The 57,333-nt window shown below is 67.4% G+C and carries 52 protein-coding genes, 1 tRNA gene and 1 pseudogene (2 of these 54 only partly in view); 16 read left to right on the top strand and 38 right to left on the bottom strand.

Annotation, left to right across the window (positions count from 1 at the left end; genetic code table 11):
• Positions 1-262, top strand: partial view of a DUF3293 domain-containing protein gene (locus QT386_RS12315; RefSeq protein ID WP_289274068.1) — the 3' portion only. It extends 173 nt beyond the left edge of the window; the window shows 262 of its 435 coding nt (coding positions 174-435); its start codon lies off the left edge, out of view; its stop codon occupies positions 260-262.
• On the opposite strand, the gene QT386_RS12310 is transcribed toward QT386_RS12315, so the two are convergent.
• Positions 238-693, bottom strand: coding sequence for a thioesterase family protein (locus QT386_RS12310; RefSeq protein WP_289274067.1), 456 nt, complete (start codon positions 691-693; stop codon positions 238-240). The two genes, QT386_RS12315 and QT386_RS12310, sit on opposite strands and share 25 nt — an antisense overlap.
• Positions 694-733: 40 nt before the next feature.
• Here QT386_RS12310 and QT386_RS12305 point away from each other — a divergent pair, with 40 nt between their 5' ends.
• The 7 genes from QT386_RS12305 (at position 734) to QT386_RS12275 (ending at position 10,173) form a co-directional block, all read left to right on the top strand.
• Positions 734-1,639 (top strand): glycerophosphodiester phosphodiesterase, encoded by a 906-nt coding sequence (locus QT386_RS12305; protein WP_289274066.1) that lies wholly within the window; start codon positions 734-736, stop codon positions 1,637-1,639.
• Positions 1,640-1,833: 194 nt separating this feature from the next.
• Positions 1,834-2,292, top strand: a complete 459-nt coding sequence (locus QT386_RS12300; protein WP_289274065.1) for an SUF system Fe-S cluster assembly regulator — start codon at positions 1,834-1,836, stop codon at positions 2,290-2,292.
• A 3-nt stretch (positions 2,293-2,295) separates the two neighbouring features.
• On the top strand, positions 2,296-3,759 hold the full coding sequence (gene sufB, locus QT386_RS12295) for a Fe-S cluster assembly protein SufB (protein ID WP_289274064.1): 1,464 nt from the start codon (positions 2,296-2,298) through the stop codon (positions 3,757-3,759).
• A gap of 127 nt (positions 3,760-3,886) precedes the next feature.
• Positions 3,887-4,633, top strand: a complete 747-nt coding sequence (gene sufC, locus QT386_RS12290; protein WP_289274063.1) for a Fe-S cluster assembly ATPase SufC — start codon at positions 3,887-3,889, stop codon at positions 4,631-4,633.
• Between the two features lies 1 nt (position 4,634).
• Positions 4,635-5,726: a Fe-S cluster assembly protein SufD gene (gene sufD / locus QT386_RS12285; RefSeq protein ID WP_289274062.1), complete on the top strand. Its 1,092-nt coding sequence runs from the start codon at positions 4,635-4,637 to the stop codon at positions 5,724-5,726.
• Positions 5,723-6,931 (top strand): SufS family cysteine desulfurase, encoded by a 1,209-nt coding sequence (locus tag QT386_RS12280; protein ID WP_289274061.1) that lies wholly within the window; start codon positions 5,723-5,725, stop codon positions 6,929-6,931. The genes sufD and QT386_RS12280 overlap by 4 nt, the downstream gene beginning before the upstream one ends.
• Positions 6,932-7,029: 98 nt before the next feature.
• Complete coding sequence (locus QT386_RS12275) at positions 7,030-10,173, top strand: EAL domain-containing protein (protein ID WP_289274060.1); 3,144 nt, start codon at positions 7,030-7,032, stop codon at positions 10,171-10,173.
• A gap of 344 nt (positions 10,174-10,517) precedes the next feature.
• On the opposite strand, the pseudogene QT386_RS23430 reads toward QT386_RS12275, so the two are convergent.
• From QT386_RS23430 to surE, 10 genes and pseudogenes are all read right to left on the bottom strand, one after another.
• Positions 10,518-10,622 (bottom strand): annotated as a pseudogene (locus QT386_RS23430) (enoyl-CoA hydratase/isomerase family protein); the annotation flags it as partial.
• 112 nt (positions 10,623-10,734) lie between these two features.
• Positions 10,735-12,432, bottom strand: coding sequence for a single-stranded-DNA-specific exonuclease RecJ (gene recJ, locus QT386_RS12265; RefSeq protein ID WP_367401432.1), 1,698 nt, complete (start codon positions 12,430-12,432; stop codon positions 10,735-10,737).
• Positions 12,433-12,541: 109 nt separating this feature from the next.
• Positions 12,542-13,663: a threonine synthase gene (thrC, locus tag QT386_RS12260; protein WP_289274057.1), complete on the bottom strand. Its 1,122-nt coding sequence runs from the start codon at positions 13,661-13,663 to the stop codon at positions 12,542-12,544.
• Positions 13,664-13,696: 33 nt separating this feature from the next.
• On the bottom strand, positions 13,697-14,317 hold the full coding sequence (locus tag QT386_RS12255; RefSeq protein WP_289274056.1) for a GNAT family N-acetyltransferase: 621 nt from the start codon (positions 14,315-14,317) through the stop codon (positions 13,697-13,699).
• Between the two features lie 23 nt (positions 14,318-14,340).
• Positions 14,341-15,648, bottom strand: coding sequence for a homoserine dehydrogenase (locus tag QT386_RS12250; RefSeq protein WP_289274055.1), 1,308 nt, complete (start codon positions 15,646-15,648; stop codon positions 14,341-14,343).
• Positions 15,645-16,835 carry an alanine transaminase gene (gene alaC, locus QT386_RS12245; RefSeq protein ID WP_289274054.1) on the bottom strand — a complete coding sequence of 397 codons (1,191 nt, stop codon included), beginning with the start codon at positions 16,833-16,835 and terminating at the stop codon, positions 15,645-15,647. The genes QT386_RS12250 and alaC overlap by 4 nt, the downstream gene beginning before the upstream one ends.
• Positions 16,836-16,980: 145 nt before the next feature.
• Positions 16,981-17,826: a peptidoglycan DD-metalloendopeptidase family protein gene (locus QT386_RS12240; protein ID WP_289274053.1), complete on the bottom strand. Its 846-nt coding sequence runs from the start codon at positions 17,824-17,826 to the stop codon at positions 16,981-16,983.
• Positions 17,823-18,428, bottom strand: a complete 606-nt coding sequence (locus QT386_RS12235; protein WP_289274052.1) for a DedA family protein — start codon at positions 18,426-18,428, stop codon at positions 17,823-17,825. Before QT386_RS12235 ends, QT386_RS12240 begins: the two co-directional genes overlap by 4 nt.
• Positions 18,429-19,070: a protein-L-isoaspartate(D-aspartate) O-methyltransferase gene (locus tag QT386_RS12230; protein WP_367401431.1), complete on the bottom strand. Its 642-nt coding sequence runs from the start codon at positions 19,068-19,070 to the stop codon at positions 18,429-18,431.
• A 56-nt stretch (positions 19,071-19,126) separates the two neighbouring features.
• Positions 19,127-19,873 carry a 5'/3'-nucleotidase SurE gene (surE, locus tag QT386_RS12225; RefSeq protein WP_289274050.1) on the bottom strand — a complete coding sequence of 249 codons (747 nt, stop codon included), beginning with the start codon at positions 19,871-19,873 and terminating at the stop codon, positions 19,127-19,129.
• A 70-nt stretch (positions 19,874-19,943) separates the two neighbouring features.
• Between surE and QT386_RS12220 the strand changes: the two genes are divergently transcribed.
• Both QT386_RS12220 and QT386_RS12215 read left to right on the top strand, forming a co-directional pair.
• The gene (locus tag QT386_RS12220) at positions 19,944-20,492 is read left to right on the top strand and encodes a Smr/MutS family protein (RefSeq protein ID WP_289274049.1); all 549 of its coding nucleotides are present in this window, start codon (positions 19,944-19,946) and stop codon (positions 20,490-20,492) included.
• Positions 20,489-20,896, top strand: coding sequence for a hypothetical protein (locus QT386_RS12215; RefSeq protein ID WP_289274048.1), 408 nt, complete (start codon positions 20,489-20,491; stop codon positions 20,894-20,896). Before QT386_RS12220 ends, QT386_RS12215 begins: the two co-directional genes overlap by 4 nt.
• On the opposite strand, the gene ispF is transcribed toward QT386_RS12215, so the two are convergent.
• The 25 genes from ispF to rpsB form a co-directional block, all read right to left on the bottom strand.
• Complete coding sequence (gene ispF, locus QT386_RS12210; protein ID WP_289274047.1) at positions 20,893-21,372, bottom strand: 2-C-methyl-D-erythritol 2,4-cyclodiphosphate synthase; 480 nt, start codon at positions 21,370-21,372, stop codon at positions 20,893-20,895. The genes QT386_RS12215 and ispF overlap by 4 nt on opposite strands.
• On the bottom strand, positions 21,369-22,052 hold the full coding sequence (gene ispD, locus QT386_RS12205; protein ID WP_289274046.1) for a 2-C-methyl-D-erythritol 4-phosphate cytidylyltransferase: 684 nt from the start codon (positions 22,050-22,052) through the stop codon (positions 21,369-21,371). Before ispD ends, ispF begins: the two co-directional genes overlap by 4 nt.
• Before the next feature lie 43 nt (positions 22,053-22,095).
• Entirely contained in the window at positions 22,096-22,374 is a 279-nt protein-coding gene (locus tag QT386_RS12200; RefSeq protein WP_289274045.1) for a septum formation initiator family protein, read from the bottom strand.
• Between the two features lie 9 nt (positions 22,375-22,383).
• A complete protein-coding gene (eno, locus tag QT386_RS12195; protein ID WP_289274044.1) occupies positions 22,384-23,679 on the bottom strand; it encodes a phosphopyruvate hydratase in 1,296 nt (431 codons plus the stop codon).
• Between the two features lie 87 nt (positions 23,680-23,766).
• On the bottom strand, positions 23,767-24,276 hold the full coding sequence (locus QT386_RS12190; protein WP_289274043.1) for a hypothetical protein: 510 nt from the start codon (positions 24,274-24,276) through the stop codon (positions 23,767-23,769).
• Between the two features lie 43 nt (positions 24,277-24,319).
• A complete protein-coding gene (kdsA, locus tag QT386_RS12185) occupies positions 24,320-25,156 on the bottom strand; it encodes a 3-deoxy-8-phosphooctulonate synthase (protein ID WP_289274042.1) in 837 nt (278 codons plus the stop codon).
• 12 nt (positions 25,157-25,168) lie between these two features.
• Positions 25,169-26,857: a CTP synthase gene (locus QT386_RS12180; protein WP_289274041.1), complete on the bottom strand. Its 1,689-nt coding sequence runs from the start codon at positions 26,855-26,857 to the stop codon at positions 25,169-25,171.
• 52 nt (positions 26,858-26,909) lie between these two features.
• Positions 26,910-28,199, bottom strand: a complete 1,290-nt coding sequence (tilS, locus tag QT386_RS12175) for a tRNA lysidine(34) synthetase TilS (protein WP_289274040.1) — start codon at positions 28,197-28,199, stop codon at positions 26,910-26,912.
• Between the two features lie 8 nt (positions 28,200-28,207).
• Positions 28,208-29,170, bottom strand: a complete 963-nt coding sequence (locus QT386_RS12170; protein ID WP_289274039.1) for an acetyl-CoA carboxylase carboxyltransferase subunit alpha — start codon at positions 29,168-29,170, stop codon at positions 28,208-28,210.
• A gap of 97 nt (positions 29,171-29,267) precedes the next feature.
• Entirely contained in the window at positions 29,268-32,873 is a 3,606-nt protein-coding gene (dnaE, locus tag QT386_RS12165) for a DNA polymerase III subunit alpha (protein WP_289274038.1), read from the bottom strand.
• Positions 32,870-33,562: a ribonuclease HII gene (locus QT386_RS12160; RefSeq protein ID WP_289274037.1), complete on the bottom strand. Its 693-nt coding sequence runs from the start codon at positions 33,560-33,562 to the stop codon at positions 32,870-32,872. The genes dnaE and QT386_RS12160 overlap by 4 nt, the downstream gene beginning before the upstream one ends.
• Positions 33,563-33,571: 9 nt before the next feature.
• Positions 33,572-34,708: a lipid-A-disaccharide synthase gene (lpxB, locus tag QT386_RS12155; protein WP_289274036.1), complete on the bottom strand. Its 1,137-nt coding sequence runs from the start codon at positions 34,706-34,708 to the stop codon at positions 33,572-33,574.
• Between the two features lie 13 nt (positions 34,709-34,721).
• Positions 34,722-35,504 carry an acyl-ACP--UDP-N-acetylglucosamine O-acyltransferase gene (gene lpxA, locus QT386_RS12150; protein WP_289274035.1) on the bottom strand — a complete coding sequence of 261 codons (783 nt, stop codon included), beginning with the start codon at positions 35,502-35,504 and terminating at the stop codon, positions 34,722-34,724.
• Positions 35,501-35,968, bottom strand: coding sequence for a 3-hydroxyacyl-ACP dehydratase FabZ (fabZ, locus tag QT386_RS12145; RefSeq protein WP_289274034.1), 468 nt, complete (start codon positions 35,966-35,968; stop codon positions 35,501-35,503). The genes lpxA and fabZ overlap by 4 nt, the downstream gene beginning before the upstream one ends.
• Positions 35,958-37,013: a UDP-3-O-(3-hydroxymyristoyl)glucosamine N-acyltransferase gene (lpxD, locus tag QT386_RS12140; RefSeq protein WP_289274033.1), complete on the bottom strand. Its 1,056-nt coding sequence runs from the start codon at positions 37,011-37,013 to the stop codon at positions 35,958-35,960. Before lpxD ends, fabZ begins: the two co-directional genes overlap by 11 nt.
• A 118-nt stretch (positions 37,014-37,131) precedes the next feature.
• Positions 37,132-37,650 carry an OmpH family outer membrane protein gene (locus QT386_RS12135; protein ID WP_289274032.1) on the bottom strand — a complete coding sequence of 173 codons (519 nt, stop codon included), beginning with the start codon at positions 37,648-37,650 and terminating at the stop codon, positions 37,132-37,134.
• A gap of 59 nt (positions 37,651-37,709) precedes the next feature.
• Positions 37,710-40,013: an outer membrane protein assembly factor BamA gene (bamA, locus tag QT386_RS12130; RefSeq protein ID WP_289274031.1), complete on the bottom strand. Its 2,304-nt coding sequence runs from the start codon at positions 40,011-40,013 to the stop codon at positions 37,710-37,712.
• Between the two features lie 33 nt (positions 40,014-40,046).
• A complete protein-coding gene (gene rseP / locus QT386_RS12125; protein ID WP_289274030.1) occupies positions 40,047-41,402 on the bottom strand; it encodes an RIP metalloprotease RseP in 1,356 nt (451 codons plus the stop codon).
• Entirely contained in the window at positions 41,395-42,594 is a 1,200-nt protein-coding gene (dxr, locus tag QT386_RS12120) for a 1-deoxy-D-xylulose-5-phosphate reductoisomerase (RefSeq protein ID WP_289274029.1), read from the bottom strand. The genes rseP and dxr overlap by 8 nt, the downstream gene beginning before the upstream one ends.
• A gap of 267 nt (positions 42,595-42,861) precedes the next feature.
• Positions 42,862-43,683 carry a phosphatidate cytidylyltransferase gene (locus QT386_RS12115; RefSeq protein ID WP_289274028.1) on the bottom strand — a complete coding sequence of 274 codons (822 nt, stop codon included), beginning with the start codon at positions 43,681-43,683 and terminating at the stop codon, positions 42,862-42,864.
• An 88-nt stretch (positions 43,684-43,771) separates the two neighbouring features.
• The gene (uppS, locus tag QT386_RS12110; protein ID WP_301334278.1) at positions 43,772-44,491 is read right to left on the bottom strand and encodes a polyprenyl diphosphate synthase; all 720 of its coding nucleotides are present in this window, start codon (positions 44,489-44,491) and stop codon (positions 43,772-43,774) included.
• A 35-nt stretch (positions 44,492-44,526) separates the two neighbouring features.
• Positions 44,527-45,084, bottom strand: coding sequence for a ribosome recycling factor (frr, locus tag QT386_RS12105; protein ID WP_289274026.1), 558 nt, complete (start codon positions 45,082-45,084; stop codon positions 44,527-44,529).
• A gap of 29 nt (positions 45,085-45,113) precedes the next feature.
• The gene (gene pyrH / locus QT386_RS12100) at positions 45,114-45,839 is read right to left on the bottom strand and encodes a UMP kinase (protein ID WP_301334277.1); all 726 of its coding nucleotides are present in this window, start codon (positions 45,837-45,839) and stop codon (positions 45,114-45,116) included.
• 95 nt (positions 45,840-45,934) lie between these two features.
• A complete protein-coding gene (gene tsf / locus QT386_RS12095; RefSeq protein WP_289274024.1) occupies positions 45,935-46,984 on the bottom strand; it encodes a translation elongation factor Ts in 1,050 nt (349 codons plus the stop codon).
• 27 nt (positions 46,985-47,011) lie between these two features.
• On the bottom strand, positions 47,012-47,851 hold the full coding sequence (rpsB, locus tag QT386_RS12090; RefSeq protein WP_289274023.1) for a 30S ribosomal protein S2: 840 nt from the start codon (positions 47,849-47,851) through the stop codon (positions 47,012-47,014).
• A 161-nt stretch (positions 47,852-48,012) separates the two neighbouring features.
• On the opposite strand from rpsB, the gene map reads away from it, so the two are divergent.
• The 5 genes from map (at position 48,013) to QT386_RS12065 (ending at position 54,689) form a co-directional block, all read left to right on the top strand.
• Complete coding sequence (map, locus tag QT386_RS12085; protein ID WP_289274022.1) at positions 48,013-48,792, top strand: type I methionyl aminopeptidase; 780 nt, start codon at positions 48,013-48,015, stop codon at positions 48,790-48,792.
• Positions 48,793-49,027: 235 nt separating this feature from the next.
• On the top strand, positions 49,028-51,706 hold the full coding sequence (glnD, locus tag QT386_RS12080) for a [protein-PII] uridylyltransferase (protein ID WP_289274021.1): 2,679 nt from the start codon (positions 49,028-49,030) through the stop codon (positions 51,704-51,706).
• Positions 51,707-51,740: 34 nt separating this feature from the next.
• The gene (gene dapD / locus QT386_RS12075) at positions 51,741-52,562 is read left to right on the top strand and encodes a 2,3,4,5-tetrahydropyridine-2,6-dicarboxylate N-succinyltransferase (protein ID WP_289274020.1); all 822 of its coding nucleotides are present in this window, start codon (positions 51,741-51,743) and stop codon (positions 52,560-52,562) included.
• A gap of 7 nt (positions 52,563-52,569) precedes the next feature.
• Positions 52,570-53,703, top strand: a complete 1,134-nt coding sequence (gene dapE / locus QT386_RS12070) for a succinyl-diaminopimelate desuccinylase (protein WP_289274019.1) — start codon at positions 52,570-52,572, stop codon at positions 53,701-53,703.
• Entirely contained in the window at positions 53,700-54,689 is a 990-nt protein-coding gene (locus QT386_RS12065) for an alpha/beta fold hydrolase (protein WP_289274018.1), read from the top strand. Before dapE ends, QT386_RS12065 begins: the two co-directional genes overlap by 4 nt.
• A gap of 95 nt (positions 54,690-54,784) precedes the next feature.
• Here QT386_RS12065 and QT386_RS12060 read toward each other — a convergent pair whose 3' ends face one another.
• Together QT386_RS12060 and QT386_RS12055 are read right to left on the bottom strand one after the other, a co-directional pair.
• Positions 54,785-55,798 (bottom strand): class I fructose-bisphosphate aldolase, encoded by a 1,014-nt coding sequence (locus tag QT386_RS12060; protein ID WP_289274017.1) that lies wholly within the window; start codon positions 55,796-55,798, stop codon positions 54,785-54,787.
• A 551-nt stretch (positions 55,799-56,349) separates the two neighbouring features.
• Positions 56,350-56,437, bottom strand: a tRNA-Ser gene (locus QT386_RS12055).
• Positions 56,438-56,538: 101 nt separating this feature from the next.
• Between QT386_RS12055 and QT386_RS12050 the strand changes: the two genes are divergently transcribed.
• Positions 56,539-57,333: the start of an ATP-binding protein gene (locus QT386_RS12050; RefSeq protein ID WP_289274016.1), read on the top strand. Its footprint extends 1,431 nt past the window's final position; the window shows 795 of its 2,226 coding nt (coding positions 1-795); its start codon is at positions 56,539-56,541; its stop codon lies beyond the right edge, outside the window.

Raw genomic sequence — 57,333 nt, 5'->3', positions numbered from 1 at the left:
CTCGCGACGGCTGATGAATTGGCAGAACCGGCTGCGCCACGCCGGCATGGAAGCAGGGCTGCGCGCCAGCGGGCTGGTCCACCACCCCAGCCTGCATTGCGACCCCTCGGGACAGTGGCCCGACGAGGCCGGCTTCCTGCTGGTGGACCCGCCGCATGGCTTGGCACGCGCGCTGGGCCGGCAATACGGCCAGAACGCCATCGTCAGCGGCCGCCTGGGCGAGGCGCCGCGCCTGATCTACCTGGGCACGGCCGGCACATAGGCCTTGAGGAATTCCTCCGGCTGGCGCCGCGGCCGGCCGGTCTTCATGTCGATGCAAACCCAGTGGGTCTGCCCGCGCAGCACGGTCTTGCCGTCGCCGGCGCGGATGATCTGGTAACGGCGCCACATGCTGAGCTTGCCGTCGTTCTCGTGGATCCAGGTGGCCGCCAGCAGCTCGTCACCGGCGAAGGTGGCGGCCAGGTAGTCCAGCTCGTGGCGGCGCGCCACGCAGCCCACGCCGGTGCGCTCATAGTCCTCGAAGCCGAAACCCAGGCTCACCGAGTGCGCCCAGGCCACCTTCTCCAGCCACTGCAGGTAGACCACGTTGTTGGTGTGGCCGAAGGCGTCGATATGCTCCGCGCCCACCGTGATCGGCTGGACGAAGGGGTTCTGCACGTCCCAGGCGGGCGCCGGCCTTGCTTGTTCTGTCATGCGAGCAGGTTAACCTGTGCGGATATCTTCGGAGTATCGCATGCGTCCTGTCCTGATCCTCGCCGTCGGCCTGCTGGCCGGCTGCGGCTCCTCGGTGGCCCCCAACGGCGCCGCCACCCCGGTGCTGAAGACCGACCAGGTGATCGTCGCCCATCGTGGCGCCTCCGGCCATGCGCCGGAGCACACCCTGGCCGCCTACGACCTGGCCCTGCAGATGGGCGCTGAGTACATCGAGCAGGACGTCTACTCCACCTCCGACGGCGTGCTGGTGTGCCTGCACGACACCACGCTGGACCGCACCGCCCGTGGCCCGGCGGAGAACTGCACCGGCAACGTCAACAGCAAGACGCTGGCACAGCTGAAGACCTGCGACATGGGCAGCTGGTTCAACGAGACCTATCCGGACCGCGCCAAGCCCGAGTACGTCGGCCAGAAGATTCCGACGCTGGAAGAGGTGTTCCAGCGCTACGGCCGTGACGTGAACTACTACATCGAGATCAAGCCGGGCCTGGACCTGACGCCGCCCTCGGTGGCGCAGCGCCTGCTGGACCTGATGCAGCAGTACGGCCTGCGCGAAGGCTCGGTGCAGCGCCGCCAGGTGCTGGTGCAGTCCTTCATCCCCACCGTGCTGCTGGAGATGCAGCGCCTGGATCCGGAAATCCCGCTGATCCAGCTGATGCAGCCCCTCACCACCAACGCCGCCACCATGGCGCTGATCGCCCGCTACAGCTTCGGCATCGGCCCGCCGATGAGCGACGTCAGCGCCAGCCTGGTACAGCAGGCCCACGGCCTGGGCCTGGCCATGCATCCCTACACGGTCAACAGCACCGAGGACCTGGAACGCATCGCCGGCTATTGCGTGGACGGCATGTTCACGAATTTTCCGGATCGCTATCGCGAGGTCCTGGCGGCGAACAAGTACGACTGTCCGGCGCCGATCCGCTAGGTCCTGCCCGTAGCCCGGTTTGCCGCAGGCAAGCCGGGAGGTATGCCCGGTCGACGCTCCCGGCTCGCTGTGCAAACCGGGCTACGCCGTCTTCTTCATCCTCGGGAATGAGCAAAACGCATCCCAGGGTTGTCCCGGCTGACGCGCAGCAGTAACATGCGCGCCCCAATCAGGACTTCTTTGGTCTTAATTGCATGCTCAAGCTCAGCAAGCTGGCCGATTACGCCACCGTGGTGATGACGCTCATCGCCGCCGAGCCGGCGCGCGTGCACACCGGGGTGGAGCTGGCGGAACGCAGCCACATCCCCGCCCCCACCGTCGCCAAGCTGCTGAAAACATTGACCAAAGGTGGCTTGCTGGAATCCAGCCGCGGCGCCCATGGCGGCTATCGGCTGGTGCGGGCACCGGGCCTGATCTCGGTGGCCGAGGTGATCCGGGCGCTGGAAGGCCCCATCGGGATCACCGAGTGCTCGATCCACGAAGGCAGCTGCGGCCTGGAGTCGCAGTGTGGCACCCGCCATGGCTGGCGCCTGATCAACACCGCGATCCGCCAGGCCCTGGAAGCCGTCACCCTGGACCAGCTGGCGGCCCCACAGCGCCGGTCCGAGACGCCGGTCCAATTCATCAGCGCCACTCGCATGGAGAGGCTCTAACTTATGTCCACGAACCAGGAAGACATCCAGGCCCTGGTGCGCAACCGCACCTATTCCGCCGGCTTCGTCACCGATGTCGACTCCGAAACCCTGCCGCCCGGCCTGAACGAGGATGTCGTCCGCGCCATCTCGGCGCGCAAGCAGGAGCCGGAGTGGCTGCTGGAATTCCGCCTCAAGGCCTACCGCCGCTGGCTGAAGATGACGGAGCCCAAGTGGGCCCACGTGCACTACCCGCCCATCGACTACCAGGCGGTGTCCTACTACTCGGCACCCAAGTCGATGAAGGACGCGCCCAAGTCGCTGGACGAGGTCGACCCGAAGCTGCTGGAAACCTACAAGAAGCTGGGCATCCCGCTGCGCGAGCAGGAGATGCTGGCCGGCGTGCAGCCGCAGGTGGCGGTGGACGTGGTGTTCGACTCGGTCTCGGTGGGCACCACCTTCCGCAAGAAGCTGGCCGAGGCCGGCGTGATCTTCTGCTCCATCTCCGAGGCGGTGCGCGAGCACCCGGAGCTGGTGCGCAAGTACCTGGGCACCGTGGTGCCCTTTGGCGACAACTTCTATGCGGCGCTGAACTCGGCAGTCTTCACCGACGGCTCCTTCGTGTTCATCCCCAAGGGCGTGCGCTGCCCGATGGAACTGTCCACCTACTTCCGCATCAACGAGCGCAACACCGGCCAGTTCGAGCGCACGCTGATCATCGCGGAGGAGAGCAGCCACGTCTCGTACCTGGAAGGCTGCACCGCGCCGCAGCGCGACGAGAACCAGTTGCACGCCGCGGTGGTGGAACTGGTGGCGCTGGATGATGCCGAGATCAAGTACTCCACGGTGCAGAACTGGTACCCGGGCGACGAAAATGGTGTTGGCGGCATCTTCAACTTCGTGACCAAGCGCGGCGACTGCCGTGGCCCGCGCAGCAAGATCAGCTGGACGCAGGTGGAGACCGGCTCGGCCGTCACCTGGAAGTATCCGAGCTGCATCCTGCGCGGCGACGATTCGGTGGGCGAGTTCTACTCGGTGGCGCTGACGCATCACCGCCAGCAGGCCGACACCGGCACCAAGATGATCCACATCGGCAAGCGCACCAAGAGCACGATCGTGTCCAAGGGCATTGCCGCCGGCCACGGCCAGCAGGCCTATCGTGGCCTGGTGCGCGTGTTGCCCGGTGCCGAGGGCGCGCGCAACTACACGCAGTGCGACTCGCTGCTGATCGGCGACAAGTGCGGCGCGCACACCTTCCCTTATACCGAGATCCGTAACCCCAGCGCGATCCTGGAGCACGAGGCCACCACCTCGAAGATCGGCGAAGACCAGTTGTTCTACGCCCGCTCGCGCGGCATCGCCGAGGAGGACGCCGTGTCGATGATCGTCAACGGCTTCTGCAAGGACGTGTTCAAGGAGCTGCCGATGGAGTTCGCCGTTGAGGCCCAGAAGCTGCTTTCCGTTTCACTTGAAGGATCGGTGGGGTGAGCCGGAGGCTGTCGACGATTGCCTTGAATGGCAATCGGCGCCGGCGAACGCCCGGCCATGGAGCGCCGGGCCGGACCCAGGCGCCATGGACGGCACAACCAGACAAAGCTAGCCAGAAAAATTAGCCATGCTTGATATCCAAAACCTGCACGCCCGCATCGAGGGCAAAGACATCCTCCAGGGCATCGACCTGCGCATCGGCGCGGGCGAGGTCCACGCCATCATGGGCCCCAACGGCTCGGGCAAGTCGACCCTGTCGAAACTGCTCGCCGGCCACGAGGACTACACGATCACCGATGGTACGGTAAGCTTCGACGGTGCCGACCTGCTGGAGCTGAACCCGGAGGAGCGCGCCGCCAAGGGCATCTTCCTGGGCTTCCAGTACCCGGTGGAAATCCCCGGCGTGTCGAACATGGTGTTCCTCAAGGCCGCGCTCAATGCGCAGCGCAAGATCCGCGGCGAGAAGGAACTGGACGCCGCCGACTTCCTGGCCTGGGTCAAGCATCGCGTCAAGCAGATGCAGATGAACCCGGCGATGCTCTCGCGCGGCGTCAACGAGGGTTTCTCGGGTGGCGAGAAGAAGCGCAACGAGATCCTGCAGATGCTGGTGCTGGAGCCCAAGCTGATGGTGCTGGACGAAACCGACTCGGGCCTGGACATCGACGCGCTCAAGATCGTGGCCGACGGCATCAACCTGATGCGCTCCAAGGAGCGCTCGGTGCTGCTGGTGACGCATTACCAGCGCCTGCTGGACTACGTGAAGCCGGATTACGTGCACGTGCTGGCCGGTGGCCGCATCGTCAAGTCCGGCGGCCCGGAGCTGGCGCTGGAGCTGGAAGAAAAGGGCTACGGCTGGATCCAGCAGGCGGCCTGAGATGCTCGACCTCTCTCCTTTCCGCCGCGCCTTCGAGGCGCTGCCGGCGGCCGCGCAGACCGGCGAGCGCCGCAAGGCGCTGGACGCCTTCCTGACGGCCGGCTTCCCCTCCACCGACCTGGAAGAGTGGAAGTACACCAATCTCGCCGCCCTGGCTTCGCTGCCTGAGGCGGCACTGCAGCCGGAAGCCGAGCTGGCATCCGCCACCGGCCACGGCGACGCACTGGACGCGCTCAATGCCGCCTTTGCCGGCGGCGTCACCGAGCTGCGCATCCCCTCCAAGACGCGTCGGGAGGAACCGATCCGCCCGAGCGATCGCGCGCACCAGCGCCACCGCCTGTACCTGGAACGCGGCAGCGAAGCCACGATGATCCTCAACTCTTCCGGCGACGGAGTGTTCGAGACCATCTTCGCGGATATCGAGCTGGAAGCCGGCGCGCAGCTGCACCTGATCCGCCTCAACGACGCCGGTGCCGATTCCCACCGCATCACGCGCATCAACCTGCGCCTGTCGCGCGACGCCTGCTGCGACGTGGTCACGGTGGACCTGGGCGGGCGCCTTTCGCGCCACGACCTCAACGTGGACCTCGCCGAGCCCGGCGCAGCGATCCACCTGCACGGCCTCTATGCGCCGACCGGCGACGGTCACGTGGACAACCACACGCGCATCGAGCACCGCGCGCCACATTGCATCAGCCGCGAGCAGTACCGCGGCATCGCCCGCGACAAGGCGCGCGGCGTGTTCAACGGCATGATCCGCGTCCACAAGGACGCGCAAAAGACCGACTCCGAGCAGCGCATCGCCAACCTGATCCTGTCGCCCGGCGCCGAGATCAACGCCAAGCCCGAACTCGAGATCTACGCCGACGACGTCAAGTGCGCGCATGGCGCCACCTTCGGCCAGCTCGACGACGAGGCGCTGTTCTACCTGCGCTCGCGCGGCCTGCCGGAATCCACCGCGCGCGCGCTGCTGACCTGGACCTTCGCCCACGAGGTGCTGCAGCACATCCGCCTGGAAGACGTGCGCGGCCGCGTGACCAAGCGCCTGCTGCGCCAGCTGCCGAACACCGAGCAGCTGGAGGCCCTGCAGTGAGCGGCTACGACCTGGCGCGGGTGCGCGCGGACTTCCCGATCCTGCGCGAGCAGGTCCGCGGCAAGCGCCTGGCCTACCTCGACAACGCCGCTACCACGCAGAAGCCCGAAAGCGTGCTGCGCGCGATGGACGGCTATTACCGGACCTCGAACGCCAACGTGCACCGCGCGGTGCACGAGCTGGCCGAGCGCGCCACCGGCCTCTACGAGGGCGCGCGCGACCGCATCGCCCGCTGGTTCAATTCCACCCGCGAAGAGATCGTCTTTACCCGCGGTACCACCGAGGCCATCAACCTGGTGGCGCGCAGCTTCCTGGCGCCGCGCATCCAGCCCGGCGACGAGGTGCTGCTGACCGGCATGGAGCACCACTCCAACATCGTGCCCTGGCAGCTGGCCGGCGCGAAGACCGTGGCCGCCCCGGTGAACGACGCCGGCGAGCTGGTGTTCGAGGAGTGGCTGAAGCTGATCGGCCCGCGCACCCGGCTGATCTCGGTAGTGCATGTGTCCAACTCACTGGGCACGGTCAACCCGGTGGAAGCCATCATCCGCGAGGCCAAGACCCGCGGCATCCCGGTGCTGGTGGACGGCGCCCAGGCGATCGCCCACTTGCCGGTGGACTTCCCCGCCCTGGGCGCGGATTTCTACGTCTGCTCGGCGCACAAGGCCTATGGTCCCACCGGCTTCGGCTGCCTGGTGGCCCGGCGCGAGCACCTGGAAGCCATGCCGCCCTGGCATGGCGGCGGCGACATGATCCGCACCGTGGCCTTCGAGGGCAGCACCTGGAACGAGGTGCCCTACAAGTTCGAGGCCGGCACGCCCGACATGGCCGGCGCCATCGGCTTTGCCGCAGCGCTGGACTGGATCGGGTCGGTGGGCCTGGAGGCGATCGCCGCCCATGAGCACGCCCTGCTGGAGTACGCCACGCCGCGCGTGGCCGCGATCCCGGGCCTGCGGCTGATCGGCACCGCCGCCAACAAGGGCGGCATCCTGTCCTTCGTCATGCAAGGCGCCCACCCGCACGATATCGGCAGCATCCTGGACCAGGAGGGCGTGGCGATCCGCACCGGCCACCACTGCACCATGCCGCTGATGGAGCGCTTCGCCGTGCCGGCCACCGCCCGCGCCTCGCTGGCGGCCTACAACGGCGAGGATGACATCGACCAGCTGGTTGCTGCACTGCACAAGGTGGTCCGGCTGTTCGGCTGAGCTGGCGGGGCCGGTACTTGCCGGCCTGCAGGCACGATGCCTGCTCTACAACGGGGGGCTGTGGCGGCGCTGTTCCCTGTGCAATCATGGCTTTCCCAATGAATGCTCAGGCCCCCTCTCCGAAAGCCGCCGTCCTGCCGGTCCTGCGCTGGCACGAGACGCTGCAGTTCAAGCTCGCCACGATGCTCACGGTGCTGCTGCTGCTGGGGGTGGCCGCCGCGGCCATCGCCGGCAAGTTCTTCGTGCGCGACGAACTGGCAGGCGAGACCTTCCGCTACGAGCAGGAAAGTGGACGCCGCCTGGCGCTGGAGATCGGCCAGTACGCCGGCCAGGCCGAGGAACTCGCCCGGAGCATTGCCGCCCTGGTGCCGCACTCCCACCCGGACAGCCTGAAGACCCTGGTCCCTGCCCTGGCCGGCGGCAGCCCGCTCGCCGCCGCGGTCGGCATCTGGCCGGAACCCTATACCCTGCGCCCGGACGCCGAGCGCGCCAGCCTGCTGTGGCTGCGCGGCGCCGACGGCCGCCTGCAGCAGCGCGACGACTACAACGACCCTCGCGTGGTGCCCTACTGGCGTGAGCGCTGGTACACGCCGTCTCGCCTGGTCGATGACGACCGTTGCAGCTGGAGCCTCAGCGTGCGCGAGCCGCTGTCCAAGACCGCGACCCTGACCTGCAGCCTGCCGCTGCGGCGTGAAGGCCGCTTCGTCGGCGCGGTGACGGTGGCCCTGCCGGTCCCCACGGTGCTGGAAGCCTTCGCTGCCCACAGCCGCGACCTGCGCGGCTACTCGCTGCTGCTGGACGCCGACAGCAACATCCTGGCCGCCTCGCCGGCCATGGCGGAGAAGCTGCCGAAGGACAAACTGCTCAACCTGGCCGGGCTGGCGCAGGAGTTCGGCGCCTACAACCCGCTGGCCCTGGCGCTGCACGACCGCAACGAGGAACTACTGGAGGAGTTCGCGCAGTCGCCTCTCGCCGCCGCGGCCAAGAAGCTGAAGGCCGACACGCGCGAGCTGTCGCCGGAAGAGGTGCAGACCGTCCTGCTGTCGCTATGGATGAGCGGCAAGGACCGCCGGCTGTGGGAGGCCAAGCCGGGCTTCGTAATACTGTCCGGCGACCCGGTGCTCGGCGGCCGCAGCTATGTCTCCGCCTTCGAGCTCGGCTACCCCGGCTGGCGCGTGCTGCGCGTGACCTCGGCCAGCCAGGGCTTCGCCGGGGCCGATGCCCTGTTCCTGCGCATGCTGGGCCTGACTGCCGCCGCCCTGCTGGTACTGGTGCTGGTGCTGTATCTCGGCTTCCGCGTTCTGGTACTGGGGCCGCTGTCGAAGATGGTGGAGCGCATGTCGGAAACCTCCGGCACCAACGACACGCTCGGCCTGCTGGCCAACGACGGCGCCGCCAACGAGCTGGGGCTGTTCGCCCACTGGCACAACGAGCGCGTGCGCCAGTTGCGCGACGTCACCGACCGCAACATCAGCATCAATTCGCAGCTGGCCACCGAGACCGGTGAACGCCGCCGGCTGCAGGAGTCCTCGGCCCGCCAGCTCGAGCGCCACTCGCTAGCCCTGCAAGCGCTGGACGAAGCGGTGATCAGCACCGACGAGAATGGCCGCGTGGAGGACATGAACCCGGCGGCGGAGCGCCTGACCGGCACGCCGCTGAAGACGGCACGCGGCCAGCCGTTCGCGGAGATCTGCATCACCCGCCACACCGGCAGCGACGGCGCCTCCGAGGGCGGCTCCGACCTGGCCCGCTCCGCCATGGAACGCGGTGCACGCATCGAGCATGGCGACAGCATGGTCATCGTCCCACGCGGCGGTGCGGAACGTCCGGTGATGGCCACCGCGAGCCCCATCCGCACGCGCAGCAACCGCATCGCCGGTGCGGTGGTGGTCCTGCGCGAGCGCAGCGCGGTGCAGGCCGCTGCCACGGCGGGCCTGCCAGCCACCGAGTCCGCGCGTGTCGCAAGCATCAAGGACCCCCTCACCGGGCTGCCGTTGCGCAATGCCTGCGAGCAGCGCCTGCGCGAGCTGATCGACGCCGCCAAGCTGGCGCCGCGCAGCCACGCCATGCTGTGGCTGGACCTGGATCATTTCTCGCGCGTGGCCGACAGCGGCGGCCCCGCGGCGGGCGACGCGGTGCTGGTGCGCCTGGCGGAGCTGCTGGCCAACCTCACCGGCAGCGCCGGGGAGCTTTACCGGATGGGCGCCGACCGCTTTGCGATCCTGCTGGGCAACTCCAGCGCCGATCGCGCCCGTACCTTCGCCGAGGCGCTGCGGCGCACGGTGGCCTCCACCCGCTTCACCTGGGAGGCACGTCAGTACAACCTGACGCCGAGCGTCGGCATCGCCGAATTCAACGGCCAGTCGGAGGGCGCACAGGAAGTGGTGCGCCGTGCCGAGGAGGCCTGCGGTGCCGCCAAGCGCGCCGGCCGCAACAGCATCAAGGTGTACGACGAGAGCATGAGCCGCCACCGCGCGCCGGCCGATGACGCGATCTGGGCCCGCCGCATCCGCAATGGCCTGGAGCAGGGCCTGCTGCACCTCACCACGCAGACCCTGCAGCAGTCGCAGCCACGTCGCGGACAGATGCTGGAGCTGCAACTGGCACTGGAAGACGAGGAAGGCTTCTGGACACCGGCGCCGGGCTTCATGCCGGCGGCAGAACGCCAGCGCCTGGCCGGCGAACTGGATCGCTGGACCATCCAGCGCATGCTCGGCCAGTTGGCACGCCAGCCGGACACCCTAGGGGACTTGGCGCTGCTGTTCATTCCCCTCTCCGGCGTCTCACTGATCGACCCGCGCTTCATCGAGAGCGTGGTGGAGCAGCTGGGCCAGAGCAATGCCGTGACGCCGGATCGCATCTGCTTCCTGGCCGAGCAGAAGGCATTGCTGGCGCACCCGCAGTCGGCGGTGAATTTCGCCGGCGTGCTGCGCTCGATGGGCTGCCGCCTGGCGATCGACGGCTTCAGCGCCCGTGGCTCCGGCGAACTCGCCCTGCTGCGCGCCCTGCCCGCGGAGTTCCTGCGCGTGGATGCCACGCTGTATCCCGCCGCCGCCAGCGATCCGGGCGAGCAGGCCCTGGCCGAATCGGCGCTGCGCCTGGCACGGGCGCTGGAACGCCGCCTGATCGTGCACAACCTCGACGATCCGCGCCTGGCCGAACTGTGGCGCCGCATCGGTGCCGATTATCTCCAGGGCAACGCGCTGGCGCGTGCGGTGCCGCTGGTGTTCCCGGCAGGCTGAGCTTGGGAGCCACAGCAACAGCCATGGCTACGAAAGGCTGCTGCGAAATGACGGCAAACACCCTCTGGAACTCACGAGAGCAAGCACGAAAAAGCGCGCCATAAGGCGCGCTTTCAAGTCCAGATGCCAGATACCCGCAACAGCCTGCTCAGTCCGGCTTGTTCAACGCAGACTGGGCAGACTCAGGATACGGCCTGAACGGTGCCGATTTCATTTGGTAGACGGACGACTTTACCCTCGGTCTCATGAGACTCCAGCAGCCCTTTGATGACGGGAGCGACGCAGGGGCGTTTGCTCTTCACGCCCGGGGGCGATGAATCATTTGCAAGTGAAGCAACCGACTCCTGAACCGTGTCACGCGGCTTGCGCTTCTCCGCAAAGGGCCGCGGGCCTTCCTGGGCGTCTTCGCTGCAGTAGCTGTATTCATGGGCGGCACTTGCGGCCTGCAGTCGACGTAGCCCGGCCTCGCGCAGCGAAGCCGGGATTGCAAGGCTTGCGACGGCGCGCTGGCTCCGCTGCACGAAACCAGGCGCCACGAAAAGCCCGGTGCCGCCAGCAGTATCAAAGCGCCTGCAGGTGCTCGATGCGCAGGTCCAGCGACTCCGCGCCCTGCCAGCGGTTCACCGACAGCGTGAACACCGCCTGCAGTCGGTTGTGCGGCGGCTGCAGGCGCTCGCCGCCGTTGAAGTCCACGGCGGTCAGCGGCGCGCCGCCGGCCGCGCTGCGCAGGCGGTACTTGGCGTGCTGGCCGTCGCTGCCGATCAGGCGCGCGTCGAGTACCTCGAAATGCCCCTCGAACATCGGCTCGGGGAAACCCTGCCCCCAGGGACCGGCATGTTCCAGTTGCAGGGCGGTGGCCAACTGCAGCTCCTCGGCCCGCAGCTCTCCATCCGTCTCCAGCACGCGCTGCAGCTGCGCTTCGCTGAGCCATTCGCGGCAGATCGCGTCGAAGGCCTGGGCGAAGGCCGGCAGGTTGGCCTCCGGCAGGCTCAGACCCGCCGCCATGGCGTGGCCGCCGAAGCGCCCGATCAGGCCCGGCTGGCGCGCGTCGACCGCGGCCAGCGCATCCCGCACGTGCAGTCCATCGATCGACCGAGCCGAGCCCTTCAGCAGGCCCGGCTCCTGCGCGCGCGCAAAGGCGATGGAGGGACGGTGCAGGCGTTCCTTCAGCTTGGATGCCACCAGCCCGACGATGCCCTCGTGCCAGTCCTCTTCGAATAGCACCACGCCGACGGACTCGTTGTCCTCGCTGAGCAGCAGCGCCTCCCCGCTCATCTGCGCCTGCAGTTCGCGGCGCTCGCGGTTGAAGCGGTCGAGCTGCGCCGCCAGGGCCTGTGCTTCCTCCTCGGAGTCCGCCAGCAGGCAGTCGATGCCGGTGCGGATGTCATCCAGGCGCCCGGCGGCATTGATGCGCGGCCCCAGGGCGAAACCGAGGTCCGTCGAGCCGACGCGGGCGGGGTCACGGCCTGCCAGCTTCAGCAGGGCCAGCAGGCCCGGACGGGCGCGGCCGGCACGGATGCGGCGCAGGCCCTGCTCCACCAGGATGCGGTTGTTGTAGTCCAGGCGCGCCAGGTCGGCGACCGTGCCCAGGGCCACCAGGTCCAGCCACTCCGACAGGTTCGGCTCGGCCTGCCCCTCGAAAGCGCCGCGGCTGCGCAGTTCGGCGCGCAGGGCCAGCAGCAGGTAGAACATCACGCCGACACCCGCCATGGCCTTGGAGGTGAAGCCGCAACCCGGCTGGTTGGGATTGACGATGGCGTCGGCCGTGGGCAGTTCCGGGCCCGGCAGATGGTGGTCGGTCACCACCACGCTCAGGCCCAGCTCCTGGGCGTGTTGCACGCCGGCGATGCTGGCGATGCCGTTATCCACCGTCACCAGCACGCCGGCACCAGTCGCCGCCGCCAGTTCCGCCAGCTCCGGCGACAGGCCGTAACCCATGCGAAAGCGGTCCGGCACCACGTATTGCACCTCGGCCGCGCCCAGGGCGCGTAGACCCAGCACGGCCAGCGCGGTGCCGGTGGCACCGTCGGCGTCGTAATCGCCGGCGATGACGATGCCCTCGCCCGCTTCGATGGCGTCCGCCAGCAGCGCCGCCGCCGGCTCGATGCCGAGCAGCCCGGAGGGCGGCAGCAGGTGCTTCAGTTCCAGGGAGAGTTGCGCGGCGGCCACGCCGCGCGCCGCGTAGAGGCGGCGCAGCACCGGATGCAGGGTCTCCGGGAAGCCGCTGGCATCAGCGCCGGGACGGGGGCGGATCAGCAGGGTCAATCAAGCTCTCCCGGATGTGAAAGTGGGAGCGGCTTTAGCCGCGATCTTTTGATGATGCCGAAAAGATCGCGGCTAAAAGCCGCTCCCACAAAACCAGTGCAACTTAGGACAGACGATCCAGCAGCGCCTTCTCCACCGCGCTGCGCGCCGCCGGTACCTGGATCAGGCCCTGCAGGCCGCCTTTGACGATGATGTCCGGGTCCTTGAGGCCGTTGCCGGTCAGGGTGCAGACCACGGTGCTGCCGTTGGGGATCTTGCCGGCCTTGATGTCACGCAGCGCACCACAGAGCGAGGCAGCGGAGGCCGGCTCGCAGAATACGCCCTCCTTCTCGGCGAGGTAGCGCTGCGTCTTCAGGATTTCCTCGTCGCTGCACTCGTCGAACCAGCCGCCCGATTCCTTCTGCGCGGCCCAGGCCTGGTTCCAGGACTGCGGGTCGCCGATGCGGATGGCGGTGGCGACGGTTTCCGGTTCCTTCACCGGGCCACCGCGCAGGAAGGGCGCGGCGCCGGCGGCCTGGAAGCCGACCATCTTCGGGCGACCCGAGACCACGGCGGCGGTGGAGTACTTGCGCAGTTCCACCGGAAGGCTGTTGGAGGCGGTCTCCATGCCGGCCATCTCGGAATAGCCGATCCAGTAGGCGGTGATGTTGCCGGCATTGCCGACCGGCAGGCAGTGGTAGTCCGGCGCGCGGCCCAGGGCCTCGACGATCTCGAAGGCGGCGGTCTTCTGGCCCTGCAGGCGGAAGGGGTTGATCGAGTTGACGATGGTCACCGGGGCGGTCTCGGCGACTTCCTTGACCAGGCGCATGCCGTCGTCGAAGTTGCCCTGGATCTGCACCACCACGGCACCGTGGACCACGGCCTGGGCCAGCTTGCCCAGGGCGATCTTGCCTTCCGGAATCAGTACGAAGGCGGTGATGCCGGCGCGCGAGGCGTAGGCGGCGGCGGCGGCGGAGGTGTTGCCGGTGGAGGCGCAGATGATGGCGCGCGAGCCCTCGTGCACAGCCTGGGTCACGGCCGAGGTCATGCCACGGTCCTTGAACGAGCCGGTGGGATTCAGGCCCTCGAACTTCACGTAGAGCTCGCCCTCGAAGCCGACGTCCTTGGGGATGTTCTCCAGCTTGATCAGCGGCGTGCGGCCCTCGCCGAGCGAGATCGCGCGGACCTCGGGGGCAAACGGCAGGCGGGAGCGGTATTGGTCGATCAGGCCGGTATAGCGGGTCACGTCAGGTTCTCTAGGGGTGCCGAAAAGGGGATTTTACGCCAGTTTGCGTTCCAGGCCGGCCTTCACCGCCGGCCAGTCGCTGTCCGTGACGCTGAAATAGACCGAATGCCGCAGGCGACCGGTTTCCGCGATCATGTGGTTGCGGAACAGGCCTTCCTGGGTAGCCCCGATGCTGGCCAGGGCGCGGCGGGAGGCCTGGTTGAGGGCGTCGGTCTTGAACTCCACGCGGATCAGGCCCAGCGCCTCGAAGGCATGGCGCAGCAACAGGTATTTGGATTCGGTATTGGCGGCGGTGCGCTGGAAGGCCGGGGCGAGCCAGGTCCAGCCGATCTCGACACGGCGGTTCGGGCCATCGATCGCCATGTAGCGCGTGCTGCCGACGATCCGGCCACTGGCCAGGTCGCGCTGCACGAAAGGCAGGAACCTGCCGGCGGCCTGACCCTCCACCGCCTCCTGCACCCAGCGGCGCGTGCGCTCCAGGCCCTGGCCGGAGTGCGTGTACCAGGCCCAGATCGCAGGATCGTCGCCGGCCTCGGCCAACGCGTCGGCATGCTCCAAGGCCAGGGGCTCCAGGCGCAGGTGGCGCCCGGTAAGCGTCACCGGCTCCAGCTTCAGCGGCGTGCGCGCCAGCGCGGCGTGGTGTTCGGCGTTCATGGCAACGCCGGCGCGAGCGCCGGCTAGTCGAACTTCTCGACGCGGAAGCGCGCGATGCCCTCGCGCACGAATGGCAGGGTCTGCATCTCGGCCATGGCGGTAGCCAGGCGCTGCTCGGACACCACCGAGGTGATCAGGGCCACCCTGGCATCCTCGCCGCCGTGTGGCTCGCGCTGGACGATGGCCTCCACGCTGATGTCGTGGGCGGCCAGTATGGCGGTGAGCTTGGACAGCACGCCCGGCTCGTCGGCCACGCGCAGGCTCAGGTAGTTGGCGGACTCGGTTTCGGCCGCCGGCACCAGCGGCAGCGGCTTGACCGCGTCGGGCTGGAAGGCCAGCGCCGGTACGGTGTAGCGCGACTCGCCGCTCAGCGCACGGGCGATGTCCACGATGTCGGCGACCACCGACGAGGCGGTGGCCTCACTGCCGGCGCCGCGGCCGTAGAAGCCGACCTGGCCCACGGCATTGCCCTTGACCAGCACGGAGTTCAGCACGCCGTCGACCTTGGCCAGCAGCTTGTCTTCGGGAATGAAGGTGGGCTGCACACGCAGCTCCACCCCGCCCTCGCTGCGCTTGGCGATGCCGAGCAGCTTGATGCGGTAGCCAAGCTGGCGGGCGTTGGCGATGTCCTGCGAGGTGACGCGGGTGATGCCCTCGGTCGCCACGGCCTCGAAGGACAGCGGGATGCCGAAGGCGATGGACGCCAGGATCGTCAGCTTGTGCGCGGCGTCCACGCCCTCGATGTCGAAGGTCGGATCGGCCTCGGCGTAGCCGAGCTTCTGCGCGGCGGCCAGCGCCTCGCCGAAGTCCTCGCCCTTCTCGGTCATCTGCGTGAGGATGTAGTTGCAGGTGCCGTTGATGATGCCGGCGACGCCCTCGATGCGGTTGCCGGCCAGGCCCTCGCGGATCGCCTTGATGATGGGAATGCCGCCCGCCACCGCCGCCTCGAAGGCCACGGCCACGCCAGCCTTGCGGGCGGCGTCGAAGATGCGGTTGCCGTCCTGTGCGATCAGCGCCTTGTTGGCGGTGACCACGGACTTGCCGCGCGCGATGGCGGCCAGGATCAGCTCCGCCGCCGGCGAATGGCCGCCGATCAGTTCGGCGACGACGTCCACGTCGGCATCGCGGGCAATGCTCATGGAATCCGTGGTGAGCTGCACGCCGGACAGGTCCACGCCGCGCTCGCGGGAGAGGTCACGTGCGCTGGCATGCGTCACGATCACCGGGCGGCCGACACGGCGAGTGATTTCCTCGGCGTTCTCGCGCAGGACCTTGATGACGCCCTGGCCGACGGTGCCGAGGCCGATGAGACCGACTTTGATGGGTTTCATACTTTCGATTCTTTCAACATTTTCTTGATACCGCGGATCGCCTGACGGCTGCGATGCTCGTTCTCGATCAGCGCAAAGCGCACGTGATCGTCACCGTAGTCGCCGAAGCCGATGCCGGGGGAAACCGCCACCTTGGCCTCGTTCATCATCAGCTTGGAAAACTCCAGGCTGCCGAGCTTGGCGAAAGGCTCGGGAATCCTGGCCCAGACGAACATGCTGGCCTTGGGAATCTGCACGTTCCAACCGGCCGAATGCAGGCCCTCGCAGAGCACGTCGCGGCGCTCCTGGTACATCTGCGCGATTTCCTTCACACAGTCCTGCGGGCCTTCCAGCGCGGCGATGGAGGCGACCTGCACCGGCGTGAAGGTGCCGTAGTCCAGGTAGCTCTTCATGCGGCTGAGCGCGTAGCACAGCTCGGGGTTGCCGCACATGAAACCGGTGCGCCAGCCAGGCATGTTGTAGCTCTTGGACAGCGTGAAGAACTCAACGCCCACGTCCTTGGCGCCGGGCACCTGCAGGAACGACGGCGCTTTCCAGCCGTCGAACACGATGTCGGCATAGGCGATGTCGTGGATCACCCAGAAGTCGTACTCCTTCGCCATCGCGACCACGCGCGCAAAGAAGTCCAGCTCCACGCACTCGGCGGTGGGGTTGCCGGGGAAATTCAGGATCAGGAACTTGGGACGCGGCCAGCATTCCTTGATCGCCCGCTCCAGCTCGGCGAAAAAATCCGTGCCCGGCGTCAGGCGCACGTGGCGCACGTCGGCGCCGGCGATGACGGCGCCATACGGATGGATCGGGTACGCCGGGTTCGGCACCATGACCACGTCGCCGCGGTCCAGCGTGGCCAGCATGAGGTGCGCCAGGCCTTCCTTGGAGCCGATGGTGGCCACGGTCTCGCTCTCGGGATCCAGGTCCACGTCGAAGCGGGTCTTGTACCAGCGGGCGATGGCGCGGCGCAGGCGCGGGATGCCCTTGGACACGGAGTAGCGAAACACCGCCGGGTCTTCGCGCTGCACCACCTCGACCAGCTTGTCGACGATGTGCTTCGGGGTGGCCTGGTCGGGGTTGCCCATCGAGAAATCGATGACGTCCTCGCCACGAGCTCGTGCACCCTTCTTCAGTTCGCCGATGACGTTGAAGACGTAGGGGGGCAGTCGCTTGATGCGCGGGAAGTCATTCTTCATGAAGTGGCCTTCATGGCGGATTCCACTGGGAGTTCCGACAGTTAGCAGGAAAAGGGGGCACGTATTATCAAGTCGGCAGCCCGGATGTTCAATGTACAGCCACCCCGGGAAACGACCGGCACAGCGCGAAAGACAGCGCCCCGCCCTACTTGGCCGCCGGCTTGGCCTTGGCCGGCAGGAAACCCACCGGATTCACCGGTTTGCCGCGCTCGCGGATTTCGAAATGCAGCAGCGGCTTGTTCTCCGGCCCGGAGCCCATCTCGCCGATCGGCTGGCCGGTGGTGACGACGTCGCCTTCCTTGACGTGGCGCTGGCGGTTGTAGCCGTAGGCCGACAGGTGGACCTCGTCGTGCTTGATGATGATCAGCTCGCCATAGCCCTTCAGGGCGTTGCCGCTGTACACCACCCGCCCAGGGGCGGCGGCGAACACCGGCTGGCCCACCGTCCCGGTGAAATCCAGGCCCTTGTTGCCCTGGGCCGGCTCATAGCCACGGATCACGGTGCCGTTGGTGGGCCAGGTCCATTGGAAGCCGGCGGTATCCACCACCACGGCGCCCGGGGGCTCCAGCGGCGGTGGCGGGGTGTCCGCGGTGATCGGCTCGGACTTCACCGGGGCGATATCGGCCTCGGGGGCGGCGGTGGTCTGGACATCGCCCTCGGTGTAGCGCGGCTGGGGTGCCGGCGGCGGCGCCTTCAGGCGCAGCACCTGGCCGGGGCGGATCAGGTAATCGGAGCCGATGCCGTTCCAGCGCGCCAGCTCACGGAAGTCCAGGTTGTTGCGGAAGGCGATGGCATAGACCGTATCGCCCCGCTGCACCAGGTGGTCATCCGCCCCCACCGCCCGCTCGGCGCGGACCGGGCTCTCGGCCGCAGTCGGACTCTTCTTGCCGTTGTAGACCGTGCGCTCGCCCTCCCAGGAGCCCAGGCCGGCGCAGCCGCCCAGCGCCAGGGCGCCCAGCGACAGCAAGCCGGAGCGCAGGGCGGCCTTCACGCGACGCCCCGGGGGCGGCGGCGCAGCAGGAACCACAGGCCGAAGACGGCCGTCAGCAGTACCGTCGCAATGGCCAGTTCGTGGGTGTACTCGGTGATGGCCAGGATCGCCGGCTCGCCGAAGTAGTAGCCGGCCGCCACCAGGATCGCGCACCACAGCGTGGCGCCCACCGTGGTGATGACCGCAAAGGGCAGCAATGCCATGCCGAACACGCCGGCCGGCAGCGAGATCAGGTGGCGGATCACGGGCAGCAGGCGCCCGACGAAGGTGGCCAGGTTGGCGTTCTTCAGGAACAGGGCCTCGGCTTCCTGGTACTTCTGCTCGTTGATCAGGAAGTACTTGCCGTAGCGCAGCAGGAAGGCGCGGCCGGCATAGCGGCCCAGCACGTAATTGGCACTGGCACCGATCAGGGAGCCCAGGCCACCTGCCGCCACCGCCAGGAAGGGGTTCAGCTGGCCCTTGGCGGCGAGGTAACCGGCCGGGATCATCACCAGCTCCGAGGGCACCGGGAAGAGGCTGGACTCCAGCGCCATCAGGAACACGATCTCGGCATAGCCGAGGTGCGACAGGATGCCGCTCAACCACTGACCAAAGGCTTCCATTCAGGCTTTTCCTGCTAGCAAGGGCACGAAACTCACGGGCGTCACGTCCTGCTCCTTGAAAGCGCCGGTGATACGGCGGTCGATGACACGCAGTACCTGCCCCCCCTGGGGGCCAACGGGAATGACCAGTCGGCCGCCCTTGTCGAGTTGCGCCAGCAGGGCCGGCGGCACGCTCTCGGCGCCGGCGGTGACCAGGATGCCGTCATAGGGCGCATACGGCATCCAGCCCTGCATGCCATCGGCGTAGCCGAAATGCACGTTGCGGCAGCCAACCTCGGTCAAGCGCTTGCGGGCGATCTCCGACAGCGGCTTGATGCGCTCCACGGTGAACACCACGTCCACCAGGTCGGCCAGCACGGCGGTCTGGTAGCCACTGCCGGTACCGATCTCCAGCACCCGCTTCAGGCGCTTGCCCTGCAGCAGCAGCTGCGTCATCAGGGCGACGATGTAGGGCTGGGAGATGGTCTGGGCGTGGCCGATCGGCAGGGCGTCGTTGTCGTAGGCCCGGGTCTTCAGCGCCTCGGACACGAACTCGTGCCGCGGCAGCTTGGCCATGGATGCCAGCACCTTCTCGTCGCTGATGCCGAGGCGGCGCAGCTCGTCGATCAGGCGCGAGCGCGGCGCCGGAACGGCCGCCGCCACGCCGCCATTGGCGGCGGCGCGCGCCTGGGCCGGCGTCTTGTTGCGCAGGTCGTACCTCACAGGCGGGCTGCCCATTGCCCCAGCCGGTCCAGTAGGCTGTGCCGTGTCAGGTCCACCAGGATCGGCGTGATCGACGCACGGTTCTGCGCCACGGCGTAGAAGTCGGTGCCCGGCCCGCAGTCGGCCTCGCCACCCGCGGCACCGATCCAGTAGATCGGCCGGCCGCGCGGATCGGCGGACTTGGTCACGGATTCGGCACGGTGGCGGTTGCCCAGGCGGGTGACCTCGAAGCCCTGCAGCTGCTCCCAGGGGATGTCGGGCACGTTGACGTTGAGGATGGTGTCGCCCGGCAGCGGGTCCTGCGCCAGGCGCTCCACCAGGCGCAGCGTCACGCGGGCGGCGGTGTCGTAGTGCTTCGGGTTGTGCGAGACGCAGGATACGGCGATGGCCGACAGGCCCAGGTGACGGCCTTCCATGGCGGCGGCCACGGTGCCGGAGTACAGGGTGTCGTCGCCCAGGTTGGCGCCGGCGTTGATGCCGGACACCACCATGTCCGGCTTGGTGTCGAGCAAACCGGTCAGCGCCAGGTGGACGCTGTCGGTAGGGGTGCCGTCCACGCACCAGACGCCGTCGGGATGGCACTGGGCACGGATCGGGTTCATCAGGGTCAGCGAATTGCTGGCCCCGCTGCGGTTGCGGTCCGGCGCCACCACGGTGACCTCGTGATGCTGGCGGAGGTGTTCATGCAGGCAGCGCAGGCCCGGCGCCATGCAGCCGTCGTCGTTGGAGAGCAGGATTTTCATGCGAACCGAATTAGCTGGCCCTAGTTTACCGGGTCAGGGGCTATGATGGTTGAGCTGGAAGGACTTTTTCATGACCAAGAACCCCGACGAAGACGACCGCGCCCTGTTCCGCGAGGCGGTCCGTGACGTGCGCCCCAAGGCGCCCAGCGAGCACATCACCCTGTCCGGCCGGCGGCTGTCCACCCTGCCGCGCTTCCGCGAGGCGGACGACCGCCAGGTCATGCGGGAGCTGCTGGAAGAGCCCGACGAGCTGTTCGAAAGCGGCGACACCCTCTCCTACCGGGCCGACGGCATCCAAGACAGCGTGTTCCGCAAGCTGCGCCGGGGCCAGTACCGCATCGAGAAGGAGCTGGACCTGCACGGCCTGAACCGCGACCGGGCCAAGGAGGCCGTGAGCCGCTTCCTGGCCCTGTGCCAGGACCAGGACCTGCGCTGCGTGCGGATCATCCACGGCAAGGGCAATGGTTCGCCCAACTCCGGCCCGGTGATCAAGAGCCTGCTCGATGGCTGGCTGCGCAAGCGCCGCGACGTGCTGGCCTTCTGCTCTGCCCGTCCCATGGACGGCGGCACCGGCGCGGTCTACGCGCTGCTGCGGCGCCAGGGCGGCGGACCGGCATGAGCACCGGCTTGGGCCGGACCCTGGTCCGCCTGGCCTGGCCCCTGCCCTGGACCCTGGCCGGGCTGCTGCTGGCCTTGCCGACGCTGCTGGGCGGCGGCTGGCAGTGGCGGCGCCTGGGGCCCACGGGCGCGCTGTTCGCCTACGGCGGGTTCGGGGGCTGGTTGCTGGCGCGGGGCTGGATCGGGGCCATCACCATCGGGCACCTGGTGCTGGCACGCGACGCCGAGACGATGGAACGCACCCTGGCCCACGAGCTGATGCATGTGCGTCAATACGAGCGCTGGGGCCTGCTGTTTCCGCTGCTGTACCTGTGGGCGTCCTGGGACGCCTGGCGCCGCGGCGGGCGGGCCTACTGGGACAACCGCTACGAGATCGAGGCCCGGCAGGCCGAAAGCCGAAGCTAGACGCCGGCCAGCAGCACTACCGCATGCGCCGCGATGCCTTCCTTGCGACCGATGTGCCCCATGCCCTCGTTGGTGGTCGCCTTGACGTTGACCCGGCCGATGTCCACGCCGAGATCCGCGGCGAGGGCCTCGCGCATGGCCTGGGTGTGCGGCGAGACGCGCGGCACCTGGGCGATCAACGTCAGGTCGGCGTTGACCACGCCGTAGCCGGCCTCGCGCACGCGGCGCATGACCTCGGCCAGCAGGCGGCGGCTGTCGATGCCCTTGAACTGCGAGTCCGTGTCCGGGAACAGCTTGCCGATGTCGCCACCGGCGATGGCGCCCAGCAGGGCGTCGCAGAGGGCGTGGATCATGGCGTCGCCGTCGGAGTGGGCGATGATGCGCCAGGCGCAGGGAATATGAACGCCGCCGAGGTGGACGCCCTCGCCGGCCTCGATGCGGTGCGCGTCGAAGCCATGGCCGATACGGATGTTCATGGGCTGTTCTCCTGTTGCTCCAGCCAGAACTCGGCCAGCGGCAGGTCTTCGGGGTAGGTCACCTTGATGTTGCTCTCGCGGCCACGCACCAGGCGCGGCTCGTAGCCGGCGCGCTCCATGGCGCTGGCCTCGTCAGTGACCGCAAGGCCCTGCTCGCTGCAGCCGCGCAGTGCCTGCGTCAGCAGGTCCAGCCGGAACAGCTGGGGTGTCTGGGCCCGCCACATGGACTCGCGGTCCACGGTGCCGGCCACCTTGCCCTTGCGGGCCTGCTTCAAGGTGTCGCTGACCGGCAGCGCCAGCAGGCCGCCCTGCTCGTCGGCCGCCTCCTCGCAGAGCTTCTCGATGTCGCTCCAGGCCACGCAGGGCCGTGCGGCATCGTGCACCAGGGCGTAGACCTCCTCGAAGGCGGCGGCCCGGCGGGCCACCATCTCCAGCCCTGCGAGCACCGACTCGGCCCGGGCGGAGCCGCCGGTGGTGGTGACGATGCGGGGATGGCGGGCAATCGGCAGGCGCTGGAACTCGGTGTCGTTGCGGGCCAGCACCACTACCACGCCGTCGATCCACTCGGACTCGAGGAAGGGCGCCAGGCTCCATTCGATCAGGGAACGGCCCCGCAGGGGCAGGTACTGCTTGGGACGGGCCGAGCCCATGCGCGTGCCGCCACCGGCGGCAGGAAGCACGGCCCAGTAACGCTCCTTGGAATTCACAGCGGCTGGGTGCGGCTTACTGCGAAACCACGAGATAGAAGGTCTCGTTCGACTTGATCATGCCCAGGGTGGTGCGGGCGCGCGCCTCGATGGCGGCAGTACCGGTGCCCAGGTCGCGGACCTCGGCATCGCGGGCGGCGTTGCGCGCCCTCAGCTTGGAGTTCTCTTCCTGCTGTGCCTGCACCTGGGACTTCAGGCGGTGGGTGTGAGCCACACCGCCGTCAGCAACCCACAGCCGCCATTGCAGCCCCGTCAACATCAGGGCTAGAACCGCAATGGCGACACGGTTGTTCATTTCCCTAGCTTACAGCACCACGGGAAAAGCGCCAGCACCCGGGTAGCGGGCGCGCTTGCCGAGCTCGCGCTCGATACGCAGCAGCTGGTTGTACTTGGCCATGCGGTCCGAACGGCACAGGGAGCCGGTCTTGATCTGGGTGGCCGTGGTGCCCACCGCGATGTCGGCGATGGTGGCGTCCTCGGTCTCGCCCGAGCGGTGGGAGACGACGCTGGTGTAGCCGGCGTCGGTGGCCATCTGGATGGCCTCCAGGGTCTCGGTCAGGGTGCCAATCTGGTTGGGCTTGATCAGGATGGAGTTGGCGGTGCCGCGGATGATGCCCTCGGCCAGGATCTTGGTGTTGGTCACGAACAGGTCGTCGCCCACCAGCTGCACCTTGTTGCCCAGCTTCTCGGTCAGGTACTTCCAGCCCTTCCAGTCACCCTCGGCGCAGCCGTCCTCGATCGAGATGACCGGGTACTTGGCGCAGATGCCGGCCAGGAAGTCGGCGAACTGCTCGGAGGTGTAGCTCTTGCCCTCGCCGTGCAGGGTGTACTTGCCCTTGGCGTAGAACTCGGTGGACGCCACGTCCAGGCCCAGGTAGATGTCCTTGCCCGGCTTGTAGCCGGCCTTCTCGATGGCCTGCAGCAGCACGTCCAGCGCCGCCACGTTGGACGGCAGGTCGGGGGCGAAGCCACCCTCGTCGCCCACGGCGGTGTTCAGCTTGCGGCCCTTGAGCACGCCCTTGAGGGTGTGGAACACCTCGGCACCCCACTGCATGGCCTCGGAGAAGCTCTTGGCGCCGACTGGCAGGATCATGAACTCCTGGATGTCGACGTTGTTGTCGGCGTGGGCGCCGCCGTTGATGACGTTCATCATCGGCACCGGCAGGGTCACGCTGGAGATGCCCCCCAGGTGGCGGTACAGCGGAAGGTAGTTCTCGGCGGCGGCGGCCTTGGCGGCAGCCAGCGACACGGCCAGGATCGCGTTGGCGCCCAGGCGCGACTTGTTCTCGGTGCCGTCCAGCTCGATCATCGTGCGGTCGACCAGGCCCTGGTCCTGCGCGTCCAGACCGAGCACGGCCTTGGCGATCTCGCCCTCGACGTTCTTCACGGCCTTCTGCACGCCCTTACCCAGGAAACGGGCCTTGCCCTTCTTGGGAGCGCCGTCACGCAGTTCCACCGCCTCGCGGCTGCCGGTGGAGGCACCGGACGGCGACGCGGCGCGGCCGCGGGCGCCGGAATCCAGGACGACCTCGGCCTCCACGGTCGGATTGCCGCGGGAGTCGATGATTTCAAGGGCGGTGACTTGGACGATGTGGGACATGGGCTCGGCTGTTCGTGTGGTGCGGATTTCGGGCCGCATTGTAGTGGAGGGGCGCAAGCCCCGCCACGCGGGCGTTTGACGCTGCTCTCAGTGCTGCGTGAGGCGCCTGCAGGCCGCGCGCAGCAAGGCCCGCGAGTAGAGAAGGTGCAAGTCCAGCAGGGCGCGGAAAACCGACCCCAGGGGATCGCCGCCCGGTGCGGAACCGCGGGCCGGCACGATGGCGGAACCGAAGTGGAGGCATGTGCCTTCCGCAGATGGCGCCGCCTGCAGCCAGGAGCGGGTGCGGCCGGCGGCCATGAGCAGTTCGTCCGCCCGCCGCTGCTCGACCTGCCAGGCCGCGAAGTCCCCGCGCTGGCCCGAGGCCAGCTGGCGCGCGGCGGCGTCGCTGGACGGACGGAATACCAGGGTGAGGAGCAGCCGCTCCAGCCTGAACAGCGGCGTGGTATAAAAGGCCTCGACGAACTGCGCCGTCGAGATGTCGCCGGCCATCTCGGCGACGAAGCAGTCCGTGTAGCTGCCGGCCAGTCGATGGGCGTCGAGCAGTGAGCCTGCCGGTACCGGGCAGGCTTCCACATGGCGCAGGATGCTTCGATTCATGGACTGCGCACCGGATCGGCTCGCCGTCTCATGAAGCCCCGGCTCAGGCGCCGAGCTGCTTCTCGAGCAGGCCGCTCTTCTTGACTACGCGATCCAGCTCCACCAGCGTCTCCAGCAGGTTGCCGATGTGCTTCAGCGGCAGCGAGTTGGGGCCGTCGCAGAGGGCGGAATCCGGGTCCGGATGGGTTTCCAGGAACAGGCCGGAAACACCGGCGCCGATGGCGGCGCGGGCCAGCACGGGGATCATCTCGCGCATGCCGCCGGAGGCGTTGCCCTGCCCGCCCGGCAACTGCACGGTGTGCGTGCCGTCGAACACCACCGGGGCGTACTTGCGCATGATGGCCAGGCCGCGCATGTCGGCGACCAGGTTGTTGTAGCCGAAGCTGAAGCCGCGCTCGCAGAGCATGAACTGGTGCGGGGCAACGGCGGTCATCTTTTCGATGACGTTGCCCATCTCCCAGGGCGACATGAACTGGCCCTTCTTGACGTTGATCGGCCGGCCGGTCCTGGCCACGTTCTGCATGAAGTTGGTCTGGCGGCAGAGGAAGGCCGGGGTCTGGATCACGTCGATGACGGAGGCGACCTCGCCCAGCGGGGTGTCCTCGTGCACGTCGGTCAGCACCGGCACGCCGATCTGCTTCTTCACCTCTTCCATGATCTTCAGGCCGCCTTCGAGGCCCGGGCCGCGGTAGCTCTTATGCGAGCTGCGGTTGGCCTTGTCGAAGCTGCCCTTGAAGATGTACAGGATGCCAAGCTTATCCGCGATCGGCTTGATGTGGCCGGCGACTTCCAGCGCCAGGTCCTGGGACTCCAGGGTGTCAGGGCCGGCGATCAGGAACAGGGGCTGGTCGAGACCGATCTCGCGTCCGCAGAGTTTCATATCAGGAGCCCCTTAGGCGACTTTGGCGGGGCTGACGCTGCCCGGCTGGCTGGACTGGTTGGCGATGTGGTGCTCGCGGGCGGCGCGGATGAAGCCCTCGAACAGCGGATGGCCATCGCGCGGCGTGGAGGTGAACTCCGGGTGGAACTGGCAGGCCAGGTAGAACGGGTGGTTCGGCAGTTCGATCATCTCGACCAGCTCGTTCTCGGCCGATTCCGCCACCAGGTCCAGGCCGTTGTCGGACAGGATCTGCTTGTAGTTGTTGTTGAACTCGTAGCGATGGCGGTGACGCTCGGAGATGATCTCCGCGTTGTACAGCGCGCGCGCCTTGGAGCCGGCCTTGAGGCGGCAGGACTGCACGCCCAGGCGCATGGTGCCGCCCTTGCCGGTCTGGCTGCTGCGCTGGTGCACCGAGCCGGTGGCGTCGCGCCACTCGGTGATCAGGCCGATCACCGGGTGCGGGCTATGCGGGTTGAACTCGGTGGAGTGCGCACTGCCGAGGTTGCAGACGTTGCGCGCATACTCGATCACCGCCACCTGCATGCCCAGGCAGATACCCAGGTACGGGATGTTGTTCTCGCGGGCATAGCGCGCGGCGGCGATCTTGCCCTCCACGCCACGCTCGCCGAAGCCGCCCGGCACCAGGATCGCGTCCATGCCCTGCAGCAGACGCACGCCCTGGGTCTCGATGGCCTCGGACTCGATGTAGCGGATCTTGACGCGCGTGGCGGTGTGCAGGCCGGCGTGGGCCAGCGCTTCGTTCAGTGACTTGTAGGCGTCGGCCAGGTCCACGTACTTGCCGACCATGGCCACCTGCACGTCCAGGTCGGTCTTGCCGCGGGCTTCCACCAGCCAGTCCCAGGCCGACAGGTCGGGCTTGCGCAGCTCCAGGCCGAAGTGCTCGACCACCAGCTGGTCCAGGCCCTGCTGGTTGAGCCAGGCGGGTATCTTGTAGATGTCGTCGAGGTCGATCGCGGCGATGACGGCCTGGTAGGGCACGTTGGTGAACAGCGCGATCTTGCGGCGCTCGGAGTCCGGCAGGGTGCGCTCGGAGCGGCACAACAGCACGTCGGGCTGGATGCCGATGCCGCGCAGTTCCTTCACGGAATGCTGTGTCGGCTTGGTCTTGAGCTCGCCGGATGCCTTCACGTAGGGCACCAGCGTCAGGTGCATGAACAGGGCATTCTTGCGACCCAGCTCGTGGCCCATCTGGCGGATGGCTTCGATGAACGGCAGCGACTCGATATCGCCCACCGTGCCGCCGATCTCGACGATGCAGATGTCGCAGCCGGCGGCGCCCTTGCGGATGCCCTGCTGGATTTCGTCGGTGATGTGCGGGATCACCTGCACCGTCTTGCCCAGGTAGTCGCCGCGGCGCTCTTTCTCGAGCACGTTGCGGTAGACCTGGCCGGTGGTCAGGTTGGAATAGCGCGTGGTCTTGCCACGCAGGAAGCGCTCGTAGTGTCCGAGGTCAAGGTCCGTCTCGGCGCCGTCTTCGGTGACGAAGACCTCGCCGTGCTGGAAGGGGCTCATGGTCCCCGCATCGACGTTGATGTAGGGGTCCAGCTTGATCATGTGGACCTTGAGACCGCGCGATTCGAGGATCGCGCCCAGGCTGGCAGCGGCAATGCCTTTGCCAAGAGAGGACACCACGCCCCCGGTTACAAAAATGAATCGCGTCTGCTGCGGCGCGTCGGGCATGGGAATCATCGGCAGGAAGTTTGAGGGATTTTACAGGCTGACCCTCCCCCTCTCAATGTTCCACGCGACAAAGTTGCTCCGGGACACCGGGAATCTCGTGATGCCAGGCCACTTCCGGCGCTCCTTCGGCACGCCAGAAATCAGCCACGGCCAGCAATTCCCGCCCCTGCCAGACCAGGGGCGTGCGCTGGCGCACCCAGACCGGCACGCCGGCCTCCTGGAACAGGTTCTTGAGGCTACGGCGGTGCTTGGCGCCAGCCGGGCGCAGTTCCTCACCGCCTGCCGCAAAGCGCACGGTCAGCGCCCGGGAGCTGGCGCGCGGCAGGACCAGCCGGCCGCAGCCGGCCGGCAGTTCCAGCTCGCGCCGCCGCGTCCAGGCCAGTTCGAGATCCTTGGGCGGAGGCGGCAGCAGTGGCAGCCGGTACAACCGGTCGCGGTAGCGGCGCAGCTCGGCCTGGCCGTGACGCAGCCGCGGGGCGCCGTCGGGGCGCGCCGCCAGCAGCTCGCGGCCGATCCGCTCCAGCAGGTCGGCCGGGGGCGGCAGGCCGCCATCGGCCAGCCAGTGGCGCAGCAGGTTGTTGCGGCGCGGGGCCGAGAGCCCCTGGAGTGCCGCAATGGACAGCCCCCCGTCGTGGCGGGCGACCTGCAGGTCGGCCTGCGCCAGCTCGGCCAGCAGGCCATTGGCCTCGGCGGCGTGGCGCGAGAACCGAGCCAGGCTCTCGGCCGCCTGCGGCCAGCGCTGCTGCAGCCGGGGCATGACCTCGCGGCGCAGCCAGGAGCGGGCGTAGGCCGGATCGCGGTTCTGCGGGTCCTCGACCCATTCCAGCCCCTGGACGTGGGCATGCTCGCGCAGGGCGTGACGCGGGATATCCAGCAATGGGCGCCAGAGCTGGCCGGGGCCGAACGGGGCCAGCGGCGCCATGCCGGCCATGCCGGTGACGCCGGTGCCGCGCATCAGGCGCAGCAGCAGGGTTTCGGCCTGGTCGTCCCGGTGGTGGGCAGTCACCAGGCAATCCCCGGGGCTCATCAGGGCGCGCAGGGCGTCGTAGCGGGCCTCGCGGGCGGCGGCTTCCAGGCCGCCGGGGTGCTTGCGGTCCACCTCGACCCGGCACAGGGTCAGGGGGATGCCGAGGCGGCGGCAGTAGCGGCGGCAATGGGCCGGCCAGCCATCCGCCGCCGGCTGCAGGCCGTGGTGGACGTGGACCGCGCGCAGGCGGCGCGGCGACGCCTGGGCCAGCAGCTGCAGCAGGACGGCCGAATCGCAGCCGCCGCTGTAGGCCACCCAGAATCGCCCCCCCCGCGGCAGCTGCGGCAGCGCGGGCAGCTGCAGCGAGGGGCTCACGGCGGGGCTCAGTTGAGCCGGTCGTGCGCGCCGTAGGACATCAGGCGCTGGTAGCGGTTGGCCAGCAGCTGCGGCATCGGGGTATGGCGCAGGCGCTCGAGGTTGGAGATGAGCTTCTGCTTGAGCGTGTTCATCATCGCCGCCGGGTCGCGGTGGGCACCGCCCAGCGGCTCCGCCACGACCTCGTCCACCAGCTTGTGCTGGAACAGGTCGCGCGAGGTGATGCGCATGGCCTCGGCGGCCTCCGGGGCCCGGCCGGCATCCTTGAACAGGATGGAGGCGCAGCCTTCCGGCGAGATCACCGAGTAGATGCTGTACTGGAGCATCATCACGTGGTCGGCCACGCCGATGGCCAGCGCGCCGCCGGACCCGCCCTCGCCTGTCACGGTGGCCAGCACCGGCGTGCGCAGGCGCGACAGCTCGAACAGGTTGCGGGCGATGGCCTCGGACTGGTTGCGCTCCTCGGCACCGATGCCCGGGTAGGCGCCCGGGGTGTCGATGAAGGTGAGTACCGGCAGGTTGAACTTCTCCGCCAGTTTCATGATGCGCAGCGCCTTGCGGTAACCCTCGGGCTTGGGCATGCCGAAGTTGCGGTAGACGCGCTCCTTGGCATCGCGGCCCTTCTGCTGGCCGATCACGCAGACCGCGCGGCCTTCCAGGCGGGCGACGCCGCTGACGATGCTCGGATCATCGGCATAGTGGCGATCGCCGTGCAGTTCTTCCCATTCGGTGAAGAGTGTCTTGATGTAGTCCAGCGCATAGGGGCGCTGCGGATGGCGCGCCAGCTGGGCCACCTGCCAGGGGGTCAGGTTGGCAAAGATCTGCTCGGTCAGCTCGCGGCTCTTGAGGTCGAGCCGTGCAATCTCCTCGGTGAGGTTGACCCCGCTGCCGGAGGTGGCGAAACGCAGCTCTTCGATCTTCTGCTGCAGTTCGGCAATCGGTTGCTCGAAATCCAGATAGTTCAGGTTCATGTTCGGTCCGTCGAACCGGGGGCTGGGGACGGGAGACTAGGGGCTGAAAGCTTACGCTTTCGATACTCCCCGGTCCCACCCCCAGCCACCAGCCCCTTTATTCGTCGTCTCCGCCCCCACCACCGGAAAACGCGCGATCAAAGCGGCGCTCGGTCACGGGGGGTGCATATCGCTTGTACGTCACTTTAACGCAGTCCGGGCCGGCAATCTGCTGTATGGAGGTCAGGCAATTTTCATCCAGGCGCAGCTTCCAGTCGGCGGCCAGGTCCAGGATGCAGGCCTGCCGCCCGTTCCGGTAGTGCACGACCATTCCGACCGTGCCCTTCATGTTGGGCTTCAGCGCTTTGTGCAGCACCTGGACGTCGGCCACCGGCTTGCCCCATTCCAGGGCAAGTTTCACCGGGTAGTCACGCATGATGTCCGACAGTGCCAAGAACTCCGGCCGGTACATGCGCGGCTCGGATTCACGCCCGTCCCGGGGCGGCGAAGCACCGATCTCGGCGATCACGAAGACCAGGCCGTCGAGCTTGACCACCGGCTGCAGGTGGGGCCAGGCATCGACGTCGATCCAGGTGGACAACTGTGCCGTCTGGTCGTCCACAGTGATCTTGTAGCTGGCGCGCCCGCTCTTGCCGTCGGCGGTCTTGTCGCCCTTGAAGAAGCGCACGTCAGTGACCCAGGCGGCGAACATGACCTTCTGGCGCGGCTGGAACTGGACCTTGCCGTCCGCGCCGACCACGGGCGGCTTGGCGTACTGCTCGATCAGCGGCCGCATGCGATCGGTGCAGACCTGCTCGATGATCTCCTGATAGGCATCGATCGGATGACCCGAGAGATAAAACCCCAGGGTGTCGCGCTCGTGGGCCAGCTTCTCGCGCTTGAGCCAGTCCTGCACTTCCTCGGGTGGCTCGATGCGCTCGACGGGCGTGGAACTGCCGCCCCCCAGGCCGAACAGGTCCACCTGTCCGCTGTCCGCCGACTGTGCCGCCTTTTCCGCCAGGCCCAGGGCCTTGGGCAGCGAGGCCAGCAGCGACGGCCGGTTGAGGCCAAATACGTCGAGCGCGCCGGAGTAGATCAGGGCCTCGAGCACGCGCTTGTTGGCCTTCTTCAGGTCGATGCGGCGGCAGAAGTCGAACAGATCCTTGAAGGCACCGTTCTTCTCGCGCTCGGCCACGATGCCCTCCAGCGCCGCCTCGCCCACGCCCTTGATGGCGCCCATGCCATAGAGGATCTGGTTGGGGCCGGGCACGGTGAAGCGGTAGAAGCTGCGGTTGATGTCCGGCGGGATCATCTCCAAGCCCATGCGCAGGCACTCCTCGCGCATCAGCACGACGGAGTCGGTGTGCTGCATTTCACACGACAGCACCGCCGCCATGAACTCGGCCGGGTAATGCGCCTTGAGCCAGGCGGTGTGATAGCTGACCAGGGCGTAGGCGGCGGCGTGCGACTTGTTGAAGCCGTAGTCCGCGAACTTCGCCATCAGGTCGAAGACCTTGCTGGCGATCTCGCCGTCGATCCCGCGACCGGTGGCGCCGGTAGTGAAGATCTCGCGCTGCTTCTCCATCTCGGCGCGGATCTTCTTGCCCATGGCGCGACGCAGCAGGTCGGCGCCGCCCAGCGTGTAGCCGGCCAGGCGCTGCGACATCTGCATGACCTGTTCCTGGTACACGAAGATGCCGTAGGTGGGCTGCAGCACCAACTCCATCTCCGGGTGCAGGTACTCGATCTTGCTGGTGTCGCGCTTGTTCTCGCAGAAGGTCGGGATGTTCTCCATCGGACCCGGTCGGTACAGCGACACCAGGGCGATGATGTCCTCGAAGCAATCCGGCTTCAGATCGCGGCTGGCCTTCTGCATGCCCGGAGATTCCATCTGGAACACCGCCGAGGATTCGCCGCTCTGGTAGATCTTGCGGAAGGTTTCCTGGTCGTCCAGCGGCAGGGCCAGCATGTCCAGCGGCTTGCCGTGCTGGCGCACGATGGTGTTCACCGCTTCCCGGATCACGGTCAGCGTCTTCAGGCCCAGGAAGTCGAACTTCACCAGGCCGACGACCTCGAGGTCCTTCATGTCGAACTGGGTGCGCATGCCGGCGCCGCCCGGTTCGCAGAACAGCGGGGCGTAATCGGTCAGCGGCTTGGGCGCGATCACCACGCCACCGGCATGCACGCCGACGCCACGCGTGGTGCCCTCCAGCGCCAGCCCCAGGTCCACTACCGCCTTCACTTCCTCATCGGTGTCGTACAGGCTCTTGAGCTCCGGCACGGTGTCCAGCGCATCCACCAGCGTGGCGCCCGGCGTACCCGGCACCAACTTGGAGATGCGATCGCCGAAGCCGTAGCCATGACCCATCACGCGCGCCACGTCGCGGATCACGCCGCGCGCGGCCATGGTGGCGTAGGTGATGATCTGGCCCACGTGCGGACGACCGTACTTGTGCGTGACGTACTCGATCACGCGGTCGCGGTTGTCCATGCAGAAGTCGACGTCGAAGTCCGGCATCGACACGCGCTCCGGATTCAGGAAGCGCTCGAACAACAGGTTGTACGGCAGCGGATCGAGGTCGGTGATGCCGGTGGCATAGGCCACCAGCGAGCCGGCACCCGATCCACGGCCCGGCCCTACCGGGCAGCCGTGGGTCTTGGCCCATTCGATGAAGTCCGCCACCACCAGGAAGTAGCCGGCGAAGCCCATCCTCTCGATGATGCCGAGCTCGTAATCGAGCCGCTGCCAGTATTCCTCCTCGGGCTTGGCCAAGGTGATCTCGGTGAAGCGGCGCTTAAGACCGTCTTCCGACACTTTGCGCAGCCAGGTGTTCGTGTCATGCCCTTCCGGCACCGGGAAGTTCGGCAGGTGGTAGGGCGGCGCGAACTTCAGCGTCAGCGTGCAGCGCCGCGCGATCTGCAGCGTATTCTCGATGGCCTCGGGGATGTCGGCGAACAATGCCTGCATCTCCTCGGCGGACTTCAGGTATTGCTCGGGCGTGTAGTCCCGTGGACGCTTGTCGTCGCCCAGCACGCGCCCCTGGGAAATGCAGACACGTGCCTCGTGCACGTCGAACTCGTTGCGCGACAGGAAGCGCACGTCGTTGGTGGCCACCACCGGAATCTGCAGATGCCGCGACAGCGCACAGGCGGCCTGCACCCATTCCTCGTCGCCGGGACGCTGGCAGCGGCTGATCTCCAGGTACAGGCGCCGCGGATAGATCGCGGAGAGTTCGCCCAGCGCGGCCTTGGCGGTTTCCACCTGGTCGCTGGCCGCGGAACGAAAGCAGCTGCCGTCGCGCCCCGTCAGCGCGATCAGGCCTTCGGCATGCGGCGCCAGCCACTCGCGCTTCACCAGCGGCTGGCCGCGCTGCTGGCCATCGGTATAGGCCAGCGAGATCAGCTTGGTGAGATTGCGATAGCCGGTGTCGCTCTGCACCAGCAGCGTCAGGCGCTCCGGCGCCTCGCCGGCGGCGCGTTCCTCCAGCCGGATGTCGGCGCCGATCACCGGCTTGATGCCGGCGCCCTCCGCCGACTTGTAGAACTTCACCATCGCGAACAGGTTGTTGATGTCCGTGACGGCAATGGCGGGAAACTTCAGTTCGGCCGCGCGCGAGGTCAGCGTGGCACCGACGCCGCCGCCCTTGCGCTTCGGCGGCTCCACCCGGACGATGCCGTCGGTCAGCGAGAACTCGGTGTGCAGGCGCAGGTGGACGAAGCTCATGACAGACGGGAATCGGGAATGGGGAATCGGGAATCGTTGGAAGCGGCATCGTGGTCTTTTACGATTCCCGATTCCCCATTCCCGATTCCCGGGAGCTCCATCTGCATCACCGGGGCAAATCCGCGCCGATGAACGACGCTGGGCCCCTGCCGCCTGAGCGCAGTCAGGTGATCCGGCGTTCCGTAGCCCTTGTGCTTGGCGAAGCCGTAACCCGGGTATTCGGCGTCGAGTCGCTGCATCTCGCGATCACGCGCCACCTTCGCCAGGATCGAGGCGGCCATGATCGGCGAATGGATGGCGTCGCCCTCCACCACCGCCTCGGCACTGCAGGGCAGCCCAACCGGCAGGCGGTTGCCGTCGATCAGGCAGTGTTGTGCGGCAGGACTGAGCATCTGCACCGCGCGCTGCATGGCCAGCATCGAGGCATGCAGGATGTTGAGCCGCTCGATCTCGTCGACCTCGGCGCGGGCGATGGCGCTGGCCACGGCGCGGCGCTGGATCAGGTCGAACAGGTTCTCGCGCTGCAATGCCGTGAGCTGCTTGGAATCGTCCAGGCCGCGGATGCCGTGGCCCACGTCGAGGATCACGGCCGCGGCGTAGACCGGGCCGGCCAGGCAGCCGCGCCCGGCTTCATCCACGCCGGCGACGAAGGTATGGGTATAGCTGGAGATGGCGACCCGGCGAGGCATGCGTCGATTCTAGGCCAGCAGTCCGGCAATGGCGTCGGCCGCTCGCCCGGCGGCGTCGCGGCGCAGTTCCGTGCGCACGGCGTGGAACTGCGCCAGTTGGCGGCGGCGCGGTTCGCCATCCGCCAGCAGCAGGCTGACTTCCTCGGCCATGCGCTCCGGCGTGGCGGCGTCTTGCAACAGTTCGGTGACGGTCGCTTCGGCCGACAGCAGGTTGGGCAGGCTGACGTAGCGCGTCTTGAGCAGGCCGGCCTTGAGCATCAGCCAGGCGGTGAGCGGCGAGCCCCGGTAGGCCACCACCATCGGCCGGCCCAGCAGCAGGCATTCCAGCGTGGCGGTACCCGAAGCCAGCAGCACCGTGTCGGCGGCGCGCATGCATTCGCGCGAACGGCCTTCGACCACGGTCCAATCCAGCCCAGGGGCATGCTCCCGGATCACCTGCTCCAGACCCGCACGCAGCTTGGGCTTGGCCACCGGCGTGACGAAGCGGATACCGGGGTGCTGCTGCGCCAGCAGCCTGGCCGCCTGCGCGAAGGGCTCGCCCAGGTACTTGAGTTCGGAACCGCGACTGCCGGGGAGGATCGCCACCAGCGGGCCGGCCGCCGGCAGGCCGAGATCGGCGCGCGCCGCCGCCGGCGTCACGGCGTCATCCAGCTCATCGGCCAGCGGATGGCCGATGTAGTCGGCCGGCACGCCATGCTCGGCGTAGAACTTCGGCTCGAAGGGGAACAGGCATAGCATGCGGTCCACCGAACGGGCGATGGTCTTCACCCGCCCCTGCCGCCATGCCCAGACCGAGGGGCTGACCACGTGCACGGTCTTCAGGCCTCGCTCGCGCAGACGGCGCTCCAGGCCCAGATTGAAATCCGGGGCATCGATGCCGATCACCACGTCCGGGCGGTCCTGCAGGAATCGGCGTAGCAGTTCCGCGCGCAGGCGGAACAGCCGCGGCAGCGCCGGGATCACCTCGGCGATCCCCATCACCGACAGCACGTCGATGGAAGCGATGCCCTGGCAACCGGCCGCCTCCATGCGTGGGCCGGTGACGCCGTAGATCTGCGCCTGCGGATAGCGCTGCTTCAGGGAGCGAACGATGGCGGCGCCGAGGATGTCCCCGGACAGTTCGCCTGCCACCAGCGCGATACGCATCGGCGACACGACCCTAGCGCGACAGCGAACGCTTGGAGGTTTCGATGAAGTGCAGCGTCTGGCCGGCATGCTCGGAGGTCTTCGCCATCTCGGCGAGCTTTTCCTTGACCTCGGCCATGATCGCGCCGGACATGTAGATCAGCTTGTAGGCGTCCTTGATCTGGTCGATCTGCTCGGCGGTGAAGCCGCGCCGCTTGAGGCCCTCGCTGTTGATGCCACGCGGACGGGCCGGCTGGCCCTCGGCGATGACGAAGGGCGGCAGGTCGCGCAGCACCACGGTACCGCCGCCGGTGAAGGCGTGGGCGCCGATGCGGCAGAACTGGTGTACCAGTGTGTAGCCGCCGAGGCCGGCATAGTCCTCGATGGTGATGTGCCCGGCCAGAGTGGTGCCGTTGGCCAGGATGGTGTGCGAGCCCACCACGCAGTCATGCGCGATGTGGACGTTGGCCATGATCCAGTTGTCGTTGCCGACGCGGGTGACCCCGGTATCCTTCAGCGTGCCGCGCTGGATCGTCACATACTCGCGGATGGTGTTGCCGTTGCCGATCTCCACCGAGGTGGCATCTTCGTAGCGGGCCGTCTTGTCCTGCGAGATCTCGCCGATGGAGCTGAACTGGAAGATGCGGTTGTCGCGGCCGATCTTCAGCGGGCCGCGGAGCACCACGTGCGGGCCGATCCAGGTGTTCTCGCCGATCTCCACGCCCGGCCCGATGACCGTGTAGGGACCGACTTCGACGGAAGGGTGCAGCCGCGCATCGGCATCGACGATGGCGGTGGGATGGATTTTCGAGGTCATCGATCGCTCCCGGTATCGCGGCCGGCATTCTTCAGCACGCAGATCATGTCGGCCTCGCAGGCCAGTTCGTCGCCGACCTTGGCCTGGGCGCAGAATTTCCACAGGTCACGCTTGTGCTTGTCCAGGCGGATGTGGAAGGTCAACTGGTCGCCTGGCACCACCGGGCGCTTGAAGCGGCAGTTGTCGATGCCGGCGAAGTACAGGATGTAGCCGGAGTCGCAGCGCAGGCCGGACTTCATCACGGCCAGCAGGCCGCAAGCCTGGGCCATCGCTTCCAGCTGCAGTACGCCAGGCATGGTCGGCAGGCCCGGGAAATGGCCCGGGAAGAAGTTCTCGTTGTAGGTGACGTTCTTCAAGGCCACCAGGGTGCCGGCCTCGGCATCCACCGACAGCACGCGATCCACCAACAGGAAGGGATAGCGGTGCGGCAGCAGCTTGAGGATTTCGCGGATATCAAGATTCACTGGATTCATTGTCCTGTTCCCGGGGGGCGAGTTGCAGGTGGCGCTCGACCTCGCGCAACCGCTCCTCAAGGCGCGCCAGGCGCCGGATGCGTGCCACCGTCTTGCGCCATTCGCGAGCGTCGCTGAGCGGCAGGCCAGAGCCGTAGACGCCCTTTTCGGTGATGGAATTGGTGACCATGCCGCGGCCGAGGATGACGACGTCGTCGGCGATGGTGATGTGCCCGGCCATGCCCACGGCGCCTCCGATCAGGCAGCGTGCGCCCACCGTGGTGCTGCCGGCGATGCCGGTGCAGGCGGCGATGGCAGTGTCGCGGCCGATGCGGCAGTTGTGGGCAATCATGATCAGGTTGTCGAGGCGCACGCCGTCCTCGATAACCGTATCCTCGATCGCGCCGCGGTCGATGCAGGTGTTGGCGCCGATCTCGACATTGTCGCCGATGACGACCGTGCCGAGCTGCGGCACCTCTTCCCAACCGTTGGGGCCGCGGGCATTGCCGAAGCCGCGAGAGCCGACCACGGCGCCCGGCTGCAGCGTGCAGCGACCGCCGATACGCACTCGTGCGCCGATATGGACTTGCGCCACCAGGCGGGTGCCGGGGCCGATCACGGCATCGCGGCCGACGATGCAGCCGGGCCCGATGTAGGCACCCTCGCCCAGCTCGGCGCCGGCTTCGACCACCGCGTTGTAGCCGACATGGACGCCGGCCGCGAGCCTGGCCTGGGGCGATACCTGGGCGCCGGCTTGGATACCGGGCACGAATTCGCGGTCCGGATCGAACAGCACGGCCAGGCGCGCGTACGCCAGGTAGGGGTCCTTGGCGACGAGCCCAGGGGTGGTCAGCGACGCGGCATCGCGCGGGCCGACGATGACGGCGGCGGCGCGGGTACCCGCCAGCTGGGTGCGGAACTTGGGGTTGGACAGGAAGCCGATGCAGCCCGGCTTGCCGGGATCCAGCGAGCAGACGCCCTCGATGAGCGTGCCGCCCTCCCCCTTGAGTTCCAGACCGAATCTTGCGGCCAGGTCGGCCAGGCTATACGTGGTCATGCGGCGATTATCGCAGGTCCAGAGGGCCTACGCCCCCTCCCGGGGCCCGTGGTCGAACGTGGGCCTCAACGAAAAACGGCCCGCGGCAAGCCGCGGGCCGTCCTTGAAAAACAAGTGTTTACTTGCCGCCGCCAGCCTGCAGGCGCTTCAGCACCTCGGCGGTGATGTCCACCGAATCGGCGGCGAAGATCGGGTCCTGCACGACCACGTCGGCGCCCTTCTCCTTGGCCACCTGCACGATCACGCCCTTGATCTTGGCCATCATCTCGGTGGTCAGCTGGCGGTCACGGTTGGCGAAGTCTTCCTGGAACTGGCGCTGCTTGTACTGCAGGTCGAGCTGGCGCGTGGTCAGGTCCTTCTCACGCTTGGAGGCATCGGCGGCGGAGAGCACGTCGCGCTCCTTCTTGAACTTCTCGGCATCGTCGACGAAGCGCTTGGCTTCAGCTTCGAGTTCGTTCTTGCGGCGGTCGAATTCCGCCTTGATCTTGTCGGCTCCGGCCTTGAACTGCGGCGACTGCTGCACCAGCTCTGCGGCGCGGATGCTGAGAACCTTGCCATCGGCGGCCATCGCCGGGACGGCGAGCACCGCTGCGGAAGCCAGGGCCATGACGCTGATGATTCGGGTGAAGTTACGCATGTTGGATCTCGGTGTTCCGTCTATGAATGGAGTAATGGTGACAGGAGAATCTGTTGCTATTAGAAGCCGCCGCCGAAGCGGATCTGGAAGCGGTCCACCTCGTCGCCCTGCTCGTCGTTGAGCGGGAAGGCGTAGCTCAGGTCCAGCAGGCCGAGGAACGGCGTGAACCAGGAGAACGCGATACCGGCGGACTGGCGCAGGCTGGAGGTATCGAAGTCGCCGGGCTGGGCAAATACCTGGCCGACGTCGAAGAACAGGTTCAGTCGCGTCGACTTGCCGTCACTGGCGATCGGCAGCGGGATGATCAGATTGTTCTGCGCCGTGGTGCGGAACTTGCCGCCGTACGGGTTATCGAATGGCGTATCGCGCGGGCCCAGCGAGCCGTCGCGGTAGCCGCGCACCGTGCGCGGGCCACCGGCGAAGAAGTGCTCGTAGGGCGGGACTTCCTGGTCGTTACTGTAGGTATCCACCAGGCCGATGGAGCCGTTCATTTCCAGGAACAGGCCCTTGTAGATCGGCACGTACTGCTGGCCGCGGTAGCTGACGTTGTAGAACTCGATGTCGCTGCCCGGCATGCCGAGGTCGAAGCTCAGGGAGTGCAGCGAGCCGCGGTCCGCGAAGAAGGTGCGGTTGCGCGTGTCGTAGGTGATGCCGGTGCGGAACGAGTAGTTGAGGAAGCGCGTGCCGTTCTCGATCACGAATTGCAGCACTTCGTCCGACGAGGAACCCGCGAAGGTCTCGATCGAGGTTTCGTCCAGGCCGAAGCCCGCGCGCAGGGTCATGAACTCCGACAGCGGGATGCCGTAGGTCAGGTTGAGGCCCAGCACGTTGGTGTTGAAGCCCGAGCTGTAGCGGATCACCGACTCGGAACTGCGGTAGAACGCCGACACCGTCTGGCTGATGCCGTCGGCGGTGAAGTAGGGATCGGTCCAGGACAGGCTCAGGGCCTTGGAGATCGAGTTGTTCTCCGCAGAGACCTCGACGCGGTTGCCGGTACCCAGGAAGTTGGTGTGCGTCAGGCTTCCGGTGATCAGGAAGCCCTGCGCGCCGGAATAGCCGACGCCGAACTGCACCGATCCGGGCGGGCGTTCCTTGACCTTGAACTGGATGTCGACCAGGTCGTCGGAACCGGCCACCGGGCGCGTATCGACCTCGACGTCCTCGATGAACGGCAGGCGCGCCAGACGCACGCGCGAACGCTCGACCGCGCTCTTGGAGAACGGGGCCGCTTCGAGCTGGCGCATCTCGCGACGCAGGGTCTCGTCGTTGGTGCCGAGATTGCCGCTGAAGCCGATACGACGCACGTAGGCGCGCTTGCCGGGCTGCACGACGTAGTTGAGGCTGACCAGCCGGCTGCCTTCTTCCACCTCGGGGACCGGATTGACCTCGGCGAAGGCGTAGCCGATGTCGGACAACGCGGCCTCGATGCGATTGGCGCTGTCGGTGGCTTCCTTGCGCGAGAAGATGTCGCCTGCCTTGGTGGTGACCAGGGCGTTGAGGAACTGCTCGTTGAGGATGGTCTCGCCCGAGAAGCGGCGATCCTTGATCTTGTAGATCTCGCCCTCTTCCAGGTTCACGGTGATGTAGATCGAGTCCTTCTCAGGCGTCAGCGCCACCTGCACGGAGGAGACGTTGGCCTTGAGGTAGCCACGGTCCTGGTAGTAGGACTGCAGCTTTTCCAGGTCGCCGACCAGCTTCTGCTTGGAGTATTTGTCGCTGCTCTGGAAGGGCATCCAATGGGTGCCCTCGAGGCTGAACTGCTTGAGCAGCTCGGCGGTCTCGAAGGCCTTGTTACCCAGCAGGTTGATGTCCTTGATGCGGGTGACCTTGCCCTCGACCACGTCAATCTTGATGCTGACGCGGTTACCCTCTTCCTCGGTGACCTTGGCCTTGATGTCGACGTCGTAGTAGCCGTTGGCGTAGTACTGGCGGCGCAGTTCCTGCTCGACGCCGTCGAGCAGCTCGCGCTTGAACAGCTCGCCTTCTGCCAGGCCCAGGTCCTTCAGCGACTTCTTGAGGTCGTCGCCGCCGATCTTCTCATTGCCCTCGATCGTGAAGCTGGTGATGGAGGGGCGCTCCTTGATCACGATCACCAAGGCGTCGCCGTCACGCTGCAGCTGCACGTCCTGGAACAGGCCGGAGCCGTACAGCGAGCGGATCGCCTGGCGCGAGGTGGCGTCGTTGAGTTCGTCTCCGACCGACAGCGGCATGTAGGTCAGGATCGTCCCGATCTCGAGGCGCTCCAGTCCGTCGGCCCGGATTTCCTTGATCGTGAAAGGCTGGAAGGCATGGGCCTGGCCCGCCAACACGAGCGCCGCGATAGCGCTGGCCAGCGCCGTTTTCTTCGTTCTCAGCGGTTTCACTGATCTGGTTTCTTTTTTAGTCGGTGCCGCAGTTCAATTCAGCAGGCGCATCACATCGTTGTAGAACGCCAACCCCATCAACATCACCAGGAAGGTCAGGCCCACTCGCTGGCCCGCCTCCTGTGCCCTCTCGGACAGCGGCGATCCCTTGATCGCCTCGATCCCGTAAAACAGCAGGTGCCCGCCATCGAGCAGCGGCACCGGCAGCAGATTGAGCACGCCAAGGCTGACGCTCACCACCGCCAGGAAGCTCAGGAAGGATACGAGACCGACCTGGGCAGAGTACCCGGCCACCTGGGCGATCTGGATGGGACCGCTGACGTTCTTTACCGACACGTCGCCGAGCACCATGCGCCACAGCATTTTCAGCGTCAGCGCGGACATGCGCCAGGTTTGCTCGACGGCACCCGGCACGGCCTCAAGGGGTCCGCGCCGGCTTTCGGCGCGCAAATCCTGCCACAGATCGGGGGAGGCTGCTATCTCCACGCCGATGCGCCCGATGACCCGCCCACCCTCTTCGACACGGGTGACGATCGCCGGCAGCTCCAGGGTCTCGGAACCGCGGTGCACGCCGACCTTGACTACCTGTTCGGGCCGGGCACTGAGCCAGGCGATCATCTGCTTGCGGTCGGAAATCGGCTGGCCATCGAGGCTGACGATATGATCCCCGGCCTTGAGGCCGGCAGCCTCGGCCGAACCACCGGGGACCAGCCGCGCCACGACTGGCGGGATCGGCGGCTCGTAAGGCTCCAGGCCCAAGTCGGCGAACACGTATTCCGGATCCACCCGCACCTGGCCCAGGTCGAGCTGGACGCTGCGCTGGCTGCCGTCCGCGGCCTGGACCCGCAGCGGCAGAATGCCGCCGCCCAGGGCCTGGTCCAGCAGTTCGGTGCGCAGATCGATCCAGGTGGGGGTCGCCTCGCCATCCACCTCGATGACCTGTTCACCCTCCCGCAGGCCGGCCAGGGCCGCAGCGGACTTCTCGGCCGGGGCGGCGATCATTGGCTTGATGCTCTGGATGCCCAGCATCAGGACCAGCCAATAGAAGGCGATGGCCAGCAGGAAATTGAAGACCGGCCCTGCCGCCACGATCAGGAAGCGCTTCCCCACCGTGGCGTTGTTGAAGGCCTGCCCGCGCAGCTCCGCCGGAACGGGGCCTTCGCGCTCGTCGAGCATCTTGACGTAGCCACCCAGCGGGATGGCGGACAGGGTCCATTCCACGCCGTCGCGGGAGGTACGGCTCCAGATGCGACGGCCGAAGCCGATCGAGAAGCGCAGCACCTTGACGCCGCAGCGGCGCGCCACCCAGTAGTGGCCAAACTCATGGAAGGCGACCAGGATGCCGATCGCCAGGATGAACCCGCCAATTGACCAGACGATATCAGGCATGCCGCAGGCTCCGGCCACGTTCCGCAACGGCCGTCTCGGCCAAGCCGCGGGCCCAGGCGTCCAGCGCCAGGATGCCCTCCAGGTCGTCTCCGGCCTGTCGGCCGACGGCGGCGTCCATCACCTCTTCGATCACTGCGGGGATCCCCGGATAGTTCAGCCGATGCTGCAGGAACGCTTCGACAGCGACTTCGTTCGCCGCGTTCAATGCATTCGGCAGCGCCCCGCCCTGCTTCAGCGCGAAGCGTGCCAGGCGCAGGCAGGGAAAGCGGCGTTCGTCGGGGGCCTCGAAGCGGAAGCGCCCCAGGGCGGCCAAGTCCAGCCCGCCGACACCGGACTCCCAGCGCTCCGGCCAGGCCAGGGCATGGGCGATCGGCACGCGCATGTCGGGCTGGCCCAGCTGGGCCAGCATGGAGCCGTCCACGTACTCGACGATCGAGTGGATCGCGCTTTCCGGGTGGATCACCACCTCCAGCCGTTCGGCTGGCAGGCGGTACAGCACGGCGGCCTCGATCAGCTCCAGGCCCTTGTTCATCATGGTGGCCGAGTCCACCGAAATCTTCTGGCCCATCACCCAGTTGGGATGGCGTACGGCCTGCTGTGGCGTCACGGCATCCAGCTCCGCCAGCGGGGTCTCGCGGAACGGCCCGCCCGAGGCGGTCAGGATCAGCCGGCTGACACCCCTGGGCGTCTCGCCGCAGCGCGCCGGCGCCGGCAGGCACTGGAAGATGGCGTTGTGCTCGGAGTCGATCGGGATCAGGGACGCGCCGTGGCGGGCTGCCTCGGCCATCAGCAGGGCCCCGGCCATCACCAGCGGTTCCTTGTTGGCGATCAGCACGCGCTTGCCGGCACGCACCGCAGCCAGGGTCGGCAGCAGGCCGGCGGCGCCGACGATGGCGGACATCACCTGGCCCGCCTCGGGGTGGGCGGCCAGTTCACAAATGGCTTCGGCACCAGCCGCAACCTCGCAGGCCAAGCCAGCCTCGCGGCAGAGGCCGCGCAGGCGCTCGGCGGCAACGGGGTCGGCCAGCACGGCGAAGCGGGGCCGATGCTGGCGGCAGAGCTCGAACAGGCCCTCGGCATCGCGTTGGGCGGAGAGCCCCAGGACCTGCAGCTTGTCGGCATGGCGTGCCGCAACGTCCAGCGTGTTGCGCCCGATCGTGCCGGTGGCGCCCAGGACGACCAGGTTTTGCATCCTAGGACCTGCTAACGCCATGAACGTCGCTGTGACGGAGACCGTTTTGGCGCAGGGCTATGTCCCGGCGCGCGCGGTGTACTGAACGTACATGAGCGGGGTGGGACGACGCCATGCGCCAAAACAGTCCCGCCCTCCGGGTGCCACCAGAGTTTTCGCCACGTTGTGTTACTCGTCGGTTGCTGGGGCCCACCCAACGCCCTCCTCGCGCCTTGCCTGGCGAAAAATCTGGTGGCATCACAGCGACGTTCATGGCGTTAGCAGGTCCTAGAGTCCCGTCAGGTAGAGGCCCAGCACCATCACCGGCGCCGCGGCGAGGATGCTGTCGACGCGGTCGAGGATGCCGCCATGGCCGGGCAGGATGTTGCCGCTGTCCTTGATGCCGGCGACGCGCTTGAACATCGACTCGGTGAGGTCGCCTATGATGGAGGCAACGGCGACCACCAGGGTCAGTCCGAGCAGCAGCGCGACCTGGGCGCCCTCGGCCTTGAAGACATGCACACCTGCCGTCAGCGCCCAGACCGCGGTCGCCAGCAGGCCGCCCGCGGCGCCCTCCACGGTCTTGCCGGGAGAGATGTTCGGTGCCAGCTTGTGCCTGCCGAAAGCCCGGCCGGCGAAATAGGCGCCGGTATCCGCGATGAACACGATGAACAGCGAGTAGCCCAGCTTCCATACGCCCCCCGGCAGGCCGTGCAGATAGGCCAGCGACAGCAGGGTAGAAACGGTCAGCAGCAGGCCCAGCAGGGCCATCGGCAGGCCGGAGGTCTGCTGCTTGCCGAGGTTGCCTGGGAACCCGCGGAACAGGCTGACCGCGTAGATCCACCAGAGCACCGCCGCGGCCAGCAGCCAGGGCAGCAGGGCGTCACGTCCCGGTACCAGCCAGGCCAGGGCCAGCAGCAGGCCGCAGACCACGGTATAGGCCCAGCGCCGGGCCTTGGCCGCCCAGCCCATCAGGCCCGTCCACTCCCAGGCCATCAGCAGGCCTACCAGGGCCAGCACGCCATAAAGACCGGATGTGGGTGCGTACCAGACCAGCGCCAGCAGCAGCGGCAGCAGGACGAGAGCAGTGGCGACGCGCTGGGCGAGCATGGCGGGCGGTGTTCGGGGGCGTCGGGAATAAGGTGGGCGCGCGGCGCGATGCCGCAGTTTGTCACTTAAGACAGGAAACTACTACGGTTCAGGCGGACTCCGGCACGCGTCCGAAACGGCGCTCGCGCCCGGCATACCAGTCCAGCGCCTGCCGGAACTCGGCCTCGCCGAAATCCGGCCACAGCACATCGCTGAAATACAGCTCGGTATAGGCCAGCTGCCACAGCAGGAAATTGCTGATGCGCTGCTCGCCGCCGGTACGGATCATCAGGTCCGGCTCGGGCAGGCCGGCGGTCTGCAGCCGCGCCTCGATGCCCTCGGCGGTGATCGGCTCGCCGGCTGCCGCCAAGGCCTGGGCGGCCTGCACGATGTCCCACTGCCCGCCGTAGCCCACCGCGATCGACAGCTTCACGCCGGTGTTGGCGGCGGTGAGGGCCTCGGCCCGCCGCATCTCCCCCTGCAGCAGCTCAGGGAAGCTGCCGCGGTCGCCGATGAAGCGGATGCGCACACCGTTGCGATGCATGGCATCGAGCTCGCGTCCCAGGGTGCGCACGAACAGCTGCAGCAGCAGCTTCACCTCGAGTTCCGGCCGCTTCCAGTTCTCCTGGGAGAACGCGAACAAGGTCAGCGCCTCGACGCCTGAGATGTGGGCGGCGCGCAGGATGCGACGCACCACCTTGACTCCGGCGCGGTGCCCCATGGCACGCGGCTGTCCGCGCTGCTGCGCCCAGCGCCCATTGCCGTCCATGACGATGGCGACATGCCGGGGCAAGGGCTCCTGCGGCAACGGGGGGGCGTCTCGAGTCATGGAACCGGGGAAGTCAGGCAATCCGGAAGACCGGATTACATCGACATCAGTTCCTTTTCCTTGGCGGCGCCCGCTTCGTCGACCTTGGCGACGAACTGGTCGGTCAGCTTCTGGATCTCGGTCTCGCCGCGCTTGACGTCGTCGGCGGTGATCTTCTTGGCCTTTTCCTGGTCCTTGATCGCCTGGTTGGCGTCGCGGCGCACGTTGCGGATCGCCACCTTGGCGCCCTCGGCCTCGGTCTTCACCACCTTGGCCAGATCGCGGCGGCGCTCCTCGGTCAGGGGCGGCATGTTGATGCGGATGGTCTGGCCGGCGGTGTTCGGGTTCAGGCCCAGGTCCGAGGTCATGATCGCCTTCTCGATCGCCGCGACCATGGGCTTCTCCCAGGGCGTGATGGTGATCGTGCGGGCGTCTTCCACCACCACGCTGGCGACCTGCGAGAGCGGCACCGGGGAACCGTAGTAGTCGACGCGGACATGGTCGAGGATCGCGGCACTGGCGCGGCCGGTGCGCAGCTTGGCCAGTTCGGTCTTCAGCGTGTCCAGGCACTTCTGCATGCGCTGGCTGGCGTCGTTCTTGATTTCGGTGGTCATCGCGGTCTCCCGGGTTTCTTTGTCTGGTTTCAGGCGTCGACGTAGGTGCCGATGCTGCGGTCGCCCATGACGATATTCATCAGCGCACCGGGACGGTCCATGTCGTAGACGCAGAGTTTCATCTTGTTGTCGCGGCACAGCACCATGGCGGTCTGATCCATCACACCCAGGCGGCGGTTCAGGGCCTCTTCATAGGTTACTGTGTCGTACTTCTTGGCCGACGGGTCCTTCTTGGGGTCGGCGGTGTAGATGCCATCGACCTTGGTGGCCTTCAGCAGCAGGTCCGCGCCGATCTCGACGGCGCGTAGGGCGGCGGCGGAGTCGGTGGTGAAGAAGGGATTGCCGGTGCCTGCGGCAAACACCACGACGCGGCCCTTTTCCAGGTGGCGCATGGCCTTGCGGCGGATGAAGTCCTCGCAGACCTCGTTGATGCGGATGGCAGATTGCACGCGCGCCTGCAGGCCAGTGGTGCGCTCGATGGCGTCCTGCAGGGCCAGGGCGTTGATCACCGTGGCCAACATGCCCATCTGGTCGCCCGTGATGCGATCCATGCCGGCCTTCGCCAGGGGCTCGCCGCGGAAGATGTTGCCGCCGCCGACGACCAGGGCCACCTGCACCCCGGCCTCGACCACGGCCTTGATTTCATTGGCCAGGAAGGCGGTTACCGGGGGGGCGATGCCGAAACCCAGTTCGCCCATCAGGGCTTCGCCAGACAGTTTCAGCAAGATTCTCTTGTACGCGGGCTGAGCGGACATGGGCAGGCTCTATCTGTCGGATTTTACTGATTTTATATAAAAAGAGACCCCGTTGCCGGGGTCTCGTTCACAACTGTTACCGATTTTAGCGCAAATCAGGCGGTGAGGCTGGCCTGGGTCGCGGCGACTTCGGCGGCGAAGTCTTCCTTCTTCTTCTCGATGCCCTCGCCTACGGCGTAGCGGACGAAGCGGGCCACGGCAGCCTTCTTGTCGGCCAGGATCTTCTCGACCGACTCGCCGTTGGGCGCCTTGACGAACGGCTGGCCCAGCAGGGTCAGCTCGGCCTTGAACTTGGCGACCTTGCCATCGACCATCTTGGCCAGGATCTCGGCCGGCTTGGGCTTGAAGCCGCCGCCGAACTTCTTCTTGACCGCCGCGTACTCGTCGTCCCAGGCCTTCTTGTCCTCGTCGGACAGGCCGGCGTAGTGCCCATTCTGCTTCTCGCCGTCCATTTCCTTCAGCGCGGCGCCGTACTTCTCGGCATCGGCCTTGGCGTCGATCTGCTCCTGGGCGACGGTGGCGTCGATCACCTTGCGCTCGGCCTCGATCACCTCGGCCGGGATCTCGCTGGCGCTCAGGTAGCGCGGGGCCATGGCGGCGGTGTGCATCGCCAGGTCCTTGGCCAGCTCGGCCTCGCCCTTGTCCAGGGCCAGGGCCACGGCGATCTTGTCACCCGGGTGCACGTAGGTGACGAGGTCGGCACCGGCCTTGGAGACGATCTCGAAGCGGCGCAGCGTGATGTTCTCGCCGATCTTGGCGATCAGACCACGGCGCTTCTGGTCGACGGTCTCGCCGCCGGCCGACAGCTGGCCGAGGGCTTCGACGTCGGCCGGGCGGTGCTTGAGCACCAGCTCGGCGGCCTCGCGGGCCAGGGCGCGGAAGTCCTCGCCCTTGGCCACGAAGTCGGTCTCGCTGTTCAGCTCGAGCAGGACCACGGTGTCGTCCGACTTGGCCAGGGCGATGACGCCCTCGGCGGCGGTGCGGGCGGCCTTCTTGTCAGCCTTGGCGGCGCCATCGAGGCGCAGCTTCTCGGCGGCGGCGTCGATGTTGCCCTCGGTGGCTTCCAGGGCCTTCTTGCAATCGGACATGCCGGCGCCGGTGCGCTCGCGCAGTTCCTTGACCTGGGCAGCAGTAATCTGCGTCATGGGTGGTCTCTTGAGGGGGTCTACGGCTTACTCGCCGGCCTGGGTCGCGCCGCCACGGCCACGGCCGCCACGGCCACGGCCGCCGTCACGGTCGCCGGAGCCGGGCTTGCGCGGGCCACGCGGCTTCTTCGGGGCCGAACGATCTTCGGTCACTTCCGGCGGGGCTTCGCGGAACGGGATCGGGTTGGCGCCGCGGGCCTCGATGATGGCTTCGGCCACGCACTGGGTGTAGACGCGGATGGCGCGAGTGGCGTCGTCGTTGCCCGGGATCACGCACTCGATGCCCGAGGGGTCATTGTTGGTGTCGACCACGGCGATGACCGGAATGCCGAGCTTGCGGGCTTCGGCCACGGCGTTCTTCTCGTAGCCGGTGTCGATGATGAACAGGCCGTCCGGCAGGGTCGGCATTTCCTTGATGCCGCCCAGCGACTTGCGCAGCTTCTCGAGCTCGCGCTGGAAGGTCAGCTGCTCCTTCTTGGTCAGGCGGTTGATGGTGCCGTCCTCGACGGACTTTTCCATCTCGACCAGGCGCTTGATGGAGGCCTTGACGGTCTTGAAGTTGGTCAGCGTGCCGCCCAGCCAGCGCTGGGAGACGAACGGCATGCCGCAGCGCTTGGCCTCTTCCTCGATGGCCTCGCGGGCAGCGCGCTTGGTGCCGACGAACAGGATGCGGCCACCGTTGGCGGCCAGCTTGCCGGCGAAGTTGCAGGCGTCCTTGAGCAGCGGCAGGGTCTGCTCGAGATTGATGATGTGGATGCGGCTACGCTCGCCGAAAATGAACTCGTCCATTTTCGGGTTCCAGTAACGGGTACGGTGGCCGAAATGAACGCCGGCCTCCAGCAGCTGGCGCATGGTGATGCTAGACATGTACTTCTCCTTGGGTTTGGCTAATCGCGCCCGGTGAAGGCTCACCCAAGTGGGCGCGAGTGGATTTTCAGAGGCGCTACAATAGATTGCGTTGCCTTTGAAGGGCGCGCTTTATACCATAACCCCCCTTTGATTTCAAAGATTTCCGGTAGCCAGCCCCCATGGGCGTCACCATAAAGTCCCTCGCAGAACAGCAGAAGATGCGCGAAGCCGGCTTGGCCGCTGCGCAGGTCCTGCAGATGATCGCCCCCTACGTGAAGCCCGGCGTCAGCACCGACGAGCTCAACAGGATCTGTCACGACCACATCGTCAAGGCCGGCGACGTCCCCGCCCCGCTGGGCTACGGCGCCGCCCCCGGCCGGCCGCCGTTCCCCAAGTCGGTATGCACGTCGGTCAACCACGTGGTCTGCCACGGCATCCCCGGGCCCAAGGTCCTGAAGAAGGGCGACGTGGTCAACATCGACGTCACCGTGATCAAGGACGGCTTCCACGGCGATACCAGCCAGATGTTCTATGTCGGCGAGCCCAGCATCCTGGCGCGCCGCCTGGCCGAGACCGCCCACGAGGCCATGATCGAGGGCATCAAGCTGGTGCGCCCCGGCGCCCGCCTGGGCGACATCGGCCACGTCATCCAGAAGTACGCCGAGGCTCGCGGCTTCTCGATCGTGCGCGAGTACTGCGGCCACGGCATCGGCCGGATTTTCCACGAGGATCCCCAGGTGTTGCACTACGGCAAGCCGGGCACCGGCATGGAACTGGTGCCGGGCATGACCTTCACCATCGAGCCCATGGTCAACGCCGGCCGGGCCGAGGTGAAGCTGCTGCCGGACGGCTGGACCGTGGTCACCAAGGACCACTCGCTGTCGGCCCAGTGGGAGCACACCGTGCTGGTGACCGAGTCCGGTTTCGAGGTGTTGACCCTGCGCGGGGGAGAGATGTGATGGGTATGCAGGCAAAGCTCTCCGACACGCTTCTGCAGTGCTCTGAGCCCCCCTCTGCCCACCGTCCGCCCGGCAACTGGATCCTGCGTTGCCCTACCTCGGGCATCCATGCCCTCGTCCGCGGACGGTCCTCCCCTCTCCCGCAAGGGGCGAGGGGCTATGGACTTGCTCGGCAACTGCGTCCTGCGTTGCCCTATCTCGGGCATCCATGCCCTCGTCCGCGAGGATCACGCTAATGGGTGCGGAGTTCGACCTGGCTGACGAAGACGCGTCCGCCATCTTCAGTGCCCCCCGCATCCGCTCGCGCCTGGCACAGGGGGCCTCCCCCGTCGCCGCCTTCCGGGAGACCCTGAAGTGGGGCCGCGAGCGGCTCTACACCCTGTTCCACGAGGGCACTCCGGCCGACGCCCTGGTGCATGCCCGCGCCCACTTGGTGGACGAGGTATTGCGGACCGCCTGGCAGAAATTCCTGCCGGAACTGACCGACGGCCTGGCCCTGGTGGCGGTGGGCGGCTACGGCCGCAGCGAGCTGCTGCCGCATTCGGACATCGACATCCTGCTGCTGCATTCCGGCGAGTCGCTGGAGCAGCACCGCAAGGCACTGGAGCAGATGACCGCCTTCGCCTGGGACATCGGCCTGGAAGTCGGCCAGAGCGTGCGTACGGTGCAGGAATGCGTCGACGAGGCAGCCAAGGACATCACGGTGATGACCAACCTGCTGGAAGCGCGCATGCTGACCGGCGACACCGGCCTTTACCAGCAGATGCAGCAGGCGCTGACGCCGGATCGCGTCTGGCCTGTGAAGGAATTCTTCGAGGCCAAGAAGGCCGAGCAGGCGGCGCGTTACCGCAAGTACGACGACACCGGCTACAAGCTGGAACCCAACGTCAAGGAAAGCCCCGGCGGACTGCGCGACATCCACACGATCGGCTGGGTCGCCAAGCGCCATTTCAACGCCCAGACCCTGGCGGAACTGCGCGAGCACGGATTCCTCAACAAGCAGGAAAGCGACGAGCTGTTCGCCGGGCAGGATTTCCTGTGGCGGGTGCGCTTCGCCCTGCACATGATCACCAACCGCCGCGAGGACCGCCTGCTGTTCGATCACCAGATCAAGGTGGCGGCGCTATTCGGCTACGAGGACAACGACAAGAACCGTGCGGTCGAGCAGTTCATGCAGTTGTACTACCGAACGATCAAGTCGCTGTCCTGCCTCAACGACATGCTGCTGCAGCTGTTCGACGAGGCGATTCTGACCCCGGATGCCGGCGAGCCGGAAGTGCTGAACCCCCGCTTCCAGGTGCGCAACGGCACCATCGAAGCGCGCGACGACGACGTCTTCCGCAAGCAGCCCTGGGCCCTGCTGGAGATCTTCCGCCTGCTGCAGGAACACCCGAAGATCGCCGGCATCCGGGCGCAGACGCTGCGCATGATCATGCGCGACGGCCGCCTGATCGACGACACGGTGCGCAACGACGTGCGCGCCCGCGCGATCTTCATCGACATGTTCCGCGAGGGCCGCGGGCTGACGCGCAACCTGCGCCGCATGAACCGCTACGGCGTGCTCGGCCGCTACCTGCCCTCCTTCGGCAAGATCGTGGGCCTGATGCAGTACGACCTGTTCCACACCCTGACCGTGGACGAGCACGTGCTCTACGTGCTGCGCAACGCCCGCCGCTTCGCGATGGGGCGCTTCCAGCACGAGCTGCCGTTCGCCAACGAGGTGTTCACGCGCATCGCCAAGCCCGAGCTGCTGTACCTGGGCGCGTTCTGGCACGACATGGCCAAGGGCCGCGGCGGCGATCATTCGCAGCTGGGCGCCGAGGAAGCCAAGCAGTTCTGCCTCGACCACGGCCTGTCGCATGCCGATGCGGCGGTGGTGGCCTGGCTGGTGGAAAACCACCTGATGATGTCGCTGACCGCGCAGAAGCAGGACGTGCAGGACCCCGACGTGGTCGCCGCGTTCTGCCGCAAGGTCGTCGATCGCGATCGCCTGGACTACCTGCTGCTGCTGACCTGCGCCGACATCCGCGGCACCAACCCGGCGCTGTGGAATTCCTGGCGCGAATCACTGCTGAAGGATCTCTACAACTCGGCCGCCCGCGCGCTGGAGCGCGGCCTGGACGACCCCGTGGCGCCGGAGGAACGCGTGGCCGAGACTTGCGCCCGCGCCCTGAAGCTGCTGACCGAGCGCGGCGTCGACACCCAGCCGGCCGCCAAGGTCTGGCAGCGCTTCGATCGCGACTACTTCCTGCGGCATTCGCCGGAGGAGCTGGCCTGGCACCTGCCGGCGATCGTGGCGGCCAGGGAGGCCGACCTGCCCCTGGTATTGGTGGAAACCCTCAGCGACCGCGGCGCCACGGTCTTCGTCTACACGCGCGACCGCGACCACCTGTTCGGCCTGTCGGCCGGCGTGCTGGCGCGCCTGGGCCTGAACATTCTCGACGCACGCCTGCACACCACCAACGACGGCTTCGTGCTGGATTCCTATGCGGTGATGGAGAGCGACAACACGCCGATCCAGCCGGGCATCCGCTTCGAGGAGATCCGCAACGCCCTGCGCAAGGTGCTGAGCGATCCGGAGATGTCGACCGTGGAGGTCAACCGCCGCGTGTCGCAGCGCCTGCGCCACTTCAACACGCCGACGCACATCCACTTCAGCCAGGACGAGGCGCGCCGCCGCACGATCATGGAACTGGTGGCCGCCGACCAGCCCGGCCTGCTGTCCATGGTGGGCCGCGTGTTCCAGAAGCGCGGCATCCTGCTGGACGCCGCCAAGATCGGCACCATCGGCGAGCGCGCCGAGGACGTCTTCTACATCACCGACCGCATGCACCGGCCGATCCGCGACGAGCGCGTGCTGGACGACCTGCGTGAGGTGCTGACCCGCACCCTGGATCGCACGGACGCAGCCTGATTTTCCTTTTCACTTTTTTCGCCCTGACAGAATCATGAGCAACCAAGAACTCAAGAGCCGTATCGAAGCCGCCTGGGAGGCCCGCGACGGCCTCAACAAGAGCGACGCCGCCCTGCGAAACGACGTGCAGACCGCCATCGAGCTGCTGGACAGCGGCCAGGCCCGCGTAGCCGAGCCCACCGGCAACTCCCAGTGGCAGGTCAACGAGTGGCTGAAGAAGGCGGTGCTGCTGTACTTCCGCCTGCACGACAACGTCGTGATCCCCATGGGCGAGCACCAGGGCTTCGACAAGGTGCCGCTCAAGTACAGCGGCTGGAAGCAGGAGCAGTTCGCCAAGGCCGGCGTACGCGTGGTGCCGCCGGCGGCCGTGCGCAAGGGCGCCTACGTGGCCCCCGGCGCGATCCTGATGCCGTCCTACGTCAACATCGGCGCCCATGTCGGCGCCGGCACCATGGTGGACACCTGGGCCACCGTGGGCTCCTGCGCGCAGATCGGCAGCAATGTGCATCTCTCCGGCGGCGTCGGCATCGGCGGCGTGCTGGAGCCGCTGCAGGCCTCGCCGACCATCATCGAGGACGACTGCTTCATCGGCGCCCGCTCGGAAGTGGTCGAAGGCGTGGTGGTGGAACGCGGCGCGGTGATCTCGATGGGCGTGTTCATCGGCCAGTCGACGCCGATCTACGACCGCGAGGCCGACCAGATCCTCTACGGCCGCGTGCCGGCCGGCAGCGTGGTGGTGGCGGGCTCCCTGCCCAAGGGCGAGCGCTACAGCCTGAACTGCGCCGTGATCGTGAAGCGCGTGGATGAGCAGACCCGCAAGAAGGTCGGCATCAACGCCCTGCTGCGCGACCTGTAAGCCGACCATGGCAGACGGTGCCTCGCCGGTCCTGGGCCTGCTGCAGCAGCTGATCTCCCGACGCTCGCTGACGCCGGACGATGCCGGCTGCTGCGAGCTGATCGGCGAAAGGCTGAAGAAGCTCGGCTTCACGCTGGAGTACATCGACGCCGGCGGCGTGACCAACCTCTGGGCCACGGTCGGTAGCGGCGGGCCGCTGATGATCCTGGCCGGCCACACCGACGTGGTGCCGACCGGGCCGCTGGACCAATGGACCAGCGACCCGTTCCAGCCGCAGGTCCGCGACGGCCTGCTCTACGGCCGCGGCGCCGCCGACATGAAGTCCGGCATCGCCGCGATGGTCTGCGCCACCGAGCGGCTGATGGCGCGCCGCTCGCTGCGTGGCACCCTGGCCTACCTGATCACCAGCGACGAGGAAGGCGTGGCCCGGTACGGCACACGCCACGTGGTGGAGGCGCTCAAGGCCCGTGGGGTTAAGCCGGACTACGCCATCGTCGGCGAAGCCTCCAGCAACGAGAAGCTGGGCGACCGTATCGTCATTGGCCGCCGCGGCTCGCTCAACGGCATCCTCACGGTGCTGGGCAAGCAGGGCCACGTCGCCTACCCGCACAAGGTCGAGAACCCGATCCACCGCCTCGCTCCGGCGCTGGCCGAGCTGGTCGCCACCGCCTGGGACGCCGGCAACGCGCACTTCCCGCCGACCTCCTTCCAGGTCTCGAACATCCATGCCGGCACCGGTGCCAACAACGTGGTGCCGGGTGAATGCCAGGTGGTGTTCAACTTCCGCTATTGCACCGAATCCACCGCAACCTCGCTGCGCGAGCGCGTGGAGGCAACGCTGCAGCGCCAGGGCCTGCGCTACAAGCTGGACTGGCAGCTGTCCGGCGAGCCTTTCCTGACCCGCCAGGGTGGACTGATTGGAGCCGCCGAGGCCGCCATCAGGGCCGTCACCGGCCTCAAGCCGGAGCTGTTCACCGGCGGCGGCACCTCGGACGCCCGCTTCATCTCGCCTTGGGGTGCGGAAGTGGTGGAGATCGGCCCCATCAACGACAGCATCCACAAGATCAACGAACACGTCCGCGTCGCCGACCTCGAGCCGCTGTCGGCGATCTACGAGAAGGTGCTGGAGCAGTTGCTGTGAGCGAAGCGGGCTTCCGCCCGCCGTTGCTGCTGCGCCACGCGCAGTTACAGTCGATCCTGGCCACCAAGAGCCCCCGGCGCAAGCTGTGGCTCAAGCGCGGCAGCCTGATGGAATCGGAGGGGGTGCGTCACGAGCTGGATTGCGGCGACGGCGTGCGCCTGGCAGGCTTCCACTCGCGCCAGCCGGAGGGCCAAGCCTCGCGCGGCCTGGCCCTGCTGATCCACGGCTGGGAAGGCAGCCACGAGTCTTCCTACCTTTACTCGATGGCCTGCACGCTATACGGCGCGGGCTACAACGTCTTCCGCCTCAACCTGCGCGATCACGGCGGCACGCACCACCTGAATCGAGAGCCCTTCCACTCGGCACGCATCGACGAGGTGCTGGGTGCGGCGCGGGCGGCGCAGCAGATCGACGGCGACGAGCGCCTGTTCGTGGTGGGCTTCTCGCTGGGCGGCAACTTCGCCCTGCGCGTCGGCCTCCACGGCCCCGCTATCGGCCTGCAGCTCCGGCTGTCGGTGGGCGTCTCGCCGGCGATCCACCCGGGCTCGACGCTGGATGCGATCGAGTCCGGCCCGCTGATGTTCCGCTGGTACTTCATGGACAAATGGCGCAAGACCCTGCGCGCCAAGAAGGCGGCCTGGCCGGAACACGACTTCTCGGCCTTCGACGGCGTCCGCAGCTTCACCGAGTCCACCCGGCGCTTCGTCGCCGGCTTCACCGGCTACCCGTCGATGGACGATTACCTGGCGGCGTATACGCTGACGCCGGAGATGCTGATGGCCTCGCCCAGCCCACTGGCGGTGCTGACCGCCAAGGACGATCCGGTGATCCCCTATCGCTACTTCGAGGGCCTGCGCACGGAAGGCTCGTTGCGCGCCTTCCTGGCGACCGAGCATGGCGGACACTGCGGGTTCATCGAGGATCTGCGGATGACCAGTTGGGCGGAGGCGCGGGTGCTGGAGTTGCTGGAGGCGGCCGGCGCTTGACCGCGCACGAAAGCAACCCGACGCGCCTTCTCCCACGGCCGTCGCCCCCAACGGAAAAGGCCGCCCGAAGGCGGCCTTTTCCGTTCAGCGACCGCTTAGGCGGACTTTTCCAGCGCCGCGCTCCACTGACCCAGGGCAGCCAGGCCGTTCATCTTGGCGCGGTGCAGGTGGGCCTTGCGGCCGGCGTCGGCATTGGTGCCACCCCAGGCCTTCAGTGCGGCGGCCTGCAGGGCGCGGCCGTAGGAGAAGGTGAGCTTCCAGGGGTTGGGGCCGAGCTTGTTCATCTCGTCCAGGTGGGCGGTGGCATCCTCGTCGGACTGGCCGCCCGACAGGAAGGCGATGCCCGGCACGGCGGACGGCACGTGGCGCTTCAAGGTGCGCAGCGTGGCGACGGCCACGGCCTTGCGGTCGGCCTGCACGGAGCACTTCTTGCCCGAGATGACCATGTTGGGCTTGAGCACCATGCCCTCGAGCAGCACGCGCTGCTTGCCGAGTTCGTCGAACACGGCGGCCAGGGTGCGGTTGGTGACGTCCTCGCAGACCTCGATGGTGTTGTCGGCGTCCATCAGCACTTCCGGCTCGACGATGGGCACGATGCCGGCTTCCTGGCACAGGGCGGCATAGCGGGCCAGCGCATGGGCGTTGGTGTGGATGCAGTAATCGGACGGGATGCCGTTGCCGATGGTGATGACCGCGCGCCACTTGGCGAAGCGGGCACCGGCCTCGTGGTACTTGGCCAGGCGCTCGCGCAGGCCGTCGAGACCTTCGGTCACCAGCTCGCCGGGGGCACCGACCAGGTCCTTGGCACCCTTGTCGACCTTGATGCCCGGGATCACGCCCTTGGACTGCAGCAGCTTGGAGAACGGCGTGCCGTCCAGAGCCTTCTGGAACAGGGTTTCCTCGAACAGGATCACGCCGCTGGTGTGCTGCTCGAAGCCGGCGGTGGTGAACAGCATGTCGCGGTAGGCCTGGCGGTTGGCCTCGGTGTTCTCGACCTTGATGCTGTTGAAACGCTTCTCGATGGTACCGGTGGACTCGTCGGCGGCCAGCAGGCCCTTGCCGTCGGCCACCATGGCCAGCGCGATCTGGTTGAGGGTTTTCTCGTTCATGTAATCAAAAGCTCCGCTAGGTTCTGGGGCGTTTAAAAAGAGCCGGACATCAGGTCAGGAATGCTGTAGGGCGCGCAATTTTAAGGAAACAGGCCGCCAAATTCAGCTATGGGGCGTGAAGTTGGGCACGAAAATCTAAAAAATGGCGGCCTTTTGGGCCGCTTGGCTACCACCTTCCGCAGAGGATCTTGGAGAGGAGAGAGGGATGGCTCGGCGCCTGCGGCGACTCGGAGCCACGCCCCGCGGCCTTTCAGGCCGCGCTCCTCGCGCTACCGCGCAAGGCCCAAACCCTTCTCAGCCTGGCCCGGGGGTTCGAATCCTCCGTTCCCTTTCCGGGCTTTACCGCTCAATCCTCATGTCACTTAACTTTGGCGGAGAGAGAGGGATAGCTCGTTACCCTACGGGCAACTCGGGGCTGACGCCCCGCGTCCTGTCGGCCGCGCAGCCCCGCGCTGTCGCGCGAGGCACAAACCCTGCGTTGTTTGTCCGGGGGTTCGAATCCTCCGTTCCCTTTCCGGGCTTTACCGCTCAATCCTTATGTCACTTAACTTTGGCGGAGAGAGAGGGATTCGAACCCCCGGACGGTTGCCCGTCAGCGGTTTTCAAGACCGCCGCAATAGACCACTCTGCCATCTCTCCAAGTGAATGGCATTTTACCTACAAATCCTTGGCCCTGACCGTTTTTTTACTACCATTAAGGGGGTGCGGCAGCCGTTTCGCTGCCGCTAAGCTTCCCGATCATGAACCTCCACCTGCCCCACTCCGCTCCCGCCCGCTGGCTCACGGCGCTCGGCGTCGTGGCGGCGGCGGCCGGCGCGGCGGTGCTGGCACTGGCACTGGCACAGCCTTCGCTGGGGCTGGAACTGGGCGCGGCCGATACCCCCGAAGCACCGCCCAGGGTCGCGCAGGCGCATGCCGGCGGCAGCGTGATGGCGGTGCTGGCGGGCCTCGGCGATGCCGATGGCCAGCTCCTGGAACTGCGCAGCGACGACCTGGCCCCCGAGCCGGACACCACCTTCCCGGCCTATCCGGACTACAACCGCTTCCTGCAGCGCCAGGGCGAGATCGCCGCGCTGCTGCAGGCCCCGCAAGTCACCCTCTACGGCACCGAGGGCGCACTGCAGACGCTGGCCCCCACGCCCCGCGCGCTGGAGCAGTTGTCCTGGCAGTTCTGGCTGCAGTTGGTCGTCTCGGTGGCGGGCCTGGTGGTCGGCGGGCTGGTCTGGATCTTCCGCCAGCAGGATCCGGCCAGCCGCTACTTCGCGCTGACCGGTGTCGGTCTGTATCTCAGTGCCGGCAGCGCGGCGGTCTACAGCACGCGCGAGCTGGCCCTGGCGACGGAGCTGTTCAGGGCGCTGCACCTGGCCAACGGCCTGGGCAGCATGCTGTTCTGCGGCGCCTTCGTTGCCGTGCTGCTGCACTACCCCACGCGGCTGACGCGGCTGAGCCTGGGCCCGATGCTGGTGAGCCTGTACCTGCTGCTGTGGGCGGCCAGCATGGTCCAGCTGTTCGACGGCTTCGACACCGCATTGCGT

This window comes from Solimonas sp. SE-A11, from assembly GCF_030345715.1.
Lineage (GTDB): Bacteria > Pseudomonadota > Gammaproteobacteria > Nevskiales > Nevskiaceae > Solimonas_A.
Note: the sequence above shows the minus strand (reverse complement) of the source record. Positions and strands in the feature narration are given on the sequence as shown.

Coding starts and splice junctions, on each gene's coding strand:
- QT386_RS12310 (WP_289274067.1), bottom strand. CDS start 693: ATGACAGAACAAGCAAGGCCGGCGCCCGCCTGGGACGTGCAGAACCCC.
- QT386_RS12305 (WP_289274066.1), top strand. CDS start 734: ATGCGTCCTGTCCTGATCCTCGCCGTCGGCCTGCTGGCCGGCTGCGGC.
- QT386_RS12300 (WP_289274065.1), top strand. CDS start 1,834: ATGCTCAAGCTCAGCAAGCTGGCCGATTACGCCACCGTGGTGATGACG.
- sufB (WP_289274064.1), top strand. CDS start 2,296: ATGTCCACGAACCAGGAAGACATCCAGGCCCTGGTGCGCAACCGCACC.
- sufC (WP_289274063.1), top strand. CDS start 3,887: ATGCTTGATATCCAAAACCTGCACGCCCGCATCGAGGGCAAAGACATC.
- sufD (WP_289274062.1), top strand. CDS start 4,635: ATGCTCGACCTCTCTCCTTTCCGCCGCGCCTTCGAGGCGCTGCCGGCG.
- QT386_RS12275 (WP_289274060.1), top strand. CDS start 7,030: ATGAATGCTCAGGCCCCCTCTCCGAAAGCCGCCGTCCTGCCGGTCCTG.
- QT386_RS12255 (WP_289274056.1), bottom strand. CDS start 14,317: ATGAACGCCGAACACCACGCCGCGCTGGCGCGCACGCCGCTGAAGCTG.
- QT386_RS12250 (WP_289274055.1), bottom strand. CDS start 15,648: ATGAAACCCATCAAAGTCGGTCTCATCGGCCTCGGCACCGTCGGCCAG.
- alaC (WP_289274054.1), bottom strand. CDS start 16,835: ATGAAGAATGACTTCCCGCGCATCAAGCGACTGCCCCCCTACGTCTTC.
- QT386_RS12235 (WP_289274052.1), bottom strand. CDS start 18,428: ATGGAAGCCTTTGGTCAGTGGTTGAGCGGCATCCTGTCGCACCTCGGC.
- surE (WP_289274050.1), bottom strand. CDS start 19,873: ATGAAAATCCTGCTCTCCAACGACGACGGCTGCATGGCGCCGGGCCTG.
- QT386_RS12220 (WP_289274049.1), top strand. CDS start 19,944: ATGACCAAGAACCCCGACGAAGACGACCGCGCCCTGTTCCGCGAGGCG.
- QT386_RS12215 (WP_289274048.1), top strand. CDS start 20,489: ATGAGCACCGGCTTGGGCCGGACCCTGGTCCGCCTGGCCTGGCCCCTG.
- ispF (WP_289274047.1), bottom strand. CDS start 21,372: ATGAACATCCGTATCGGCCATGGCTTCGACGCGCACCGCATCGAGGCC.
- QT386_RS12200 (WP_289274045.1), bottom strand. CDS start 22,374: ATGAACAACCGTGTCGCCATTGCGGTTCTAGCCCTGATGTTGACGGGG.
- eno (WP_289274044.1), bottom strand. CDS start 23,679: ATGTCCCACATCGTCCAAGTCACCGCCCTTGAAATCATCGACTCCCGC.
- QT386_RS12190 (WP_289274043.1), bottom strand. CDS start 24,276: ATGAATCGAAGCATCCTGCGCCATGTGGAAGCCTGCCCGGTACCGGCA.
- kdsA (WP_289274042.1), bottom strand. CDS start 25,156: ATGAAACTCTGCGGACGCGAGATCGGTCTCGACCAGCCCCTGTTCCTG.
- QT386_RS12180 (WP_289274041.1), bottom strand. CDS start 26,857: ATGCCCGACGCGCCGCAGCAGACGCGATTCATTTTTGTAACCGGGGGC.
- QT386_RS12170 (WP_289274039.1), bottom strand. CDS start 29,170: ATGAACCTGAACTATCTGGATTTCGAGCAACCGATTGCCGAACTGCAG.
- dnaE (WP_289274038.1), bottom strand. CDS start 32,873: ATGAGCTTCGTCCACCTGCGCCTGCACACCGAGTTCTCGCTGACCGAC.
- QT386_RS12160 (WP_289274037.1), bottom strand. CDS start 33,562: ATGCCTCGCCGGGTCGCCATCTCCAGCTATACCCATACCTTCGTCGCC.
- lpxB (WP_289274036.1), bottom strand. CDS start 34,708: ATGCGTATCGCGCTGGTGGCAGGCGAACTGTCCGGGGACATCCTCGGC.
- lpxA (WP_289274035.1), bottom strand. CDS start 35,504: ATGACCTCGAAAATCCATCCCACCGCCATCGTCGATGCCGATGCGCGG.
- lpxD (WP_289274033.1), bottom strand. CDS start 37,013: ATGACCACGTATAGCCTGGCCGACCTGGCCGCAAGATTCGGTCTGGAA.
- QT386_RS12135 (WP_289274032.1), bottom strand. CDS start 37,650: ATGCGTAACTTCACCCGAATCATCAGCGTCATGGCCCTGGCTTCCGCA.
- rseP (WP_289274030.1), bottom strand. CDS start 41,402: ATGCCTGATATCGTCTGGTCAATTGGCGGGTTCATCCTGGCGATCGGC.
- dxr (WP_289274029.1), bottom strand. CDS start 42,594: ATGCAAAACCTGGTCGTCCTGGGCGCCACCGGCACGATCGGGCGCAAC.
- QT386_RS12115 (WP_289274028.1), bottom strand. CDS start 43,683: ATGCTCGCCCAGCGCGTCGCCACTGCTCTCGTCCTGCTGCCGCTGCTG.
- uppS (WP_301334278.1), bottom strand. CDS start 44,491: ATGACTCGAGACGCCCCCCCGTTGCCGCAGGAGCCCTTGCCCCGGCAT.
- frr (WP_289274026.1), bottom strand. CDS start 45,084: ATGACCACCGAAATCAAGAACGACGCCAGCCAGCGCATGCAGAAGTGC.
- pyrH (WP_301334277.1), bottom strand. CDS start 45,839: ATGTCCGCTCAGCCCGCGTACAAGAGAATCTTGCTGAAACTGTCTGGC.
- tsf (WP_289274024.1), bottom strand. CDS start 46,984: ATGACGCAGATTACTGCTGCCCAGGTCAAGGAACTGCGCGAGCGCACC.
- rpsB (WP_289274023.1), bottom strand. CDS start 47,851: ATGTCTAGCATCACCATGCGCCAGCTGCTGGAGGCCGGCGTTCATTTC.
- map (WP_289274022.1), top strand. CDS start 48,013: ATGGGCGTCACCATAAAGTCCCTCGCAGAACAGCAGAAGATGCGCGAA.
- glnD (WP_289274021.1), top strand. CDS start 49,028: ATGGGTGCGGAGTTCGACCTGGCTGACGAAGACGCGTCCGCCATCTTC.
- dapD (WP_289274020.1), top strand. CDS start 51,741: ATGAGCAACCAAGAACTCAAGAGCCGTATCGAAGCCGCCTGGGAGGCC.
- dapE (WP_289274019.1), top strand. CDS start 52,570: ATGGCAGACGGTGCCTCGCCGGTCCTGGGCCTGCTGCAGCAGCTGATC.
- QT386_RS12060 (WP_289274017.1), bottom strand. CDS start 55,798: ATGAACGAGAAAACCCTCAACCAGATCGCGCTGGCCATGGTGGCCGAC.